At 61.5% G+C, this 47,986-nt stretch carries 59 protein-coding genes; 52 read left to right on the forward strand and 7 right to left on the reverse strand.

Translation table 11 applies throughout. The features are described 5' to 3' along the window. The 35 genes from H1S03_RS14740 to H1S03_RS14915 all read left to right on the forward strand — a co-directional run. The coding region (locus H1S03_RS14740; protein WP_488260097.1) for an EF-Tu C-terminal domain-related protein at positions 1-198 on the forward strand (198 nt) is incomplete at its 5' end. A gap of 80 nt (positions 199-278) precedes the next feature. Further along, positions 279-587 carry a 30S ribosomal protein S10 gene (gene rpsJ, locus H1S03_RS14745; protein WP_097930436.1) on the forward strand — a complete coding sequence of 103 codons (309 nt, stop codon included), beginning with the start codon at positions 279-281 and terminating at the stop codon, positions 585-587. 10 nt (positions 588-597) lie between these two features. Then, on the forward strand, positions 598-1,443 hold the full coding sequence (gene rplC, locus H1S03_RS14750) for a 50S ribosomal protein L3 (RefSeq protein ID WP_166189209.1): 846 nt from the start codon (positions 598-600) through the stop codon (positions 1,441-1,443). Beyond that, entirely contained in the window at positions 1,440-2,060 is a 621-nt protein-coding gene (gene rplD / locus H1S03_RS14755; RefSeq protein ID WP_166189212.1) for a 50S ribosomal protein L4, read from the forward strand. Before rplC ends, rplD begins: the two co-directional genes overlap by 4 nt. Further along, entirely contained in the window at positions 2,057-2,353 is a 297-nt protein-coding gene (locus H1S03_RS14760; protein ID WP_166189214.1) for a 50S ribosomal protein L23, read from the forward strand. The genes rplD and H1S03_RS14760 overlap by 4 nt, the downstream gene beginning before the upstream one ends. A 94-nt stretch (positions 2,354-2,447) precedes the next feature. Continuing rightward, entirely contained in the window at positions 2,448-3,281 is an 834-nt protein-coding gene (rplB, locus tag H1S03_RS14765) for a 50S ribosomal protein L2 (protein ID WP_166189216.1), read from the forward strand. 13 nt (positions 3,282-3,294) lie between these two features. Continuing rightward, on the forward strand, positions 3,295-3,573 hold the full coding sequence (gene rpsS / locus H1S03_RS14770) for a 30S ribosomal protein S19 (protein WP_097930426.1): 279 nt from the start codon (positions 3,295-3,297) through the stop codon (positions 3,571-3,573). 2 nt (positions 3,574-3,575) lie between these two features. Beyond that, a complete protein-coding gene (rplV, locus tag H1S03_RS14775) occupies positions 3,576-3,965 on the forward strand; it encodes a 50S ribosomal protein L22 (protein ID WP_166189218.1) in 390 nt (129 codons plus the stop codon). After that, a complete protein-coding gene (gene rpsC / locus H1S03_RS14780) occupies positions 3,965-4,678 on the forward strand; it encodes a 30S ribosomal protein S3 (protein ID WP_166189221.1) in 714 nt (237 codons plus the stop codon). The genes rplV and rpsC overlap by 1 nt, the downstream gene beginning before the upstream one ends. Positions 4,679-4,699: 21 nt before the next feature. Further along, on the forward strand, positions 4,700-5,113 hold the full coding sequence (gene rplP, locus H1S03_RS14785) for a 50S ribosomal protein L16 (protein ID WP_166189223.1): 414 nt from the start codon (positions 4,700-4,702) through the stop codon (positions 5,111-5,113). Positions 5,114-5,753: 640 nt separating this feature from the next. Next, positions 5,754-5,960 (forward strand): 50S ribosomal protein L29, encoded by a 207-nt coding sequence (gene rpmC, locus H1S03_RS14795; RefSeq protein WP_166189225.1) that lies wholly within the window; start codon positions 5,754-5,756, stop codon positions 5,958-5,960. Between the two features lie 3 nt (positions 5,961-5,963). Next, positions 5,964-6,212: a 30S ribosomal protein S17 gene (gene rpsQ, locus H1S03_RS14800; protein WP_166189227.1), complete on the forward strand. Its 249-nt coding sequence runs from the start codon at positions 5,964-5,966 to the stop codon at positions 6,210-6,212. 51 nt (positions 6,213-6,263) lie between these two features. Then, positions 6,264-6,632 carry a 50S ribosomal protein L14 gene (rplN, locus tag H1S03_RS14805; protein WP_166189230.1) on the forward strand — a complete coding sequence of 123 codons (369 nt, stop codon included), beginning with the start codon at positions 6,264-6,266 and terminating at the stop codon, positions 6,630-6,632. A 1-nt stretch (position 6,633) separates the two neighbouring features. After that, positions 6,634-6,948, forward strand: a complete 315-nt coding sequence (rplX, locus tag H1S03_RS14810; RefSeq protein WP_166189232.1) for a 50S ribosomal protein L24 — start codon at positions 6,634-6,636, stop codon at positions 6,946-6,948. Next, positions 6,941-7,501: a 50S ribosomal protein L5 gene (rplE, locus tag H1S03_RS14815; protein WP_166189234.1), complete on the forward strand. Its 561-nt coding sequence runs from the start codon at positions 6,941-6,943 to the stop codon at positions 7,499-7,501. Before rplX ends, rplE begins: the two co-directional genes overlap by 8 nt. 16 nt (positions 7,502-7,517) lie before the next feature. Next, positions 7,518-7,823, forward strand: a complete 306-nt coding sequence (rpsN, locus tag H1S03_RS14820) for a 30S ribosomal protein S14 (protein ID WP_166189237.1) — start codon at positions 7,518-7,520, stop codon at positions 7,821-7,823. Between the two features lie 12 nt (positions 7,824-7,835). Further along, complete coding sequence (gene rpsH / locus H1S03_RS14825) at positions 7,836-8,234, forward strand: 30S ribosomal protein S8 (RefSeq protein WP_185805079.1); 399 nt, start codon at positions 7,836-7,838, stop codon at positions 8,232-8,234. Positions 8,235-8,247: 13 nt separating this feature from the next. Further along, positions 8,248-8,781: a 50S ribosomal protein L6 gene (rplF, locus tag H1S03_RS14830; RefSeq protein WP_185805080.1), complete on the forward strand. Its 534-nt coding sequence runs from the start codon at positions 8,248-8,250 to the stop codon at positions 8,779-8,781. 12 nt (positions 8,782-8,793) lie between these two features. Continuing rightward, a complete protein-coding gene (rplR, locus tag H1S03_RS14835; protein ID WP_166189242.1) occupies positions 8,794-9,153 on the forward strand; it encodes a 50S ribosomal protein L18 in 360 nt (119 codons plus the stop codon). A gap of 10 nt (positions 9,154-9,163) precedes the next feature. Then, positions 9,164-9,736 carry a 30S ribosomal protein S5 gene (rpsE, locus tag H1S03_RS14840; RefSeq protein WP_166189244.1) on the forward strand — a complete coding sequence of 191 codons (573 nt, stop codon included), beginning with the start codon at positions 9,164-9,166 and terminating at the stop codon, positions 9,734-9,736. A 3-nt stretch (positions 9,737-9,739) separates the two neighbouring features. Beyond that, positions 9,740-9,925: a 50S ribosomal protein L30 gene (gene rpmD / locus H1S03_RS14845; protein WP_166189246.1), complete on the forward strand. Its 186-nt coding sequence runs from the start codon at positions 9,740-9,742 to the stop codon at positions 9,923-9,925. Between the two features lie 104 nt (positions 9,926-10,029). Then, entirely contained in the window at positions 10,030-10,704 is a 675-nt protein-coding gene (locus H1S03_RS14850) for a hypothetical protein (protein ID WP_185805081.1), read from the forward strand. Positions 10,705-10,842: 138 nt separating this feature from the next. Continuing rightward, positions 10,843-11,328, forward strand: coding sequence for a 50S ribosomal protein L15 (rplO, locus tag H1S03_RS14855; protein ID WP_185805082.1), 486 nt, complete (start codon positions 10,843-10,845; stop codon positions 11,326-11,328). A 98-nt stretch (positions 11,329-11,426) separates the two neighbouring features. Next, complete coding sequence (secY, locus tag H1S03_RS14860; RefSeq protein ID WP_185805083.1) at positions 11,427-12,785, forward strand: preprotein translocase subunit SecY; 1,359 nt, start codon at positions 11,427-11,429, stop codon at positions 12,783-12,785. After that, a complete protein-coding gene (locus tag H1S03_RS14865; RefSeq protein ID WP_185805084.1) occupies positions 12,785-13,432 on the forward strand; it encodes an adenylate kinase in 648 nt (215 codons plus the stop codon). Before secY ends, H1S03_RS14865 begins: the two co-directional genes overlap by 1 nt. Before the next feature lie 187 nt (positions 13,433-13,619). Continuing rightward, positions 13,620-13,988, forward strand: a complete 369-nt coding sequence (gene rpsM / locus H1S03_RS14870) for a 30S ribosomal protein S13 (protein WP_185805085.1) — start codon at positions 13,620-13,622, stop codon at positions 13,986-13,988. A 12-nt stretch (positions 13,989-14,000) separates the two neighbouring features. Further along, positions 14,001-14,390, forward strand: coding sequence for a 30S ribosomal protein S11 (gene rpsK, locus H1S03_RS14875; protein WP_166189259.1), 390 nt, complete (start codon positions 14,001-14,003; stop codon positions 14,388-14,390). A gap of 157 nt (positions 14,391-14,547) precedes the next feature. Beyond that, positions 14,548-15,564, forward strand: a complete 1,017-nt coding sequence (locus H1S03_RS14880) for a DNA-directed RNA polymerase subunit alpha (protein ID WP_166189261.1) — start codon at positions 14,548-14,550, stop codon at positions 15,562-15,564. Positions 15,565-15,747: 183 nt separating this feature from the next. Next, positions 15,748-16,167, forward strand: a complete 420-nt coding sequence (rplQ, locus tag H1S03_RS14885) for a 50S ribosomal protein L17 (RefSeq protein WP_166189263.1) — start codon at positions 15,748-15,750, stop codon at positions 16,165-16,167. Positions 16,168-16,313: 146 nt separating this feature from the next. Continuing rightward, positions 16,314-17,624 (forward strand): replication-associated recombination protein A, encoded by a 1,311-nt coding sequence (locus H1S03_RS14890; protein ID WP_185805086.1) that lies wholly within the window; start codon positions 16,314-16,316, stop codon positions 17,622-17,624. 70 nt (positions 17,625-17,694) lie between these two features. Then, entirely contained in the window at positions 17,695-18,069 is a 375-nt protein-coding gene (gene crcB / locus H1S03_RS14895) for a fluoride efflux transporter CrcB (RefSeq protein WP_185805087.1), read from the forward strand. Continuing rightward, on the forward strand, positions 18,066-19,109 hold the full coding sequence (locus H1S03_RS14900; protein ID WP_166189270.1) for an RluA family pseudouridine synthase: 1,044 nt from the start codon (positions 18,066-18,068) through the stop codon (positions 19,107-19,109). Before crcB ends, H1S03_RS14900 begins: the two co-directional genes overlap by 4 nt. Then, on the forward strand, positions 19,106-19,762 hold the full coding sequence (locus H1S03_RS14905; RefSeq protein WP_185805088.1) for an HAD-IA family hydrolase: 657 nt from the start codon (positions 19,106-19,108) through the stop codon (positions 19,760-19,762). The genes H1S03_RS14900 and H1S03_RS14905 overlap by 4 nt, the downstream gene beginning before the upstream one ends. Continuing rightward, positions 19,759-20,478, forward strand: a complete 720-nt coding sequence (locus tag H1S03_RS14910) for an ATP12 family chaperone protein (RefSeq protein WP_185805089.1) — start codon at positions 19,759-19,761, stop codon at positions 20,476-20,478. Before H1S03_RS14905 ends, H1S03_RS14910 begins: the two co-directional genes overlap by 4 nt. Further along, positions 20,475-20,957, forward strand: coding sequence for a PaaI family thioesterase (locus H1S03_RS14915; protein ID WP_166189277.1), 483 nt, complete (start codon positions 20,475-20,477; stop codon positions 20,955-20,957). The genes H1S03_RS14910 and H1S03_RS14915 overlap by 4 nt, the downstream gene beginning before the upstream one ends. Here H1S03_RS14915 and modA read toward each other — a convergent pair. Next, entirely contained in the window at positions 20,949-21,677 is a 729-nt protein-coding gene (modA, locus tag H1S03_RS14920; protein WP_185805090.1) for a molybdate ABC transporter substrate-binding protein, read from the reverse strand. The genes H1S03_RS14915 and modA overlap by 9 nt on opposite strands. A gap of 451 nt (positions 21,678-22,128) precedes the next feature. Between modA and H1S03_RS14925 the strand changes: the two genes are divergently transcribed. From H1S03_RS14925 to H1S03_RS14980, 12 genes are all read left to right on the forward strand, one after another. After that, positions 22,129-23,145, forward strand: a complete 1,017-nt coding sequence (locus H1S03_RS14925; protein WP_185805091.1) for an amino acid ABC transporter substrate-binding protein — start codon at positions 22,129-22,131, stop codon at positions 23,143-23,145. A 141-nt stretch (positions 23,146-23,286) separates the two neighbouring features. Next, on the forward strand, positions 23,287-24,501 hold the full coding sequence (locus tag H1S03_RS14930) for an amino acid ABC transporter permease (RefSeq protein ID WP_185805092.1): 1,215 nt from the start codon (positions 23,287-23,289) through the stop codon (positions 24,499-24,501). Between the two features lies 1 nt (position 24,502). After that, a complete protein-coding gene (locus tag H1S03_RS14935; protein ID WP_185805093.1) occupies positions 24,503-25,792 on the forward strand; it encodes an amino acid ABC transporter permease in 1,290 nt (429 codons plus the stop codon). 13 nt (positions 25,793-25,805) lie between these two features. Beyond that, positions 25,806-26,585: an amino acid ABC transporter ATP-binding protein gene (locus H1S03_RS14940; RefSeq protein WP_430693237.1), complete on the forward strand. Its 780-nt coding sequence runs from the start codon at positions 25,806-25,808 to the stop codon at positions 26,583-26,585. 238 nt (positions 26,586-26,823) lie between these two features. Beyond that, entirely contained in the window at positions 26,824-29,001 is a 2,178-nt protein-coding gene (gene mbhE, locus H1S03_RS14945) for a hydrogen gas-evolving membrane-bound hydrogenase subunit E (RefSeq protein ID WP_185805094.1), read from the forward strand. Next, entirely contained in the window at positions 28,998-29,447 is a 450-nt protein-coding gene (locus tag H1S03_RS14950) for an MnhB domain-containing protein (protein WP_185805095.1), read from the forward strand. The genes mbhE and H1S03_RS14950 overlap by 4 nt, the downstream gene beginning before the upstream one ends. Then, the gene (locus tag H1S03_RS14955) at positions 29,447-29,809 is read left to right on the forward strand and encodes a Na+/H+ antiporter subunit C (RefSeq protein WP_185805096.1); all 363 of its coding nucleotides are present in this window, start codon (positions 29,447-29,449) and stop codon (positions 29,807-29,809) included. Before H1S03_RS14950 ends, H1S03_RS14955 begins: the two co-directional genes overlap by 1 nt. After that, positions 29,806-31,290, forward strand: coding sequence for a Na+/H+ antiporter subunit D (locus H1S03_RS14960; RefSeq protein WP_185805097.1), 1,485 nt, complete (start codon positions 29,806-29,808; stop codon positions 31,288-31,290). The genes H1S03_RS14955 and H1S03_RS14960 overlap by 4 nt, the downstream gene beginning before the upstream one ends. After that, positions 31,287-31,625, forward strand: coding sequence for a Na+/H+ antiporter subunit E (locus H1S03_RS14965; RefSeq protein WP_166189296.1), 339 nt, complete (start codon positions 31,287-31,289; stop codon positions 31,623-31,625). Before H1S03_RS14960 ends, H1S03_RS14965 begins: the two co-directional genes overlap by 4 nt. Next, a complete protein-coding gene (locus H1S03_RS14970; RefSeq protein WP_185805098.1) occupies positions 31,622-31,933 on the forward strand; it encodes an MrpF/PhaF family protein in 312 nt (103 codons plus the stop codon). Before H1S03_RS14965 ends, H1S03_RS14970 begins: the two co-directional genes overlap by 4 nt. Beyond that, entirely contained in the window at positions 31,926-32,288 is a 363-nt protein-coding gene (gene mnhG, locus H1S03_RS14975; protein WP_185805099.1) for a monovalent cation/H(+) antiporter subunit G, read from the forward strand. The genes H1S03_RS14970 and mnhG overlap by 8 nt, the downstream gene beginning before the upstream one ends. 187 nt (positions 32,289-32,475) lie before the next feature. Beyond that, positions 32,476-32,778 carry a DUF6280 family protein gene (locus H1S03_RS14980; protein ID WP_166189302.1) on the forward strand — a complete coding sequence of 101 codons (303 nt, stop codon included), beginning with the start codon at positions 32,476-32,478 and terminating at the stop codon, positions 32,776-32,778. A gap of 451 nt (positions 32,779-33,229) precedes the next feature. Here H1S03_RS14980 and lepA read toward each other — a convergent pair whose 3' ends face one another. The 4 genes from lepA to meaB form a co-directional block, all read right to left on the reverse strand. Then, positions 33,230-35,029, reverse strand: a complete 1,800-nt coding sequence (gene lepA, locus H1S03_RS14985) for a translation elongation factor 4 (protein WP_185805100.1) — start codon at positions 35,027-35,029, stop codon at positions 33,230-33,232. A gap of 88 nt (positions 35,030-35,117) precedes the next feature. Next, positions 35,118-35,537 (reverse strand): low molecular weight protein-tyrosine-phosphatase, encoded by a 420-nt coding sequence (locus H1S03_RS14990; protein WP_185805101.1) that lies wholly within the window; start codon positions 35,535-35,537, stop codon positions 35,118-35,120. 232 nt (positions 35,538-35,769) lie between these two features. Next, positions 35,770-36,057 carry a 50S ribosomal protein L28 gene (rpmB, locus tag H1S03_RS14995; RefSeq protein ID WP_166189313.1) on the reverse strand — a complete coding sequence of 96 codons (288 nt, stop codon included), beginning with the start codon at positions 36,055-36,057 and terminating at the stop codon, positions 35,770-35,772. Between the two features lie 128 nt (positions 36,058-36,185). Beyond that, a complete protein-coding gene (gene meaB / locus H1S03_RS15000) occupies positions 36,186-37,193 on the reverse strand; it encodes a methylmalonyl Co-A mutase-associated GTPase MeaB (RefSeq protein ID WP_185805102.1) in 1,008 nt (335 codons plus the stop codon). Between the two features lie 136 nt (positions 37,194-37,329). On the opposite strand from meaB, the gene H1S03_RS15005 reads away from it, so the two are divergent. The 4 genes from H1S03_RS15005 (at position 37,330) to H1S03_RS15020 (ending at position 41,725) form a co-directional block, all read left to right on the forward strand. Continuing rightward, complete coding sequence (locus tag H1S03_RS15005; RefSeq protein ID WP_185805103.1) at positions 37,330-38,031, forward strand: DUF3108 domain-containing protein; 702 nt, start codon at positions 37,330-37,332, stop codon at positions 38,029-38,031. 63 nt (positions 38,032-38,094) lie between these two features. Further along, positions 38,095-38,799, forward strand: coding sequence for an orotidine-5'-phosphate decarboxylase (gene pyrF, locus H1S03_RS15010; protein WP_185805104.1), 705 nt, complete (start codon positions 38,095-38,097; stop codon positions 38,797-38,799). Positions 38,800-38,881: 82 nt separating this feature from the next. After that, positions 38,882-40,135 (forward strand): DNA polymerase IV, encoded by a 1,254-nt coding sequence (locus tag H1S03_RS15015; protein ID WP_185805105.1) that lies wholly within the window; start codon positions 38,882-38,884, stop codon positions 40,133-40,135. A 309-nt stretch (positions 40,136-40,444) separates the two neighbouring features. Further along, on the forward strand, positions 40,445-41,725 hold the full coding sequence (locus H1S03_RS15020; RefSeq protein ID WP_185805106.1) for a DUF2254 domain-containing protein: 1,281 nt from the start codon (positions 40,445-40,447) through the stop codon (positions 41,723-41,725). Here the strand turns inward: H1S03_RS15020 and H1S03_RS15025 are convergent, their stop codons facing one another. After that, positions 41,726-42,583, reverse strand: coding sequence for an N-formylglutamate amidohydrolase (locus H1S03_RS15025; RefSeq protein ID WP_185805107.1), 858 nt, complete (start codon positions 42,581-42,583; stop codon positions 41,726-41,728). A 78-nt stretch (positions 42,584-42,661) separates the two neighbouring features. Beyond that, positions 42,662-45,067, reverse strand: a complete 2,406-nt coding sequence (gene hrpB, locus H1S03_RS15030) for an ATP-dependent helicase HrpB (protein ID WP_185805108.1) — start codon at positions 45,065-45,067, stop codon at positions 42,662-42,664. A 182-nt stretch (positions 45,068-45,249) separates the two neighbouring features. Between hrpB and clpB the strand changes: the two genes are divergently transcribed. Next, positions 45,250-47,853 (forward strand): ATP-dependent chaperone ClpB, encoded by a 2,604-nt coding sequence (gene clpB, locus H1S03_RS15035; protein WP_185805109.1) that lies wholly within the window; start codon positions 45,250-45,252, stop codon positions 47,851-47,853. Positions 47,854-47,986: the final 133 nt, after the last annotated feature.

The raw sequence follows: 47,986 nt of genomic DNA on the forward strand, positions 1-47,986 counted from the left end.
CAGTTCTACTTCCGCACGACGGACGTGACCGGCACGGTGATCCTTCCCGAGGGCACCGAGATGGTGATGCCTGGCGATAACCTGAAGTTCGACGTGGAGCTGATCCAGCCGATCGCGATGGAAGAGAAGCTGCGCTTCGCCATCCGCGAAGGCGGCCGCACCGTCGGCGCTGGCGTCGTCTCCAAAATCCACGAGTAAGCATACTCGTCGACCCGAATTGTGGCCGGGGATGACCCCGGCCACGCTCTTTGAACACGTTGATGAATGAGGCGACCCCAATGAACGGTCAGAACATTCGCATCCGGCTCAAGGCCTTCGATTACCGCGTACTGGATGCCAGCACGCAGGAAATCGTCTCTACGGCCAAGCGCACAGGTGCAACGGTCCGCGGTCCTATCCCGCTGCCGAACAAGATTGAGAAGTTTACCGTTCTTCGCGGTCCCCACGTGGACAAGAAGAGCCGTGAACAGTTTGAGATCCGCACGCACAAGCGCCTGCTGGATATCGTCGATCCGACACCCCAGACGGTGGACGCGCTGATGAAGCTCGACCTCGCCGCTGGTGTGGACGTTGAAATCAAGCTCTGAGGGGGCGAAAATGTTGCGTTCCGGAGTAATCGCTAAGAAACTGGGCATGACCCGGTTGTTCATGGAAGACGGACGGCAGATCCCTGTCACCGTGCTTCAGATGGATGGATGTCAGGTCGTCGCACAGCGCACCGCGGATCGGGACGGCTACACTGCCGTTCAGCTCGGCGTCGGCAATGTGAAGGCGAAGAACGTCAGCCAGCCCATGCGGGGTCACTTCGCCGTTGCGAAGGTCGAGCCCAAGCGCAAGCTGGCCGAATTCCGCGTCAGCGAAGACAACATGATCGGTGTCGGTGAGGAAATCACCGCGGATCATTACTTCGCTGGTCAATATGTGGACGTTGCCGGCACCTCGATCGGTAAGGGTTTTGCAGGTGCGATGAAGCGCCACAACTTCGGCGGCCTGCGGGCGTCGCATGGTGTGTCCGTTTCCCACCGTTCGCACGGCTCCACCGGTCAGTGTCAGGATCCGGGCAAGGTCTTCAAGGGCAAGAAGATGGCCGGTCACATGGGTTCCGCCCGCGTGACGACCCAGAACCTGGAAGTCATCAAGACCGACAGCGACCGTGGCCTGATCATGGTCAAGGGCGCGGTTCCGGGCTCCAAGGGTGGCTGGGTGACGATCAAGGATGCGGTGAAAAAGCCGCTGCCCGAGAACGTGATCCTTCCCGCCGCGCTGAAGTCCGCCGCCGAGGAAGCCGCGAAGGCCGCAGCCGAGGCAGAAGCCGCAGCAGCAGCCGAGGCAGAAGCAGCCGCAGCGGCAGCCGCCGCTGAGGAGCAGGCCGCGATCGAAGCAGCCGAGGCGGAAGCCGCGACTGAGGACGCCGCACCTGAAGAAGGGGGTGAGGACAAATGAAACTCGACGTAATCAACCTCGATGCCGGTTCGGCAGGCTCGATCGAGCTGGACGATTCCGTCTTCGGGCTGGAGCCGCGCGCAGACATTCTGCACCGCATGGTTCGTTGGCAGCGTGCACGTGCCCAGCAGGGTACGCACTCGGTCAAGGGTCGTTCGGAGGTCAGCTACTCGACCAAGAAGATCTATCGTCAGAAGGGCACCGGCGGCGCACGTCACGGTTCCCGCAAGGCTCCGATCTTCCGCAAGGGTGGTGTCTACAAGGGTCCGACCCCGCGCAGCCACGGTCACGATCTGACCAAGAAGTTCCGCAAGCTGGGCCTGCGTCACGCGCTCAGCGCCAAGATGACGGCCGGTGAGCTGGTCGTGATCGAAAGCGCGGCAATGACGGAAGCGAAGACGGCCGAGCTGTCCAAGCGTCTGAACAAGCTGGGCTGGAAGCGCGCGCTGATCATCGACGGAGCGGACGTGGACGACAACTTCGCCCGCGCAGCGCGCAACATTGAAACCCTCGACGTTCTGCCGAGCATCGGTGCCAACGTGTACGATATCCTCAAGAAGGATACGCTGGTTCTGACCAAAGCGGGCGTCGAAGCACTGGAGGCTCGACTGAAATGAGCGCCAAGGCAGAACTCTACGACGTGATTCGTCGTCCGATCATCACGGAAAAAAGCTCGCTGGCCTCCGAGGCCAATGCGGTGGTTTTCGAAGTGGCGATCGACGCGAACAAGCCCCAGATCAAGGAAGCGGTCGAAGGTTTGTTCAACGTCAAGGTGAAGGCGGTCAACACCACCGTCACCAAAGGCAAGGTCAAGCGGTTCCGCGGTCGCCTCGGCACCCGCAAGGACGTGAAGAAGGCATATGTGACGTTGGAGGAAGGTAATTCTATCGACGTCAGCACTGGCCTCTGAGTTGGACCTCTGCTAGAGAGCAACGACTCACGGCCCTCGCCCATGCGGCGGGGGCCGTGCAATTTTCAAGACGAAGCAAACGGATGACAGCAAGATGGCATTGAAGTCGTATAAGCCGACAACGCCTGGCCAGCGCGGGCTGGTTCTGATCGACCGTTCGGAGCTTTGGAAAGGTCGCCCCGTCAAGTCCCTCACCGAGGGTCTGACGAAGAACGGCGGCCGGAACAATACCGGACGGATCACCATGCGCCGCAAGGGCGGCGGGGCGAAGCGTCTCTACCGGATCGTGGATTTCAAGCGTCGCAAGTTCGACGTGTCCGCGGCAGTGGAGCGGATCGAGTATGATCCCAACCGGACGGCGTTCATCGCCCTCCTGAAATACACCGATGGTGAGCAGGCCTACGTGCTTGCACCGCAGCGCCTCGCCGTTGGCGATATGGTCGTCGCGGGTGAGAAGGTCGACGTGAAGCCGGGCAATGCGATGCCCTTCACCGGCATGCCCATCGGTACGATCGTTCATAACATCGAGTTGAAGCCGGGCAAGGGCGGTCAGATCGCACGTGCTGCGGGCTCCTACGCTCAGTTCGTCGGTCGTGACGGTGGCTACGCGCAGTTGCGCCTGTCCTCGGGCGAGCTGCGCCTGGTGCGTCAGGAATGCATGGCGACGGTGGGTGCGGTTTCCAACCCCGACCACTCGAACCAGAACCTGGGTAAAGCGGGCCGCAACCGGCACAAGGGCATCCGTCCTTCTGTCCGTGGTGTCGTCATGAACCCGATCGATCACCCGCATGGTGGTGGTGAAGGCCGGACTTCGGGTGGTCGTCACCCGGTGACCCCGTGGGGCAAGCCGACCAAGGGTGCACGCACCCGCACCAACAAAACGACTGACAAGTATATCTTGCGGTCGCGCCACCAGCGTAAGAAATAAGGAGGCCTGACACATGGCACGTTCAGTCTGGAAAGGCCCGTTCGTCGATTCCTACGTTCTCAAGAAAGCTGAGAAATCGCGGGAATCCGGTCGCAATGAGGTCATCAAGATCTGGTCCCGTCGTTCGACGATCCTGCCCCAATTCGTGGGTCTGACCTTCGGCGTCTACAATGGCAAGAAGCACATCCCGGTCAACGTGACCGAGGATATGATCGGCCAGAAATTCGGTGAGTATTCGCCCACGCGGACCTATTACGGTCACGCGGCGGACAAGAAAGCGAAGCGGAAGTAATCATGGGACAGACAAAGAACCCCCGCCGCGCCGCGGATAACGAGGCGATCGCGATCAGCTCGATGTTGCGCACCTCGCCGCAGAAGCTCAACCTTGTGGCTCAGATGATCCGGAACAAGCCCGTCGACAAGGCGCTGGTCGATCTGACCTTCTCCAAGAAGCGGATCGCGGCAGATGTGAAGAAATGCCTTCAGTCCGCCATCGCCAACGCCGAGAACAACCACGGTCTCGACGTGGACGAACTGGTCGTTGCTGAGGCATATGTTGGCAAGACGATGGTCATGAAGCGCGGACGTCCGCGGGCACGTGGCCGCTTCGGCAAGATCCTGAAGCCGTTCAGCCAGGTCACGATCAAGGTTCGCCAGGTCGGCGCAGTCGAGGAGCAAGCCTAATGGGAAATAAAATCAACCCAATCGGTCTGCGCCTGCAGATCAACCGTACTTGGGACAGCCGCTGGTATGCGGATACGAAGGATTACGGTGGGCTTCTTCACGAAGACATCAAGATCCGTGAGTATATCCACAAGAACCAGAATCAGGCTGGCATCAGCCGGATCATCATCGAGCGTCCTCACCGCAAGTGCCGCGTGACCATCCATGCCGCGCGGCCTGGTGTGATCATCGGTAAAAAAGGTGCTGACATCGAGACGCTGCGCAAGGAACTTGCGAAGCTGACCGACAGCGAACTGCACCTGAACATCGTCGAGGTCCGCAAGCCGGAGATCGACGCGCGTCTGGTCGCGGAGAACATCGCCCAGCAGCTTGAGCGTCGTGTTTCGTTCCGTCGTGCGCTGAAGCGTGCGGTTCAGAACGCCATGCGCATGGGTGCCCTGGGCATCCGGATCAACGCAGCGGGTCGTCTGGGCGGCGCGGAGATCGCGCGGACCGAATGGTATCGTGAGGGCCGCGTGCCCCTGCACACCCTGCGGGCCGATATCGATTACGCACATGTCGAGGGCAAGACTGCCTACGGCATCATCGGCATCAAGGTCTGGATCTTCAAAGGTGAGATCATGGATCACGATCCGTCCGCGCGTGATCGTCGTCACGAAGAACTGCAATCCGGTGGCCGCCCTGGTGGTCGTCCCGGCGGTCGCGACCGCTGAGCCGCGTGAAGGAGAGAACACATGCTTTCGCCAAAGCGCACGAAATTTCGTAAGCAGTTCAAGGGCCGCATTCATGGCAATGCCAAGGGTGGCTCCGAGCTGAACTTCGGCCAGTTCGGTCTGAAGGCAACGACGCCAGAGCGCGTCACCGCCCGTCAGATCGAGGCAGCCCGTCGTGCCATGACGCGCCACATGAAGCGTCAGGGCCGGGTCTGGATCCGCATCTTCCCCGACGTGCCCGTCACGTCGAAGCCCACCGAAGTCCGGATGGGTAAGGGTAAGGGTTCGGTCGATTACTGGGCAGCCAAGGTCAAGCCGGGCCGCGTCATGTTCGAGATCGACGGTGTTTCCGAGCCGATCGCACGCGAGGCCCTGCGCCTTGCCGCGATGAAGCTGCCGGTCAAATGCCGCTTCATCGAGCGTGAAGACTGGTAAAAGATTGGGCCCGCTTTTGCGGCGGGCCCAACTGAGACTATATTAGCGACTTGCCAATATAGATGTTCATCGCTGCGTCACGCGATCCAACATGCTCTTTTCCTTTAAGAACATCAGACACACGGCCAGGATTCGTACCTAGCATTGCGGCGATAACGTGTGTGTGTGTGCCCCTAAATCGCAGTAGCCATACGGCTTTAGCTTCACGAAAAGTTAGGCTGGTGCGGCGAAATCTGATACGATTCAAATCCAGATCGCTCAGATAGGTTTCGATTGACATAAACATACTCCATATGGGTGTCATCGGATAGGGACGCGGGTTGCACCCCGCGTCCCACATATTACTCGTTTCTTATGCCAAATGCGAATCCACATTCGGCGCCTAAGTCGTTGATTTTTATCGTCTAAAATTTCCGCGAATTCTTTTCTGTAGAACAAAACACAAATACGAGCCATTTATCGGCAAGTTTCCGCCTTAAAACTGTCGCTCGCTGTAACATGATCACAGTCTTGACTCTATCTAGATTCTCGCTTGCCAATACGCCCATTCCCCCCTATTGCGACCACTCAATCATTGAATCCACCGGAATCAGTGTCACCCGATTTTGGGCACTCCGGTGATGTTTGAAAGGAAGACGGCATGAACGCCGCTGAATTGCGAGACAAGACGCCTGACCAGCTGAAGGATCAGCTCGTCGCGCTGAAGAAGGAGGCCTTCAACCTCCGCTTCCAGGGGGCCACGGGCCAGTTGGAAAACACCGCACGTATCCGCACCGTCCGTCGTGACGTCGCGCGCGTGAAGACCGTATTGAATCAGAAAGCCGCTGCCGCGGCTGGCGAGGAGTGATCGATGCCTAAGCGTATTCTCTCTGGCGTCGTGACCAGCGACAAGAACGAGCAGACCATCACCGTACAGGTTGGCCGCTCGACCACGCACCCGCTGTTTCACAAGGTGATCCGTTCGTCCAAGAAGTACCGGGCGCACGACGAGAACAACACGTACAAGGTCGGCGATGCGGTTCGCATCATCGAATGTGCGCCGCGTTCGAAGACGAAACGTTGGGAAGTTCTGGAAGACGCAGCCGCGTCCGCCGAATAACCGACATCAACGAAACCGTGGGGATAATCCCCACAGGTCGGGAGACAACCTATGATTCAGGTAGAGACAAACCTGGATGTTGCTGACAACTCCGGCGCGCGCCGGGTTCAGTGCATCAAGGTTCTCGGCGGGTCCAAGCGTAAGTACGCTTCCGTCGGCGACATCATTGTCGTGTCCGTGAAAGAGGCGATTCCTCGGGGCCGTGTAAAGAAGGGTGACGTCCGCAAGGCCGTCGTCGTTCGCACAGCCAAGGAAGTTCGTCGCGAGGACGGTACGGCTATCCGTTTTGACCGCAACGCCGCGGTGATCTTGAACACGGCAGGCGAGCCCGTCGGCACCCGGATCTTCGGACCGGTTGTGCGTGAGCTTCGCGCCAAAAACTTCATGAAGATCATCTCGCTCGCCCCGGAGGTGCTGTAAGATGGCTGCCAAACTCCGCAAAGGCGACAAGGTCGTCGTGCTTGCCGGCAAGGACAAGGGCCGCGAGGGTGAGATCACCCAAGTGATGCCGCAGGCCGGCAAGGCTGTCGTTTCCGGCATCAACGTCGCGATCCGCCACACCCGTCAAACGCAGGACACGCAGGGCGGCCGCATCTCGAAAGAGGCGCCGATCCAGCTGAGCAACCTCGCGCTCGTCGATCCCAAGGATGGTGGCGCAACCCGCGTCGGCTTCCGTATGGAAGACGGCAAGAAGGTGCGTTTCGCAAAGAAATCCGGGGAGACGATCAATGCTTGATGCAGCGACTTACACCCCGCGTCTCAAGACGCTGTACCGTGACACCATCCGTGCGGCCTTGAAGGAAGAGTTTTCCTACAAGAACGACATGATGATCCCTCGTCTGGACAAGATCGTCCTGAACATGGGTGTTGGTGAGGCGGTTGCCGACTCCAAGAAGATCAAGGCAGCGCATGACGATCTGATGAAGATCGCAGGTCAGAAGCCGGTCATCACCAAGGCCAAGAAATCCATCGCGGGTTTCAAGGTTCGTGAAGAGATGCCCCTGGGTGTCAAGGTCACGATCCGTGGCGACCGCATGTATGACTTCATGGACCGTCTCGTGAACGTGGCTCTGCCGCGCGTGCGCGACTTCCGTGGCGTTTCCGGCAAGAGCTTCGACGGTCGTGGCAACTATGCCATGGGCCTGAAAGAGCACATCGTGTTCCCCGAGATCAACTTCGACCAGGTCGATCAGATGTGGGGAATGGATATCGTGATTTGCACCAACGCAAAGACCGATGCCGAAGCCAGAGCGCTGTTGAAGCAATTCAACATGCCCTTCACCAGCTGAGCCGCGGAGACAAGATATGGCGAAGAAATCCATGATCGAGCGGCAAAAGAAGCGCGAGCGTCTCGTTGCCAAATATGCCGATAAGCGTGCGGAGCTGAAAGCCCGTGCAAATGATGAGTCCCTGGATCGCTCCGAGCGGTTCAAGGCGCGTATGGAGCTTGCAAAGCTGCCGCGCAACTCGTCGCCCACCCGTCTCAACAACCGCTGCGAAATTACCGGTCGCCCGCGCGCTTACTATCGTAAGCTGCGGATGAGCCGGATCGCGCTGCGGGATTATGCCTCGATCGGGCAGATCCCCGGCATGGTTAAGTCCAGCTGGTAAGGAGGATTTGATATGTCTATGAACGATCCTCTCGGCGATATGCTGACCCGCATTCGCAACGCGCAGATGCGTGGCAAGACCTCCGTGGTTTCGCCCGCGTCCAAGGTTCGCGCCTGGGTGCTCGACGTTCTGGTTGCCGAGGGCTATGTCCGCGGCTACGAGGCGATTACCGGTGCAGACGGCCATCCGGCCCTGCGCATCGAGCTGAAATATTTCGACGGCGCCCCGGTCATCCGGGAACTGAAGCGCGTTTCGACCCCCGGTCGTCGCGTGTATTCGGGCGTCAAGGAAATTCCGCAGGTCCGTCAGGGCCTCGGCGTGGCCATCGTTTCCACCCCGCGTGGCGTTATGTCCGACGCGCAGGCACGTTCCGCCAATGTTGGTGGCGAAGTGCTCTGCACCGTATTTTAAGGAAGGGTAGACAATGTCTCGTATCGGGAAAAAACCGATCGACCTTCCCGGTGGCGTCAGCGCTACCGTTTCGGGTCAGACGATCGAAGTAAAGGGGCCGAAAGGCGTCCGTTCCTTCACCGCAACCGACGATGTCGATTTGCGGATCGAGGAGAACGCCGTTTCTGTTATGCCGCGTGGCAAGTCCAAGCGCGCACGGCAGCAGTGGGGAATGTCCCGGACCCAGGTTGCGAACCTGGTGCAGGGTGTCACCACCGGTTTCAAGAAAGAACTCGAAATCAACGGCGTTGGTTATCGTGCCGCAGTTCAGGGCAAGGTCCTGAAACTGTCGCTCGGCTACAGCCACGACGTGGACTTCGAGATCCCCGAGGGTGTTACGGTTACGGCCTCCAAGCCGACCGAACTCACCGTTGAGGGGTCCGATCAGCAATTGGTCGGGCAGGTCGCGGCAAATATCCGCGAATGGCGCAAACCCGAACCTTACAAGGGTAAAGGCATCAAATACAAAGATGAATTTATCTTCCGTAAGGAAGGCAAGAAGAAGTAAGGAGCGTTTCACATGGCAAATTCCAAACGTGATCTGTTCCAGAAGCGCCGCCTGCGCGTCCGGAACAAACTGCGGAAGACGGCGAATGGCCGTCCCCGCCTGAGCGTCCACCGCTCGTCCAAGAACATCTCGGTGCAGATCATCGACGACGTTCAGGGCGTGACCCTCGCATCCGCCTCCACGTTGGAGCCGGGTCTGGGTGTCGTGGGCAAGAATAACGTCGAAGCGTCCGCGAAGGTTGGCGCCGCGATTGCCGAGCGGGCGAAGGAAAAGGGCGTCGAAACCGTCTATTTCGACCGTGGTGGCTTCCTGTTCCACGGGAAAGTCAAGGCACTCGCGGATGCTGCCCGCGAGGGCGGCCTGAAGTTCTGAGGAGGCGATAATGGCACGTGAAGACAATCGCCGGGGCGGTCGCGATCGCGACGAGAACCCGGAATTCGCCGATCGCCTCGTTGCGATCAATCGGGTTTCCAAGACGGTGAAGGGTGGTAAGCGCTTCGGCTTTGCAGCTCTCGTCGTTGTAGGGGATCAGAAGGGCCGCGTCGGCTTCGGCAAGGGCAAGGCACGGGAAGTTCCCGAGGCCATCCGCAAGGCCACGGAGAGCGCCAAGCGCTCGATGATCCGTGTGCCCCTGCGTGAGGGTCGGACGCTGCACCACGACATGCAGGGCCGTCATGGCGCTGGCAAGGTCGTGATGCGGACCGCTCCTCAGGGTACCGGCATCATCGCCGGCGGCCCGATGCGCGCCGTGTTCGAGATGTTGGGAATTCAGGACGTGGTGGCGAAATCCACCGGGTCGCAGAACCCCTACAACATGATCCGCGCCACGCTGGACGGTTTGACCAAGGAGTCCTCTCCACGTCAGGTCGCGCAGCGTCGTGGCAAGAAGGTCGGGGATATCCTGGGCAATCCCGACGCAGCTCCGGCTGACGTCGAAGAGACGGTGGAGGCATAAGACATGGCTACCATCGTCATCAAGCAGATCGGCTCCCCGATCCGCCGCCCCAAGGATCAGCTCGCCACCCTCAAGGGTCTGGGCCTGAACAAGATGCACAAGACCCGCGAACTGGAGGATACTCCTTCGGTACGCGGCATGATCGCGAAACTCCCCCACATGGTGGAGATCGTCGAAGAGAAGGCGTGAGCTTTCCGCTTTTTTGTGCAGCATTAGAAAGCCCCGGTATTTACTGGGGCTTTTTTTCGTTTGATGATGATGGAATTCAGTGGTTCTAGGCGAGGAGCGGGCGATTGGCCAAGTGCATCTATTGCAAAAAAGGCGGATGGTTTCAGCAGGTTTCTAGCATCGGCTTTTGTGATGCATGTGAATATGAGCATAAACCTAGATTGGCCGACTCCATTCGGATCCTATTGTCGTCCCAAGAGATTATTGACCGAAGCAAAAAGGCCGATACGAAATTGTCGCGTATTAGCGACGCACGAAGACATTGTTTGATTTTGAAAGACTTTGAAACGAAGGGAATCTCAACGATTACTCCTGCTCCATCTGAGACCTTAAAGCAAATTGATAGGGTCGAGAGAGAGGTAATTCAAAGCGAGATTTCGGACGCAATTTTTGTGGCAAACCAGAAGGCGGAAGATGGCAATACGGATGCGGCAAAACTTGGCGGCTTCAACAAGGGCATTGATCGCCTGACAAAGCTAATGGACTACGGTGAAGACGTTTCTGAGACAGAGCGAGCGATATCTCGCTTAAGATCAGGACGAGACAGTCTGCGGGCCGAATTGCTCCGGCGCAAAGCTGAGACATGGGTTGCAAAGGGTAAGCATGCGAAAGCTGTAGACGTGTTAATTGAGGCGATAATGGCTTTGCGGCACGACTCTACACCGGACAGGGAGCAAGCTAGCATCCTTAATGCACTTCAAGATAGGATCGTTGAATTGGGGGGGGCACCACCGAAGTAGCCGCATCTTATCGAAGGCTGCTTGCTAGTTGGGAAGTTGGCCTCTATACGGCGCTAGTCGCATATAAAGCGACGAATCTGGCAACGCCGTGGTCCCCGTTTCTCGCTCGGTGGGCGTATCCGGCAATAGGAGAGCGACATGAAACTCAATGAACTGCGCGACAATCCCGGCGCAACGAAATCCAAGAAGCGCATCGGGCGCGGCCCCGGCTCCGGCAAGGGCAAGATGGGTGGCCGTGGTATCAAGGGTCAGAAATCCCGCTCGGGTGTGGCGATCAATGGCTACGAGGGTGGCCAGATGCCGCTCTACCAGCGTCTGCCCAAGCGCGGCTTCAACGTGCCGAACCCCAAGAAATACGCCGTCATCAACATCGGCCTGATCCAGAAGTTCGCTGATGCGGGCAAGCTGGACATCAAGGCAGACATTGATGAGGATGCACTGATTGCCTCCGGTCTGGTGCGTCGCAAGCTGGACGGTGTGCGCGTTCTGGCAAAGGGCGAGATCTCGTCCGCCGTCAAGCTGCACGTGACCGGCGCCTCCAAGGGTGCGGTCGAGGCGATCGAGAAGGCTGGCGGCTCCGTGACGATCACGGCTGCGGCAGCGGACGAAGCGTCGGCGGAATGAAGGTTGTGGGGGCGTGCTGCGCCCTCTACATCTACCACTGAACTTTCGCGCCGCCTGAGCCATCCCGGTTCGGCGGCGCAATCATGGAGGGGCCACAGATGGCATCCGCAGCGGAACAGATGGCCGCGAACATGAGCTGGAGCACCTTTGGCAAGGCCAAGGAGCTGCAACAGCGCATCCTGTTCGCCCTCGCACTTCTCATCGTCTATCGCATCGGGACATATATTCCGGTTCCCGGCATCGACACGGTACAGCTTCGCGAATTCTTCGAAAGTGCGCAGTCCGGGCTGGGCGGCATGGTGAACATGTTCACCGGCGGCGCGATCAGCCGGATGGCGGTCTTCTCGCTGGGGATCATGCCGTATATCTCGGCCTCGATCATCGTTCAGTTGCTCACCTCGATGTGGCCGCGACTGGAACAGATCAAGAAGGAGGGTGAGCAGGGGCGTCGCAAGATCAACCAGTACACCCGCTACGGCACCGTCCTGCTGGCGCTGTTCCAGGGCTACGGCATCGCTGTTGGGCTGGAATCCGGTGGGCTTGCGCTCGATCCGGGCTGGTTCTTCCGCGCGTCGACCGTCATCACCCTGGTCGGCGGCACGATGTTCCTGATGTGGCTGGGCGAGCAGATTACCGCCCGCGGGATCGGCAACGGGATCTCGCTGATCATCTTCGTCGGCATCATCGCGGAGCTTCCCGCCGCTCTTGCCCAGTTTTTCGAAGCGGGCCGGACCGGCGCCATCAGCGCGGGTGTCGTCATCGGGGTGATCATCATGGCTGTTGTCGTGATCGCCTTCGTGGTGTTCATGGAACGGGCGCTGCGCAAGGTTCACATTCAGTATCCGCGCCGCCAGGTCGGAAACAAGATGTATGGCGGTGAGTCCTCTCATCTGCCGATCAAGCTGAACCCGGCTGGCGTGATTCCCGCGATCTTTGCTTCATCGCTGCTGTTGCTGCCGCAGACGGTGGCTACGTTCTCCGCCGGTGGTGGTTCGGGCGTGCTGAGCTACATTTCCGCCTATCTGGGGCGTGGACAACCGCTCAACCTGCTGTTCTTCGGCGGGATGATCGTGTTTTTCGCGTATTTCTACACGGCGAACGTGGCGTTCAAGACAGAGGATGTCGCGGACAACCTCAAGAAACAGGGCGGGTTCGTGCCCGGTCTGCGTCCCGGCAAGCGAACTGCCGAATATCTGGATTATGTCGTGTCGCGCCTGCTCGTCATCGGCTCCGCCTATCTGGTCGCCGTTTGCCTGCTGCCTGAGCTGCTGATCTCGCAACTGGCGGTTCCGTTCTACTTCGGCGGTACGTCGTTGCTGATCGTCGTGTCCGTCTCAATGGATACGGTCAGTCAGATTCAAAGCCACATGCTTGCCCATCAATACGAAAGCCTCATTGAAAAATCGAAGCTGGGTGGTAAAGGTACGCGCAAGAAAAAAACACTGGGACGCCACTGATGAACATAATTTTGCTTGGACCGCCAGGCGCGGGCAAGGGCACGCAGGCCCGAACTCTCGTCGAGGAACGTGGACTGGTGCAGCTTTCGACCGGGGACATGTTGCGGGCGGCCAAAAGCTCCGGCACCGAAATGGGCAACCGCGTGGCCGAGGTCATGGCGCGTGGCGATCTGGTCACGGATGAAATCGTCATCGGCTTGATCGAGGAACGTCTCACCGCGGATGAGGGCGGCAACGGCTTTATCTTCGACGGGTTCCCGCGCACATTGGCGCAGGCCGACGCCCTGGGTGAGCTGTTGGAGAAGCAGGGTCAGACTTTGCAGGCTGTGATCGAGATGCGCGTGAACGACGACGCTCTCGTTGCGCGGGTCACGGGGCGCGCAACCTGCGCGACCTGTGGTGAGGTCTATCACGATCAGACCCGGCCGATCCCCGAGGATGGCAAATGTGTGAAGTGTGGCGGTACGGAATTTACCCGGCGCGCGGATGACAACGAAGACGCCATGCGCAACCGGCTCCTGACATATTACCGCGAGACGTCGCCGCTGATCGGGTATTACTATGCCCACGGCAAGCTGCGCTCGATCGACGGGCTGGGTGCGATAGATGAGGTCAAGGCGCGTGTAGATGGCGCGTTGAGCGCCTGATCCCTTTGTCTGTAACTTCGGCATTGACGTGCGGGGAAGGTCCGCTATAAAGCGCGCCTTCCCCCTGAGTGGGAGAATCAGATTCCACGGAATCTTTCTATCGGACCATCGGCAATCATGACGGTGGTCCTTCGTTGTGAAAAAAGGTTCTGGGATCACGGAACCGCAACCGGACTGGAGAATATCCTTGGCGCGTATTGCAGGCGTTAACATCCCGACGAACAAGCAGGTGCAGATCGCTCTCACCTACGTACACGGCATTGGCCGTTCTTCCGCAGTTGAGATTTGCGAAGCGACCGGCATTGCGCCGACGACGCGCGTCAACGATCTCAGCGATGCGGATGCCCTGAAACTGCGTGAGCACATCGACGCGAACTTCACCGTCGAGGGTGATCTTCGTCGTGAAAACTCGATGAACGTGAAGCGTCTGATGGATCTGGGCTGCTATCGCGGCCTGCGTCATCGTCGCGGTCTGCCCGTGCGCGGTCAGCGGACCCACACGAATGCCCGCACCCGCAAAGGCCCCGCGAAGGCCATTGCCGGCAAGAAGAAATAAGGAGGCTTAGACATGGCTCGTGAAAAAGTACGCGCGAAGAAAAAAGTCTCCAAGAACATCTCGGCAGGCGTCGCGCACGTGAACTCTTCGTTCAACAACACGAAGATCCTGATCTCCGACGCGCAGGGCAATGCGATTGCATGGTCCTCGTCGGGCACCATGGGCTTCAAGGGATCGCGCAAATCGACCCCTTACGCCGCTCAGGTTGCTGCCGAGGATGCCGGCCGCAAGGCGCAGGAGCATGGAATGCGCACGCTCGACGTCGAAGTGCAGGGTCCCGGCTCCGGTCGTGAAAGCGCACTGCGCGCCTTGGCTGCCGTTGGCTTCACCATCACGGCGATCCGTGACGTGACCCCGATGGCACATAATGGCTGCCGTCCGCCGAAGCGTCGCCGCGTCTGATCCGCGACACTATCGAATCTGGGGTGCGTGCAGGCAGGACCTGCCCGCACTCCAACCCGTTTGAAGCCAGCATTGCGATGGATGACTTCGAACTTGGTGAATCCCTCGGGCGTTCCCGGCAAAGGATCCGGCAGGGAACTGGTATGGAGGATATTAGATGATCCACAAGAACTGGCAGGCGCTCATCCGCCCCTCCGGGCTCGACATCAAGCCGGGCAACGATCCCAAGCGCTTTGCGACGGCATCGGCAGAACCGCTGGAGCGTGGCTTCGGCCTGACGCTGGGCAACGCTCTGCGTCGCGTGCTGATGAGCTCGCTTCAGGGTGCCGCGATCACATCCGTGCAAATCGACGGCGTTCTGCATGAATTCTCGTCCGTGGCCGGCGTTCGGGAAGACGTGACAGACATTGTTCTGAACCTCAAGGGCGTTGCCCTCTCGATGGAAGTGGACGGACCCAAGCGTCTGTCGATCTCCGCCAAGGGACCGGGTCTGGTGACGGGCGCAGACATTTCCGAGAGTGCGGGAATCGAGGTTCTGAACAAGGACCACGTGATCTGTCACCTCGACGATGGTGCCTCCGTCTACATGGAATTGACGGTCGAAAACGGCAAGGGCTACGTCGCGGCGGACAAGAACCGCCCCGAGGATGCTCCGATCGGCCTGATCTCCGTCGATGCGCTGTTCTCCCCGGTGCGCAAGGTCAGCTACAAGGTGGAGCCGACCCGCGAGGGGCAGGTGCTCGACTATGACAAGCTGACCCTGAGCGTCGAAACCGACGGTTCGATTTCCCCTGATGATGCGATCGCCTATGCGGCCCGCATTCTTCAGGACCAGCTCAACGTCTTCGTCAACTTCGACGAGCCCGAGGCCGCAACGCGCGCCGAGGAAGAGGACGATCTGGAGTTCAACCCGCTTCTGCTCAAGAAAGTGGACGAGTTGGAACTGTCCGTCCGTTCCGCGAACTGCCTGAAGAACGACAACATTGTCTATATCGGCGATCTGATCCAGAAGACCGAGGCGGAAATGTTGCGCACGCCGAACTTTGGCCGCAAATCCTTGAACGAGATCAAGGAAGTGTTGACCGGAATGGGCCTGCATCTGGGCATGGACATCGTCGATTGGCCGCCTGAGAACATCGAGGATCTGGCCAAGAAGTACGAAGACCAATTCTGATCGGTTAACCGATCAGAATTGCCCCGGACCCGATCCGGCGCGTGGCACTGACATCGCGAGCGGCCCCGGACCAGGTCCGGGGCAGGTCGCTAGAATACACCACTGGGCAATCACGCCCCAAGGAGAGCGGCCACCACGCATGGACCGCCGGACAAAGCATAAAAGTATAGAAGGAATAGAAATATGCGTCACGGTAATGGCTACCGCAAACTCAACCGGACCCACGAGCACCGCAAGGCGATGTTCGCGAACATGGCTGTGTCCCTGATCGAGCATGAGCAGATCAAGACCACCCTGCCTAAGGCGAAGGAACTGAAGCGGATCATCGACAAGCTGATCACGCTGGGCAAGAAGGGCGACCTGCACGGTCGTCGTCTGGCCCACGCTCAGCTGAAGCAGGATCACGCCGTCGCGAAGCTGATGGACATCCTCGGACCGCGTTACGCCGACCGCAACGGTGGTTACGCGCGTGTTCTGAAGGCCGGTTTCCGCTATGGTGACATGGCTCCGATGGCGATCATCGAGCTGGTTGATCGCGACACCTCCGCGAAAGGTGCCGGTGATAAGGCGCGTGTCGCCGCCGAGGATGCCGCCGCCGAGTAAGGCCGACCGCACCCTTCGACATTCCAAACCCCGGCCATTGTGCCGGGGTTTTTCGTTCCGGTTCTCGCAAGTGGCGGCAACCAGGTGGCGGCAACGGCATCAAATCCGAATTTGCGCATTCTCTTTCGCAGGACTATCTGCTGGTCATGGCTGATCTGTTCGACACCTCCACGCCCGCAGGACGGGACATGCCGCGTCCGCTGGCGGATCGTATGCGCCCTGCGACCTTGGCCGAGGTGATTGGTCAGGATCACGCATTGGGGCCGCAGGGTCCGCTGGGCGCGATGCTTGCGGCGGGCAATCTCGGCTCCGTTATTTTCTGGGGGCCTCCGGGCGTGGGGAAGACCACGATCGCGCGGCTTCTGGCGGCGGAAACGGATCTGAGTTTCGTGCAGATCAGCGCCATTTTCACAGGCGTCCCCGATTTACGCAAAATCTTTGAAGCGGCGAAGATTCGGCGCGCCAATGGCGGCGGCACCCTGCTGTTCGTCGATGAAATCCATCGGTTCAACAAGGCTCAGCAGGACGGGTTCCTGCCGCATATGGAGGACGGCACGATCGTGCTGGTCGGGGCCACGACCGAGAATCCAAGTTTCGAACTGAATTCCGCTTTGTTGAGCCGGGCACAGGTCATCACGCTCAAACGGCTCGATCTGACGGCTTTGGAACGGATTTTGCAACGGGTGGAGAAATCCGACGGGGCCTTGCCATTGGACGGCCCCGCGCGTGAGGCGCTGACCGAAATGGCCGATGGCGACGGACGGGCCTTGCTCAACCTGGCTGAGCAGGTGCTGAGTTGGGGGGCCAGTGAGCCGGTGGGCATTGAGGCCCTGACATCGCGTTTGACCCGCCGCGCAAGCAAATACGACAAGTCGGGCGAGGAGCATTACAATCTGATTTCTGCTCTGCACAAATCGGTGCGCGGCTCGGACCCGGATGCGGCGCTGTACTGGCTGGGGCGAATGCTTCAGGGGGGCGAGGAGCCGCGTTATCTGGCCCGCCGGATCACCCGTATGGCGGTGGAAGATATCGGCCTGGCCGATCCGCAGGCGCAGGCGGTGTGCCTGCAAGGCTGGGACACCTATGAACGGTTGGGAAGCCCCGAGGGCGAACTGGCACTGGCGCAGGCGGTGATCTACCTCGCGCTCGCGCCGAAATCCAATGCGGGATACAGTGCCTACAAGGCGGCGATGGCCTCGGCCAAGGCTCACGGCTCCGAACCGCCGCCCAAACATATCCTCAACGCCCCGACACGTCTGATGAAGGATGAGGGCTATGGGGCCGGCTATGCCTACGATCACGATGCGGAGGATGGCTTCTCGGGTCAGGACTACTTCCCCGAAACGATGCGACGCGGGGTGTATTACGTACCGGTTGAGCGTGGTGCAGAACGTGAGCTGAAAAAGCGGGTCGAGTATTTCGCTAAATTGCGGGCCCGCCGGAACGAGGCGGAGTGAATGGGCGCGCTCTTGAAGTTTCGCCTGTCTCAAGCGTAGACAGGCGCATGAACATTTCAGTGATATCATCATGATCTGGGTGGTCGCCCTGGGCGGTGCGATCGGCGCGGCCTTGCGTTATCTGGCGGGTCGGTTGGCGATCCGTGTCGGGCTGTCCGATTTTGCGACTGTGACGCTGGGCGTGAACGTGCTGGGCTCCTTCCTCATGGGGGTTGCGGCGATCTGGCTTGTCCGGCGCGGGGTTGGCAATGCGCAGGTATCGCTGTTTCTGACCACGGGCCTGCTGGGCGGGTTCACCACATTTTCCACATTCTCCCTCGATCTGATGCGCCTGATCGAAGAGGGCCGTTTCGGACTGGCGGGGGGCTATGCGATGGCAAGTGTCCTGCTGGGCGTAGGGGCGATATTCGCGGGCGCAGCGGTAGCAAGGACGATCTTCACATGAGCGGCGTACAGACCATAACCTTGGATGCGGAGGCGGAAGGTCAGCGTCTGGATCGCTGGATCCGAAAGAGTTTCCCCCAGATTACGCAAGGACGCATCGAGAAGATGTGCCGCAAGGGTGAGGTGCGCCTGGATGGTGGGCGGGTGAAATCCAATTCGCGCCTGGCCGAGGGGCAGGTGCTGCGTCTGCCGCCACTGCCTGACGCGAACGCCCCCGCGGTGCATACGCGCCCGCAGATCAGCGATGCCGACGCACAGATGATCCGCGATGCGGTGATGTGGAAGGATGAGCACGTGATCGTGCTGAACAAGCCTGCCGGTCTGGCGGTTCAGGGCGGATCGGGGCAGACGCGCCATATCGACGGCATGGCGGATGCGATCCGGTTCGACGCGGACACGCCGCCACGTCTGGTTCATCGGCTGGATCGTGACACATCGGGCGTTCTGATCATGGCCCGCACCGGTCGCGCCGCTGCTGCGCTCGCCCGTGGGTTTCAGGCCCGACGCACGCGAAAGATCTACTGGGCCGTCGTGGCGGGAATGCCCAATCCACGGGCGGGAACCATCCATTACGGTCTGGTCAAGTCCGGCGGGCACGGCCCCAATGGCGCGGGTGAGAAGATGATCGCGGTCCATCCCAATCAGGTGAACACGACCGAGGGCGCGAAGCGGGCCGTCTCCGATTACATGGTGATGGAGGGGGCGGGGCAGCGCGCCGCCTGGGTCGCGCTCAGCCCGATCACCGGGCGCACGCACCAATTGCGCGTTCACATGGCGGAAATCGGCCATCCAATCATCGGCGACGGCAAGTATGGCGGCAACAGTCAGACGAATGAGGGCGACGGCTGGGGCGCGCAGCTGGGCGGTGCAATCAGTCGCAAACTGCACTTGCACGCCCGCTCCGTCTTTATCCAGCACCCGGTCGATGGCTCCGCCCTCAGCTTTACCGCGCCCCTGTCCGAGCATATGGCCCGCACATGGGACACGTTCGGATGGGAGACGAAGGGCGTCGCGGGGGATCCGTTCGAGGAACTGGAATGAAGCTGGCGATATTCGACATGGACGGCACCTTGATCGATTCACAGGCGTTGATCGTTGGGGCGATGGTTTCGGCCTTTCAACGGTTGGACATGCTGCCCCCGACCCGCGCGGATATACTGTCCATCGTAGGGTTGAGCCTGCCGCAGGCGATGGATCGCCTGGCACCGGCTAATGTTACACCCGATGCGATTGCTGCTCTGGTCGATGCCTATCGCACGGCTTTCATCGCGTTGCGCGCTGAAACGGGTGGGGAGGCGTCGGTGCCGCTTTACCCCGGTGCGCTCGATGCGCTGGGGGCACTGGCAGCGCAGGGATGGTTGCTGGGCGTGGCCACGGGCAAGGCGCGACGTGGGGTCGATCATGTCTTTGCCGCGCACGGTCTGGGGCACTTCTTCAGCACGGTCCAGACCGCTGACGGGCATCCGTCGAAGCCGCACCCCTCGATGATCGAAACGGCGCTGTTCGAAACAGGTGTCGCGCCATCGGATGCGATCATGATCGGCGACACGACGTTCGATATCGAAATGGGCTGCGCTGCAGGCGTGCGCAGCATCGGCGTCACCTGGGGGTATCACCCCGAGGCGCAGCTACGGCAGGCGGGGGCCTCCGACATTCTGACACATTTTGACGAACTGGTGCCGTTGCTGACATGAGCGAGTGGAAGAAGAAACGTTTCTGGGGCGATGCCTCCGTCACGCGCGTCGAGGATGGTTTTTCGGTCGCGTTGGACGGACGTGCGATCCGCACTCCGGGCAAATCCCCACTGATCGTGCCGACCGCCGCGCTGGCGCAGGGCATAGCAGACGAATGGCAGGCGCAGGTGGACGTGATCGTTCCCAACACCATGCCCCTGACCCGCGCGGCAAATTCGACCATAGACAAGGTCGTGCCCCAGCGTTCGGCAATCGTGGACATGCTCGTCGAATACGGCGATACGGATTTGCTGTGCTACCGGGCGGATGGGCCGGACAGTCTGGTTCAGGAACAGGCGCAACACTGGGAGCCTCATCTGGAGTGGGCCGAACAGCATCTGCGCGCGCCCCTGCTGCGCATCGTCGGTCTGGTTCCCCGCCCCCAGCCGGTCACGTCGCTGTCCGTTCTGCGCGAGGCGACGGAGGCACTGGACCCCTTCAGCCTGACAGCATTTCATGACTTCGTGACGCTGCCCGGCAGCCTCGTTCTGGGCTTTGCCTTGCTGGAAGGGCGCATCGACCCGGATGAGGCGGTGCGCCTCTCCGAGTTGGACGCCCTCTGGCAGGAGCGGTTCTGGGGCGCGGATGACGAGGCCGTGGAGAACCGCGCGCGCAAGGCCACGGCCCTTGGGCATGCATACCATTTTCTAAAATTGACTCGGGAGAGAACCGTATGATCCTTCACGTCGACAAGGCAGAAGACCTCGCCAGTCGCGAAACCATCGCATCAATGAGCGGCCTGGAATTCATCCAGGCGATCCAGAGGGGGGAGCTTCCCGCGCCGCCCATCAGCAAGACGCTGGATTACTGGATGGAAGAAGCCGTCGAGGGCAAGGTGACCTTTCGCGGAAAGCCGTCCTTCAAGGCGATGAACCCCATCGGCACGATCCACGGCGGCTGGTTCGGAACGCTTCTGGACAGTTGCATGGCCTGCGCGGTGCAGACGATGCTACCCGTCGGGCTGGGCTATACGACGCTGGAATACAAGGTGAACGTCATTCGGCCGCTGTTTTCCGATTCCGACGAAGTGCTGGCCATAGGGGAGGCGAGCCATGTCGGTCGCCGTACCGGCATTGCGGAGGGGCGTATCGTCGGCGCGCAGGATGGCAAGCTTTATGCCACGGCTTCGACCACCTGTATGGTGTTCTCACTCTGAAGCGGGCGGCGGCAGGAACCCGTAGGACGACAGGATTTCCTGCGCCGCATCGCTGAGGAGGTATTCAGCGAAATCCGCCCCGCGCGGGGTCAGTACCAGGGCCTCGTAGGTGATCGGATCGTGGCTTCTTGAATCGATGCGATCCACCTGAAGATCGGGATATTCAATCGCATCGGTCGCATAGACGATGCCGTGCGGGGCGTGCCCCCGCACCACCCAACCCAGCGCATCCCGCACGTTCGTGGCCAGGATCAGGCGACCTTCCAGATCACTCCAATCGCCGGAATGAACCAGGCTTTGCCGTGCATATTGTCCCGCCGGCACGGCGTCAGGATCGGCCAGTGCAATCCGCCCCGATCCGGTTCGGGCTGTGAGGGCAGGGTTCGGTTCGGTCCCGATCCATACCAGGGCATTGCTGGCAATGGTGCGCGATTGCGTGCCCAGATCCTGATCGGTCAACCAAGTGACCCAGGCTGTGTTCGCACTGATATACAGGTCAGCAGGTACGCCCTGTTGAATCTGGCGCGCCAACACACCGCTGCCGGCATGTACCGCCTGAATTTCGCTGCCGGGGCTGCGTGTCGCATAGTCGTTGGCCAGCGTGCCGATCACCTCGGACATGGATGCCGCGACCAGTACGCGAACTGATTCGGCCCGTGCGGGAGACACCATCGTCAGCACGGCGGCGAAGAGGGCTGATTTGAACCGGCGAAAGGTCATGCTGCGGGTGACTTTCAACTAAATGGTAAAAATTTTTCCCTGCGAATTCATCGAAGCGTCATCACAGGACGGCGGGGTTCACAAGTGCAGAACGCGGGCTCGCGATATTGAGACAACAGGGCTGACCTATCATTTCTCGTGATGGCGACCAGTGCGAACCATGGTCAGTGATGTGGCTGGTATGGCTGATCCGTCTGTGGGTTGTGTCACGCCTGTGTAAATCCTGCACACGCTTAGCGTGAATTATATGCCGCGAATTTCGCGGTATTTCGCGCCGCCAGCCCAGTTGTGTCAGAGAAGCTGACATAATTGGCGCTTGCACACGTGCCCTTGACGACTGCCGCTCGCCTTGTCCACACTTTGGTTCGGCCCCAAGGGCTGCAAACACATCCCGGCCAAAGGTCGGCTCCCGTTGTATTGGGCAGCGGGCTACCCAGGGAAGAGGTATTCTATGACAAAATCCGTATTCTTCGGCGCACTTGCAACAGCAGGCCTGCTTGCAGGTGCTGCATCCGCACAGACGCTGGCGGAAGTTCAGGAACGCGACACGCTGCGCTGCGGCGTGACGACAGGTCTCGTGGGCTTCGCCGCTCCGAATGAGGAAGGTGAGTGGGAAGGCTTCGACGTCGCCATCTGTCGCGCAGTCGCAGCCGCGGTTCTGGGCGATGGCTCGAAGGTCGAGTTCATCCCGACGACCGGCTCCACACGCTTCACGGCGCTTGCATCCGGCGAAATCGATCTGCTGGCGCGTAACACCACCTGGACGTTCTCGCGCGATGTCGATCTCGAATTCGAATTCGCCGGTGTGAACTACTATGACGGTCAGGGCTTCCTGGTTCGCAAGGATCTGGGCGTGACCTCGGCGAACGAACTGGACGGCGCGACCGTCTGCATCCAGACCGGCACCACGACCGAGCTCAACCTCGCCGATTTCTTCCGTGCGAACGACATGTCCTACGAGCCGGTTCCGATCGAGACCAACGCAGAGGCACAGCAGCAGTACCTGGCAAACGCGTGTGACGTCTACACGACCGACGCATCCGGCCTGGCTGCAACCCGCGCCTCGTTCGAAAACCCCGGCGACCACATGCTGCTGCCCGAGATTATCTCCAAGGAGCCGCTCGGCCCGCTCGTTCGTCACGGCGACAACGCATGGGGTGATATCGCGCGCTGGACGCTGAACGCACTGATCGCTGCCGAGGAACTGGGCGTCACCTCCGAGAACCTCGAAGAGATGGCCGCAGGCACCGACAACCCCGAGATCAACCGTCTGCTGGGAAGCGAAGGCAACCTGGGTGAGATGCTCGGCCTGTCCTCCGACTGGGCCGTCAACGCGATTTCCGCCGGCGGCAACTACGGTGAGATCTTCGAGGACAACATCGGCGCAGACACAGCGATCGGCCTTGATCGTGGCCTGAACGCACAGTGGACCAATGGCGGCCTGCTCTACAGCCCGCCGTTCCGTTGATCTGAACGACCTGGAGGGGCGCGCCATTGGCGCGCCCCTCAACTATTGGGGGACCGTGGCGGGAACCACCGGCGACAGACCGGGGCATCGCTCGTAACCAATCGCTCCCATTGAGGAGCTTACCAGGGAAGAGGGGCGGGTATGACCGCGATGACCGACACGCAGTCTGACCAAGGGTTTCATCCCAGTCAGCTGATCTACGATACCAGATACCGTTCCATAACGATCCAGATCATCGCACTGATCTGCGTTCTCGCCGGATTTGGATGGCTCATCAACAATGCTGTCACGAATCTCGCGGCCGCCGGACAGGATTTCAATTTCGACTTCCTGGGCAATGTCGCCGGTTACGACATCAACCAGAAAATCATCGATTACGACAGCCAGATGACGCATGGCCGGGCCACTCTCGTGGGGCTGCTCAACACGCTGCTCGTGGCCGTTCTGGGCTGCATCACCTGTACGGTGATCGGTGTCACGATGGGTGTCCTGCGGTTGAGCAACAACTGGATCGTGCAAAAGCTCGCCACCGTCTATGTCGAGGGATTCCGCAACGTGCCGGTTCTGCTGTGGATCGTTCTGACCATGGGCGTGATGATCAAGTTGCCACCGGATCCGCGCGCGTTTCGCAGCGGCGATGCGTCCATGATCCTGTGGGACAGTGTCGCGATTACCAACCGCGGCGTCTATGTTCCGCGCATTATCTATGAGGCCGGTTCCTCAATCGTGGTCGGTGTGCTGATCCTCTCGATTATCGGCATCTTCGCGTTCCGCCGTCTGGCGCGCAAACGGCAGGAGGCGACGGGGGCGATTCTGCCGGTGTTCTGGGTCAGCCTCGGCCTGCTCTTCATTCCCGTGATCATCGCGCAGTTCGTGATGGGGTCGCCGGTCAGTCTGCAAAACCCGTATTTCCGGGGATTCAACTTTACCGATGGTGTGCATCTGCGGAACTCACTGATCGCGCTCTGGCTGGCCTTGTCGCTATATACCGGGGCGTTCGTCGCGGAAAACGTCCGGGCGGGTATCCTTGCCGTCAGCAAGGGACAGACCGAGGCGGCGGCGGCGCTGGGCATTCGTCCGCGCCGGATCATGAACCTCGTCGTGCTGCCGCAGGCGATGCGCGTGATCGTTCCGCCCATGATCTCGAACTACCTGAACCTGACCAAGAACTCGTCGCTGGCTCTGGCGATCGGCTACATGGATCTGACGGGTACGTTGGGTAACATCACCCGCAACCAGACCGGGCGGGAGATGGAATGCGTTCTGTTGTTGATGGGCATCTACCTGATCCTGTCGCTGGGCATCTCGAGCCTCGGCAATCTGTACAACAATTCCGTCAAGCTGAAGGAGCGCTGAGATGAGCGATACGCATGCAAACAGCATCGCCTTCGTGCGCGATACGGAATTGCCACCGGCGCCACCGCCTGTGGCGGAAACAGGTGTGATCAGATGGATGCGGGAAAATCTGTTCTCCTCGGTCCTGAATGCGGTCCTGACCGTGCTCAGCCTGCTGGTGATCTTCATGGTGCTGCGGGGCATGATCCCGTGGTTCTGGAATTCCACCTGGAACGCAAACTCGCTGTCTGAATGCCGGGAAATGGGGTCCGGGGCGTGCTTTGCCGTGATCCGTGAGCGGTGGCCGCAGTTCTTCTTCGGTTTCTACCCCAACACGGAATACTGGCGGCCGGTTCTGACATTCTTTCTGCTGTTCCCCGCCATAGCACCTGTGCTGTTCAACAGGGTGCCGAAGCAAGCGCTCCTGTTCAGCATGCTCTATCCCTTCATCGGCTACTGGCTGATCTGGGGCGGGTCGTTGGGCGGACCGGTGGGAACGTTGCTGGGCGTGGTTGCGGCCTATCTGGTCTACCGCGTTCTGGTGCAGCACTCGACGGTGCTGGCACTGCTCGCCGGGGTTGCGGTGCTGATCATCTGGATGCTGTTCCTGAACGATTTCGTCATCGGGCAGCTGTCAAACCTGTTCGGCCCCGGGCTGGAGCAAGTTGATAGCCGCATGATTGGTGGCTTCTTGCTGACGATGATTCTGGGCATCGTGTCGATCTCGCTGGCTCTGCCCATTGGCATCCTGCTGGCGCTGGGGCGTCAATCGGACCTGCTGATCATCAAGGCGATCTGTATCGGCTTCATCGAGTTCATTCGCGGTGTGCCATTGATCACCCTGCTGTTCGTGGCAAACGTCTTGCTGTCCTACTTCCTGCCGCCGGACACCACATTCGATCTGGTGCTGCGCGTAATCATCCTGATCACCATGTTCGCGTCCGCCTATCTTGCGGAAGTGATCCGGGGCGGGCTGGCGGCCTTGCCGCGCGGGCAGTACGAGGCGGCGGATTCGCTGGGGCTCGACTACTGGCAGGCGATCCGTCTGATCATCCTGCCGCAGGCGTTGAAGATCTCGATTCCCGGCATCGTGAACGTGTTCATCGGTGTGTACAAGGATACGACGCTCGTCTCGATCATCTCCATGTACGACCCGCTGGGCGTGGTGCAGCCGATCCTGTCGGATGCGGACTGGAACGGGATCCTGTGGGAGCTTTACGGCTTCGTCGCGCTCTTCTTCTTCATCAGCTGCTACAGCATGTCTCAATATTCGCGGTATCTGGAGAACAAACTCCGTACCGACCATCGTTAAGGGAGCCGTTCACATGGCAATGGCAGAAAACACCGCAAAGATCCCCGGCGTCAGCGATGAGGTCGCGATCTCCATCCGCAACATGAACAAGTGGTACGGCGATTTCCACGTTCTGCGCGACATCGACCTGACGGTGCAGCGCGGCGAACGGATCGTCATCTGCGGACCGTCCGGTTCGGGCAAGTCCACGCTGATCCGCTGCATTAACGCGTTGGAGGAGCATCAGAAGGGTGAGATCGTGGTGGATGGCACTGTGCTGTCCTCCGACCTCAAGAACATCGACAAGATCCGGTCCGAGGTCGGCATGTGCTTCCAGCACTTCAACCTTTTCCCGCATCTGACGATCCTTGAGAACTGCACCCTGGCTCCGATCTGGGTGCGCAAGATGCCCAAGGCCGAGGCCGAGGAAATCGCGATGCATTTCCTGACCAAGGTGAAGATCCCCGAGCAGGCGGACAAGTATCCCGGCCAGCTGTCGGGCGGTCAGCAGCAGCGTGTGGCGATCGCGCGTTCGCTGTGCATGAAACCTCGGATCATGCTGTTCGATGAGCCGACTTCGGCGCTGGACCCCGAGATGATCAAGGAGGTGCTCGACACCATGGTCTCCCTCGCGGAGGAAGGCATGACGATGCTGTGCGTGACGCATGAGATGGGCTTTGCCCGTCAGGTCGCGAACCGCGTCATCTTCATGGATGCCGGCCAGATCGTGGAGCAGAACGAGCCCGAGGAATTCTTCAACAATCCCAAGAGCGAGCGGACACAACTGTTCCTCAGCCAGATCCTGGGTCACTGAGCATCCGAGCATTGCTTCAAAGGGCGCCGGGGAAACTTCCGGCGCCCTTCGCATGAAAGATACCTTTTTAATTCAAGGGCATACGATCCTTGACGCGAAAACGTCCTTCCCCGTACTGGGATCCGATCCGAAGGCTCCTAGTTAAGGGTTGAAACCCTTTCATCCCGATCGAGGCCCGAACGTGCAGCAGACCGTGCCATACGAAGCCGGCCCTTGGAGATTCCTGCCGTCGGCGGTGATGGCGGCAGCCTTTGCGTGGTTCGCGACGTTTTTGCCTTCCGCCAGCGCGGGTCAAACGGCGGAGCTTGTGTTCCCCTGGGTGCCCACGTTGGGAATCGACATCGCCTTCCGGCTGGACGCCCTGTCCTTGCTGTTCTCGCTTCTGATTACGGGCGTCGGCGCGATCTGCTTTCTGTATTCGGCCGAATATTTCCATAACGACCGCCGGTTGAAGCGGCTGTTAACGCTGATGGTGCTGTTCGCTATGTCGATGTTGGGCGTCGTGCTGGCCGACGACGCCGTGACATTATTCGTGGCGTGGGAGTGCACGACGATCACATCGTTCCTGCTCGTCGGCTTCGATCATCACAAGGCCGATGCCCGCTACAAGGCGCAACAGGCCCTGCTGGTGACGGGCATGGGGGGGCTGGCGCTGATGGCCGGCCTCATCATCATGGGGACCGTCGCGGGAACGTTCCGTCTGTCTGAAATGGCGGATTTCGCAGGCTTCACATCCGATCCACTGTATCCCGCGATGCTGATCCTGGTTCTGATCGGTTGTTTTACCAAATCTGCACAGTTTCCATTCCATTTCTGGCTGCCGGGCGCGATGGCGGCACCGACGCCGGTATCGGCCTATCTGCACTCCGCCACCATGGTGAAGGCCGGGGTCTATCTGGTCGCACGGATGACGCCGATGTTGGGCGGTACGGAGGTTTGGTCCTGGACGCTGAGTCTGGTCGGCGCGACGACGATGGTGGTGGCCAGCTTCTGGGCGCTCCGCCAATCCGATCTGAAGCTGATGTTGGCCTGGACCACGCTGATGGGGCTGGGCGCACTCATGCTCGGCCTGGGCGGTGGGGGGTATTACGCGATCGGCGGCGCGATGACCTTCATTGTTGTCCACGCGTTCTACAAGGCGGCCCTCTTCCTGGGTGTCGGGTTGTTGGACAAGGGTGCCGGCACGCGCGAGGTGGGTGAACTCGGTGGGCTACGTGGGGCCATGCCCATGTCGTTCATCATCATTGCGCTCGCCGCGGCGAGCATGGCGGGATTGCCGCCTTTCGTCGGGTTCATCGGCAAGGAGCTGATCTACGAGGGTGCCTTGCATGCCACGACCGAGGAGATCTTCGTGCTGACCATGGCGGTCACGGCGAATGCGCTGATGGTCGCGGTGGCATTGGTTCTGGCCATCCGGCCGTTCTTCGGCACGTTCCGCGCCCCACACGCGGCACCGGCGGATCCCTCGATCCTGATGTGGGGCGGCCCGGCCTTGCTCGCGCTGGGCGGGCTCGGGCTCGGGCTGGTGCCGGGACCTTTCGGCGCCCTGATCGGCCAGATCACCGAAATCGTGCGGGCCGCGCCGGGCGCGCCGGAACTCAAGCTCTGGCACGGGGTGAACGGTGCATTGATGCTGTCCTTGCTGACATTCGCGCTGGGCGGTGTCTTTTTCTGGGGAGTGCCACAACTTCGTGCCGCGCTGATCCGTGAGGAAGACCGCGTGCCCGACAGTGCGGCGGTCTACGATATCTTGCTCAATGCGATGCGCGATACGGCGGCCTGGGTTGCGCGAACGACGCAGAACGGACGCATGATGTCATATCTGCGGGTCACGTTCACGACCCTGGCGCTGATGGTCTGGGGGGCGATTTTCGTCGGTGCGGGGGCGGTCGCGCAGATTGATCCGGATATTCCGTTGTTCCATTGGGGGCTGGTCATCGCCATTGCGGCCAGCCTGTCCACCATCATCTTTACCGGATCCCGCTTGGTCGCGATCACGGCGCTGGGCGGCATCGGCCTGGCGATTGCGGTGATTTACGTGCTGTATTCCGCGATCGACGTGGCAATGACGCAATTGTTGACCGAAACCCTGATCGTCGTGTTCGTCGCGGTGGCGTTTACCAAACTGCCCCGGGCCGGGACGGGAGCTTTGCGGATCGGTGACGCGATCATCGCCGCGATTCTGGGCTTGGGCGTGACGTTCGCCCTGCTGGCCGTTCTGGGCAGCGGGCTGGAGCAGGATGTCAGCGCGTTCTATCTGGAAGCGGCGTATCCGCAAGCGGCCGGTCGCAACATCGTCAACGTGATCCTGGTGGATTTCCGCGCTCTGGATACGCTGGGTGAGGTCGCTGTGGTTCTGATCGCAGGCATCGCGGCACTGGCCGCTCTGCGCGCCGGGCGGGAGGTGAAGAAATGAACTCGATCATCCTGCGGACCGGAACCCGCGCGCTGATTCCGGTCTTTCTGTTCGTCGCACTAATGACGCTCTGGCGGGGACACAACGATCCCGGTGGTGGGTTCATCGGCGGGCTGCTGGCGGCGATCTGCGTGGCGCTGATCGAGAAGGCCTTCGGCGTTGCGCAAGCTCGTCGGTGGTTGATCCTGCCGCCCATGATGATCGCTGGCATCGGGCTGAGCTGTGCCATCCTCAGTGGTTTGTGGGGTGCGCTTGCCAACGGCTGGTTCCTCAGCAGTGTTTGGCCGCTCTATGCAAACGTCGATGGCAAATGGGAAGGTCTGGCCGCAGGTTCGATTCTGTTGTTCGACAGCGGTGTGTTTCTGGTCGTCGTGGGCGTGGTCAGCGCGATTCTGTTCGCGTTGGAGGAAGCCGGCGTGCCCGAAAGCAGGAAGGACGAACCCTGATGGAAACCATTGTTGCGGTCCTCGCCGGTTTGCTGGTCGCAGGCGGTGCCTACCTGATGCTGTCGGGCAATCTGGTGCGCTATATCCTCGGTCTGACGATCCTGTCCAATGCTGCGAACCTGGTGATTTTCGCGGCGGGGCGCATGGCGAAGGCGGCTCCGGCCCTGACGGCATATGGCGCGGACGCCCCTGCCGCCGGTGTGGCCAACCCTGTGCCGCAGGCGCTGATCCTGACGGCAATCGTTATCGGGTTCGGGCTGTTCTGCTTTGCACTGACCCTTGCCTATCGGGCGTTCTACGCAATGGGAACGGCACGGATGGATGCGATGCGCATCGCAGAACCGCGTGAGGATCGTGGATGATACTGGTCTGGCCATTTCTGATCCCGCTGATATCCGCCGCGCTGATGGTCCTGCTGCGAAGCCGGGAGAACGTCCAGCGCTGGGGCTCCGTCGCGGCTGCGGTCGCACTGCTGATCGCCTCGCTGGCCCTGTTGGTGCGCGTATTGTCCGAAGGTCCGGTGGCCGTGCAGGTCGGCGGTTGGCCGGCGCCGTTCGGAATTACCCTGGTCGCGGATTTGCTGAGTGCGGCAATGGTCTTCATCACCGGGATCGTGGCCGTGGCCGTGGCGATCTACGGGTTGGAGGAGATCGACCGGCGTGAAAGCTGGCACGGCCATCATGCGCTGGTTCAGGCCCTGCTGGCCGGTGTTTGCGGGGCGTTTTTGACGGGGGATATCTTCAACCTCTACGTTTGGTTCGAGATCATGCTGATCGCGTCCTTCGGTCTTCTGGTGGTGAACGGGACCAGAAAATCGGCGGATGGCGCGGTGAAATATGTCGGCCTGAACCTGATCGCCACCTTTGCGTTCCTTTCCGGGGTCGGGCTGCTTTACGGCGTCACCGGCACGTTGAACATGGCCGATCTGTCACAACGGTTGGAGGGAAGGCAGGAGGAAGTCGCGGTGCTGGTCAGCGCGATGTTGCTGATGTTCGCGTTCGGCGCAAAGGCCGCGATGTTCCCCGTCTTCAACTGGCTGCCTGCGAGCTATCACACCCCGTCAGTGACGACATCGGCCCTGTTTTCCGCCTTGCTGACCAAGGTCGGGGTTTACGCCCTGATCCGCACGTTCACCCTGATTTACGATCTGGATGTTCCGCTGGTGCGCGGAACGCTGTTGTGGGGCTCTGTCGCGACGATGGTCGTGGGCGTTCTGGGCGCAGCGGCGCAGAACCATTTCCGGCGTATTCTGGGTTTCCACATCATCAGTCAGATCGGCTACATGGTTCTGGGTCTCGCATTGGCCACGCCGGCTGCCCTGCTGGGGGCGATCTTCTATCTGTTTCACCATATCATCGTGAAGGCGAACCTGTTCCTGATCGCCGGGGCGGCGCGGAAACTGACCGGATCGGAGGATTTGCCAAAGATCGGCGGGCTCTATGCGGCAACACCGCTGCTTGCCGTGCTGTTTCTGATTCCCGCGCTCAGCCTTGCTGGTATCCCGCCTTTGTCGGGGTTCTGGGCCAAGTTCCTGATCGTAAGCGCCAGTCTGGACATGCAATCGTGGTTCATCGCCTTCGTGGCCCTCGCCGTGGGGCTGCTGACATTGTATTCCATGTCGAAGATCTGGTTGGAGGTGTTCTGGAAACCGCATCCTGACGGTGACCAGGCAATAGAAGGCACGCTGCCCGTTGCCATGCTGGTGCCAATCGTCGGTCTTGGTATCATGACGGTTACGATAGGGCTCGCCGCGGGGCTGTTCGTCGATGCCGCTATGGTGGCGGCGGAGCAAATCCTCAGCCCTCATGCCTACATAGATGCCGTATTGGGAGCACGCCAATGAAACATCTGCTGCGCCCGTTCTGGGTTCTGAACCTGCTGTTGTATTTCGTCTGGGATCTGCTGTGGTCCTCGCTCGAAGTGGCGTGGGACGTTCTGACCCCGCAGGATCGTGCCCGGCCCAGGGTGCTGCTGCTGCCGCTCGACGCGCGCTCCGATGCGGAAATCATGGCGACGGCGAACCTTATCAGTCTGACCCCCGGATCATTGAGCATCGATGTCAGCGACGATCGCGCAACGCTGATGATCCACACCATGTTCGGCGCGGAGGACCCGGAGGGCACGAAGAATAGCCTTAAACGTGGGATCGAGCGACGTGTGCTGAGGGTGCTGCGATGATCTTTCTGGGATTGAGCCTGTCTGGCCCGCTGGGATGGGCGCTTACCATTTCGGCCGGGATGATCATGGTCGCGTCTACTCTGATCGTGTGGCGGCTGTTAAGCGGGCCCTCACTCAGCGATCGTGTGGTGGCGCTGGATACGCTGTCACTGCTTCTGGTTTCGTTCATCGTGATCTTTTCCGTGGCGTCCGGGGTCAGCGCCTATCTGGATGCGGCGCTGGTGCTGTCACTCGTGGCCTTTCTGAGCACGGTGGCTTTCGCGCGGTTTATCGAGAGAACAATCGCCCGGGGAGGCACGGATGAGTGAGTGGATCGCATCGGGTCTGATCCTGACCGGCTCGACCTTCATACTGATCGCGGCAATCGGCCTCGTGAAGATGCGAGACGTGTATCTGCGAATGCATGCGGCGACCAAGACGGGGTCTCTGGGGCTGGGGTTGATCTGTAGCGGGGCAATCGTGCTGGCTGACAACTGGACCGCACGCGTTGAAATAGGGCTGATCCTCGTCTTTATGCTGGTGACGGCGCCGATCGGGGCGCATCTGATCGGACGGGCCGCATTTCGTGCGGGCGTTCCGTTTTCCAGTCGAACCCAGTTCGATGCGGGGTGCGAGGGATTCGGTTCCCCGCGCCGTGCGAACAGTGACGATCAACAAGCTTGATTTTACATCAGGATAGCTTATCTCAGACCCATTCCGGCATGACATGCTTTGACGCTGCGGCACTGAACCGCCCAGTCTCTCACATGCGTTGATTGCAAGGCAGCAATGTCCTAAATGGGACTTCTGTGAATTTTTGATGAACGTATATATCGGCGTTCCTAGCAGTTTGAGAAGAGACGAGGACGACATGTTCGACGATTTCGACGGGCAGGCATGGTCGAACGACCAGGGTAATCGCGCACAAAAGCTGTTTGCAGCAGTCGTGCTTGCGGCCCTTGACGATGCTATTGCTGATGACAAGAAATATGGCAACGGCCCTGACGTGATCGCACGCTGGGCGCGCAGCCGCGATGGCCGTGAAGTGCTGATGTGTGCGGGCATCGACCCGACGGAGCGGTGCGTGACCGGCCTGATGGAATTCGTGAAAAAGGGTGTCCGGACCTCGGTCGCGCTCAGCCGTGAAGAGAGTGAGCGTCGGGCCGCCGCCTGACATTAATTTTCGATGCGCTGCAAAAAGGGTTGCCCTCAGGGGCAACCCTTTTCCGTTGGCGACATGGTCAGAGCGCTAACGTGCGAACATGCTTGTCGCGGTTTGGGCGGCATAGCTGACTGCCGCGATCCGATCGAACCCGATCTCCCCCCGTGGTTCGTTTCGGTTATGCTGTCATGGCTGTAGGCGAGACCACAGGCCGAAATTTCGGTCCGTGTGCTGTTCTGTCCATCGACCTCACTTAATTGCAGCGCTCCAGCCAATCGCGTCGGAGGGACTTCCAGAGTTGCGCGCCAAGTTCTCTGAAGTAATCCGCCTGCGCGCGCTGGGTGCCGAAGGTCATGAGGGCAGATTTCGGCCTGACTACGGCAGATATCTGTGCCCCGGTCAGCCCGCTGCGCAGGCAGTCGTTCGCGAAATGCCATAGATCACGATGGCGGTCAGCCTTTGCTCAGTTATCCATCTTCAGCGCGTTGATAAACGCTTCCTGCGGGATTTCGACCCGGCCGAACTGACGCATCTTCTTTTTGCCGGCCTTCTGCTTGTCGAGCAGCTTGCGCTTGCGGGTCGCGTCGCCGCCGTAGCATTTGGCGGTCACGTCCTTGCGCAGCGCGGAGATGGTTTCGCGCGCGATGATGCGACCCCCGACGGCGGCTTGAATCGGAATCTTGAACATGTGCTGTGGGATCAGCTCCTTGAGCTTTTCGCACAGAACGCGACCGCGTGCGTCGGCACGGGTGCGGTGGACCATCATGCTGAGCGCGTCCACCGGCTCGTCGTTGACCAGCACCTGCATCTTGACCAGCTGATCCTCCTGATAGCCGGTCATCTGGTAGTCGAAGCTGGCATAGCCCTTGGTCACGGATTTCAGACGGTCGTAGAAATCGAAGACAACCTCGTTCAGCGGCAGGTCATAGACGACCATCGCGCGGGTGCCGGCATAGGTCAGGTCGAGTTGCACGCCGCGACGGTCCTGGCAAAGCTTCAGCACATCACCGAGATACTCATCAGGCACGAGGATCGTCGCCTTGATTCGCGGCTCCTCCACCCGGTCCACCTTGACCATGTCGGGCATATCGGCGGGGTTGTGCAGGTCGATCATCGTGCCATCCGTCATGTGCACGTGATAGATCACCGAGGGCGCGGTGGTGATCAGTTCGATGTTGTATTCCCGCTCCAACCGGTCGCGGATAACCTCCAGATGCAGCAGGCCAAGGAAACCACAACGGAAGCCGAAGCCGAGCGCGGCAGAGGTTTCCATTTCGGAACTGAAGGAGGCGTCGTTCAGGCGCAGCTTGTCGATGGCATCGCGCAGATCCTCGAACTCGGCTGAATCCACCGGGAACAGGCCGCAGAACACCACGGGAATCGAGGGCGCGAAGCCGGGAAGCATCGTCTCGGTGCCCTTCTTCTCCGTCGTGATGGTGTCGCCGACGGAGGTGTCGCGCACCTCCTTGATGCTGGCGGTCATGAACCCGATCTCACCAGGTCCGAGCACGTCGGTCGCCTGCATTCCGGGGCGGAACACGCCGACGCGGTCCACCGGATGGATGGTCCCGTTCGACATGAACTTGATGCGGTCGCCCTTGCGTAGCTTTCCATCGATGATGCGGACCAGCACGACGACGCCCAGATAGGCGTCGTACCATGAATCCACCAGCATCGCCTTGAGCGGGGCGTCCGCGTCACCGGTGGGGGCGGGCAGGCGGGTGACGATCGCCTCCAGCACCTCGGGGATGCCGATGCCCGTCTTGGCGGAGATCATCACGGCCTCGGACGCATCAATGCCGATCACGTCCTCGATCTGTTCCTTCACCCGGTCGGGTTCGGCGGCGGGCAGGTCGATCTTGTTGAGGACGGGCACAATCTCGTGGTCCGCGTCGATGGCCTGATAGACATTGGCGAGGGTCTGCGCCTCCACCCCTTGCGAGGCATCGACCACCAGCAGCGACCCCTCGACCGCGCGCATGGAGCGCGACACCTCATAGGCGAAATCGACATGGCCGGGCGTGTCGATCAGATTAAGCACGTAGGATTTACCGTCCTGCGCGACATAGTCGATACGCACGGTCTGCGCCTTGATCGTGATGCCGCGTTCGCGTTCGATATCCATCGAATCCAGCAACTGCGCCTTCATATCGCGATCTGCGACGGTGGCGGTGGACTGGATCAACCGGTCCGCCAGCGTGGATTTGCCGTGGTCGATATGGGCCACGATCGAAAAATTGCGGATACGGGATAGATCGGTCATCGGTCACGCCTATTTGGGGTCTGACCGATGACCTGCCAAGAAATGATGGTTTTGTCCATGCGGCTTAGCGAATTGGCACGTCCGAAGGTCAGAGAATTCGGGCAAGCTCGCGCGCGCGCGCCTCGATCAGGTCGAACATCTGGTCAAAACTGCCGTCATAATAGGGGTCCGGCACTTCGGCTCCGTCCAGGAACAGGTCGATGCCGGCCGTGGCATCCTCGGGTGCCATGCCGTAAAGGTCCGCAACGTTCTGACGGTCCATCGCCAGGATCGTGTCGAAGCGAATGAAGTCATCGGGCCTGACCTTTCGGGCGCGCAGGTGAGCGTAGTTGTAACCGCGGCGGTGCCCCTCGGTCTGGGCACGGGGATCGGGCGGGACGCCTGCGTGCCATGCCCCGGTTCCCGCGCTGTCCAGGTGCAGGTGCGGCGCATGATGGCGCAACACAGCCTCCGCCGCTGGTGAACGGCAGATATTACCCAGACACACCAGCAAGATGCTCTTCGTCATGTTTGTTCGTCCCCTGCGCAGCCCCGAAATCGCACGATGCGACCGTCCCCTCGTGGCAATTCGGCGATGATAAGCATAGCGTGCAGCGTTTAAAAAGATCGCGGCGCGGCCTTTGAGTGGAGTTGCGTCCCTGCCGTCACCCCTGAAATGCGCCCAACGCGTTAATCGAAAACAGAAAAGCCCCGCAGACAGACTGCGGGGCGTTCCTGAAAATTCTGATGCTTTGGTCGGTTCAGGCGGCGGATTGTGCGGCCTGAATGTCCTTTTTGACCTTGGCCGCTGCCGGGGACAGATCGGCGTCCTTCGCCTTGGCAAGGAAGCTGTCCAGGCCGCCGCGGTGATCGACGCTGCGCATTGCAGCAGCGGAGATGCGGAACTTGAACGCGCGGCCCAATGTGTCCGACAGCAGCGTGACGTCATTCAGGTTCGGCAAGAACCGACGACGGGTACGATTTTTCGCGTGGCTGACATTGTTGCCTGTCAGAACGCCTTTTCCAGTCAACTCGCAACGACGCGACATGGTGAGCCCCTTTTTCCGTGACCCGCAGGTCAGAGATTTTTTGGATCAGCGAAGCGCACACCAATGCGGGCGGGCCGTCGCCTTCATTCAATTTCGAGCCGTTTCCTTAGCCACGTGGCGGCGGGGCGTCAAGGGGCATCGGGGGTTTGCGGCGCAACCGGGGCAGATAGGAACCGATCGAGCGCCATATCCGCCGCAGCCTCTGCCGGAATATCGCCGTTCGCGACCGAAACACGCAGATCGCTGAGCAGGGCGCGGACCTGCGAATCGGCATTCAGGCGGGTGCGCAGACCCTGCTCGATCTCACGCTCCATCCATTGAACGGCCTGTTTTCGGCGCGTCTCAACCAGGATGCCGGTCTCTCTGCGCCAGTCCGCGAGGTCCTGCATCGCCTGCCAGGCTTCCTCCAGACCGGAATTGTCCAGCGCGGAAACCGGCATGGCGCGGGGCCACCCCTCCGGATCGTGGGGGCGTTTGCGCAACAAACGCAGCGCGCCGGCATAGTCGGCCACGGTTCGCACGGCGGTGGCCCGCAGGTCGCCATCCGCCTTGTTTACCAGGATGAGGTCAGCGATTTCCATGATGCCGCGTTTGACGCCTTGCAACTCATCCCCACCACCGGGCGCCAGCAGCAGCACGAACAGGTCGGTCATGTCCGCGACCATCGTTTCGGACTGGCCGACGCCGACGGTTTCGACCAGCACGATGTCGTGGCCAGCGGCCTCACACAGGCGGATCGCCTCACGCGTGCGGCGCGCCACACCGCCGAGCGCGGATTGCGAGGGGGAGGGGCGGATGAATGCTTCGGGCGCGCGGCTGAGCTGCTCCATCCGGGTCTTGTCCCCCAGAATGGAGCCGCCGGACCGGGCGGAGGACGGATCGACTGCCAGCACTGCCACCCGGTGCCCCGCCGCGACCAGCATCAGGCCGAACGCCTCGATGAACGTGGATTTGCCGACACCGGGCGTTCCCGACAGCCCGATGCGCAGCGCCGTCCGCTCAGGCAGCCCCGTCAGAAGGTCACGCGCATCCTGCCGATCCTGCGGGCGGGAGGATTCGATCAGCGTGATGGCGCGGGCCAATGCGGTGCGGTTGCCTGCGCACAGCGCCTCGACATCTATGCTGCGACGCCCCATCTATCCCTCCGTAATCTGCTTCAAGGGCCTGCATGAAGCCCGCTTCACGTGGAGGTGATCGGTGCGCACGATGTATGCGGCCGCCTCCACGCCTATAGTGGGGCAGACCATAGCTTCGGTGTTCAGGGAGTGGAAGATGCGTAGAGTTTTGAGTGCGATGTTGCTGATCGTGGCAGGCGGGGCCGCACAGGCGGAACCGTTCACCCACAATTACGATGTGCGGTTCGCGGGGCTGCGCGTGGCGTCGGCCACGGTGCAGGGGAACGTCACGCCGACATCCTATAACGCGGCGGCACGGTTGGAGGCACGCGGTCTGGCCGGGCTTTTCACCTCGGGCGATTTCAACGCTTCGGTCCGGGGTACGCGGACCGGACCCGCCGGTTTCATGCCTCAGGCCTTCGCGCAGGTGACCGAGGGCAGCGATGCATCGCGGCTCGATCTGGTCTATCGGGGGGGGATGCCCGTCTCCGCCGTGTCCAGCCCCGTGCGTGCGGCGGATGAGCGTGCGGTGCCAACATTGAGCAAGCAGGCGGGCACCGTTGATTTTCTGACAGCAGTCGTCGCCCTGACCTATCCCGGCACAGCCGAGGAGATCTGCAACCGCAGTTTCGACAGCTTCACCCTGACGAAGCGTGTGCGGATCGAGGGCGACGGCTTGATCCCCGGCACCCAGAGCTGCCGTGTCATCTATCGCAAGGTGAACCCCGAAACGTTGCAGACCCGCGATCCTGAACCCTACACGCTGGAATTGCGGCCAACCACGGACGGTCAGTTCGAGGTGGCGCGTATTCTGGGCCCCTCGGAATTCGGGCAGACGGTGATTTCGCGCACCAACTGATGCTTGAGCCATTGCCCGCGCGGGTCTAAGCAGGCGCGGACCCGTTTCTGGAGGAGAGCTGTCATGCCCGATAACCGTCTGATCGTGGCGCTGGACGTGCCAAACGCTCTCGCCGGGATGGAGATGGTGCAGCGGATCGGACCCGATGTGGGGTTTTACAAGATCGGGCTGGGCATGCTGACCGGTGGCGGTCTGGCGCTGGCCAGCGAGTTGAAGGACCAGGGACACCGGGTCTTCCTCGACATGAAGCTGTTCGACATCGGCGCAACGGTCGAGGCGGCGGTGCGCGGACTGGCGCAGTTCGATCTGGATTTCCTGACGGTGCACGGCGACCCGCATGTGGTCCGCGCGGCCTGCGAGGGGGCGGCGGGAACGGATCTGAAGATACTGGCCGTGACCGTCCTGACTTCGCTGGACCGCGACGATCTGGACGCCGCGATGATGCAGGGCGGGACGATACCCGATCTGGTAGCGGAACGCGCCGGGCGGGCGTTGGAGGCCGGTGCGCACGGGGTCATCGCCTCCCCGCAGGAGGCCGCGATGATCCGCGCCTTGCCGCAGGCCGAGGGCAAGTTGATCGTGACGCCGGGTGTGCGCCCCGCCGGGGCCGAGCTGGGCGATCAGAAGCGGGTGGCAAGCCCCGCCCGGGCGATCGCGGACGGGGCCGACCACATCGTCGTGGGCCGCCCGATCTGGCAGGCGGATGATCCGCGCGCCGCCGCCGATGCGATCCTGCGTGAGCTGCGCGACGGTCCCGTCGATCATTGAGGCCGGATCGGCGGGCCTGTGCTATCCTGCCGGTTCGTAAACCCGTTTGTGCCCGTATGTAAGTATTCCGTGTGTGAGTATCATGTCCGCCATCTGTCGTGATTGCCTGTCAGATCAGCCCGGTCCCGCGCGGTGCAGGCACTGCGGTTCCCCCCGGGTGTTGCGCCATGAGGAACTGTTCGATCTGACCATGGCGCACATGGATTGCGACGCCTTCTATGCCAGCGTGGAAAAGCGGGATCATCCGCATCTGGCGAACCAGCCGCTGATCGTTGGCGGGGGCAAGCGGGGGGTCGTCTCCACCTGCTGCTATATCGCGCGAATCAAGGGTGTCCGCTCCGCCATGCCGATGTTCAAGGCGATGGAACTGTGCCCCGAAGCGGTTGTGGTGCCGGGGCGGATGGATGTCTATGTCGGCGTCTCGCGCCAGATTCGGGCAATGATGGAGGAACTGACCCCCTCGGTGCAGCCGATCAGTCTGGACGAGGCATTTCTGGACCTCAGCGGAACGCAGCGCCTGCACGGCGCCCCGCCCGCTGTCCTGCTGGCCCGGCTGGCCCGGCGTATCGAGGTGGAGCTGGGAATCACCATCTCCGTCGGATTGTCGCATAACAAGTTTCTGGCCAAGATCGCCTCCGATCTGGACAAGCCGCGCGGATTTTCCGTTATCGGCAAGGCGGAGACCATGGCCTTTCTGCATGATAAGCCCGTGGGCATCATCTGGGGCGTGGGCGCGGCCATGCGTGCGCGGCTGGAACGGGACGGCATTCGCACCATCGCCGATCTGCGGCGGTATTCCGAGGATGACCTGTTTCGCAAATATGGCAGCATGGGCGGGCATGTCTGGCGGCTGGCCCATGGCATCGACGACCGGCGGATCACCGTGCGCGAACCGGTCAAGTCGATCAGCAACGAGCGTACATTCAACGAAGACGTCTCCGATCCGGTCAGCCTGGACGGGCATTTGTGGCGGCTGGCCCTGAAAGTCTCGGACCGGGCGAAGGCGGCGGGGTTGGCGGGCAGCACCGTGAACCTGAAGTTGAAGACACGCGACTTCAAGCTGATCAGCCGTCAGGTGCGTCTGGTCGAGGCGACGCAGTTGACCGACGAGATCTATGCCGCGACGCGCCCCCTGCTGGAGCGGGAGATAAGCCGGGGACCCTTCCGACTGCTGGGGGTCGGGTTGAGCCATCTGAGCGCGTATTCCGGCAGCGATGCCGCGCCCGACCTGCTCGATCCCACAGCACCTCGCCGCAGGGCAGCGGAGCGGGCGAGCGATGCGATTCGGGGGCGTTTTGGTGCGGATGCGATCCTGAAGGGCCGCGCGCTGAGATAAGGTGCGCTGCAACATAGCAGCCATGCGCTTGATGCATGGCGGTATTCCTATTTGTTATATCTCCACAGCATTTAGGGCGTTTTGTTACAGTTCGATCACATCCTGCACTGCACCCTTGCTTTGTGTGCAGCGCACCATATAATCGATTACACAATGCTTCGGCGTTGTCGCCCTTCTTGGGCGTTTCCTCCCTAGACTTGGGCCGTGTCTTCGGACACGGCCTCTTTTTTTGGCGCGGCAGGATGCGTTCGCTATGTCACGTGGCGCGGATCGTGCCATGTAATGGAGCGATCCAGACCGGGAGCCGAAATGCAGCCTACCGCCCTTATCAGCAAACTTCTGCAAGATGTGCGTGCTTCGTACTGGTTCATTCCGGGATTGCTCGTCCTGGCGGCGGTCGCCTTGGCGGAACTGATGCAGCATCTGGACCGTGGCGCGCTGGCGCAGATGTTGCCGGTATCCCTGCGCGATACGCAGGCGGAGGGCGCGCGTGCCATGCTGTCGGTCATCGCGCAATCCGTGATCGGTGTCGCGGGGGTGATGTTCTCGATGACGGTGGTGGCCGTGTCCTTTGCCAGCAGCAATTTCGGGCCACGCCTGATTGGCAACTTCATGCGGGATCGGGCCAATCAGGTCAGCCTAGGAATCATGATCGCCACGTTCGTCTATACGATGCTGATTCTGCGCGCGGTTCAGGATCCCTCGGCCGAGGGGGCAGACCTGACCGTCGATCTGTTCGTGCCGCATCTGGCGATTCTGGTGGCGATCGGGCTGGCGTTGATCAGCGTCGTCACGATGATCTTTTTCGTGCATCACATTCCCGAGGCGATCAATCTGGCCAACATCACCTCGGGTCTGGGTGAACGTCTGGTGGCAGCTCTTCATGCCAGCGGGGAGCCGTTTGAGGATGTGTATGAAATCATGCCCGAGGGGCTGCCCGTGCAATATCTGACAGCGGGCGGTTCAGGCTATATGCGCACGCTCAACGCGGCCCGTCTGTCGCGCCTGTCGCTGGATCAGGGGTGGTGGATCGAGGTGCTGGAGGTTCCGGGCGCCTTTCTGGACGATGACAGGAATGTCCTGCGCATCCACGGCAATCCCGCTTTGAACGACGACCTGATCCGTGAGTTGCGGGGCTGTTTCGCCCTGGGACGTGAGCGGAGCGAGGATCAGAACATGATGTTCATGATCGACCAGCTGTGCGAGGTGATCGCCCGCGCCCTGTCGCCGGGTATCAACGATCCGTTCACGGCGATGAACTGCATGAACTGGATGCATGTCGCGCTGCTGCTGGCGCTGAAGGAACCTCCGGGGCACAGGGGCAGTGCCTATGAACGGGTTCTGGTGCCGGTAATGACGTTTACTCAACTGCTCCAGGCTGGGCATTCCATCAGCCGACCTTATGTGGCGACCGATCTGAATGCGACCACCCATGTTCTGAAATTGCTCTGCGTGCTGGCCAACCGCGCCCCTGAGGGCCCGCGCCGCGCTGCCGTGCTGGAGGAGCGGGACGAGCTTCTGGAAATGGCACTGGCATTGCAGCCCGATGCCGGGTCGCAGCGCATCATTCGCCGCGCGGCTGCGGAATGATCACTCCGCTGCCAGAGCCTGCCCCATCCCGCCGGCCTGCGCCAACGCGGCGATGACCGGTGTCAGGCGGTCTCGGAACGCGGCGAAGTCGGAACGCGGCGCTATCCGGGCCTCATCCATATACAGCGACCGGTCGATCTCGATCTGCAAGGCGTGCATGTTCTGGGCGGGGATGCCGTAAGTCTCGGTTATGTATCCGCCCGCGAAGGGGGCGTTTCGCGCAACGGCGAAGCCAGCGGCGGTAAAGGCATCATAGGCCAGATCCGAAATCCACGGCGCGCATGATGTGCCGAACCGGTCGCCCAGCACGATTTCGGGGCGCCGCCGCCCCCCGGGCAGATTCTGGACGCGCAAGGCCTCATGCGGCATGGAATGGCAATCAATCAGGATCGCATGACCGTGCCGGATCCGGGCGGTTTGCAACAGACGATTGAGCGCGTTGTGATAGGGCGTGTGAACCTGCGCCAAGCGCAGGTCAGCCTCCTCCCGCGTCATGCGCCCGGATTGAATTACGCGCCCCCCGGATACCACACGCGGGATTACGCCCAATCCAGCGGAGATGCGCGGGTTCACACCCGGATGGCGCGGAATATCGACGATGGCCGGGTCCAGTTCCGTTCTGGCGCGGTTCAGATCGACATAAGCGCGGGGAAATCTGGCGGTGAGCAAGGCCGCCCCGTAATCCGGCGCACTGGCGAACAGCGTATCGACGAAGGCATCCTCGGACGAGCGCAGGGTCAATGGGTCGAGTTGGCTGCCTTGCAGGAACGCTTCGGGATAATGCGCACCCGAATGCGGGGAGGAAAACACCGTGGCCCCCGGCGTGCCTCGCCCGTCGGATAGGATGAATGCCTCCACGCGCGTCGTCTCCCCTTCGCATTTGTCGTGACAGCATAACGCGATGCGCGGGCACGTCCATGTATGGGCGCGAATTCGTCAGGTGCCGCGCGGCTTGACGCGGTTCGTGGGCGGTGCGGCGGCGGGATCCTCGGGCCAGGGGTGGCGCGGATATCTGCCGCGCATGTCCTTGCGGACGTCGGAATAGGAGGTGGCCCAGAACCCCGGCAGATCAGACGTCGTCTGCACCGCCCGCCGCGCTGGGCTAAGGAGGTCGAGCCGCAGGGGTATGCCGTTGACCGTGGGGTGAGTGGTCAGGCCAAACACCTCCTGCAGGCGCACCTCGACCGAGGGGTGGGCAGGGTCGGACCAGTCGATGGGGCAGCGGGTGCCGGTGGGGGCCGTGAACTGCGACGGCGCGCGTTCATCCAGCATCTGGCGCTGCGGCCAGTCCAGCAGGTTCAGCAATGGCTCATACGGATCGAAGCGGCCCAGATCGGCGGCGCTGCGCTGGCCGTGCAGATGCGGGGCCAGCCAATCCTCCAACGTTGCCAGTAGGGTGTCGTCCGTCACATCGGGCAGGGGCGGTCCGACGAACCCGATGCGGGTGCGCAGCAGGCGCGAGGCCTTGGACCAGCCCAGCACGTCGAGGCCAAGCTGGCGGATGCCCTCGACCAGCCCGGCGGCGATGGCATCGTCCGGCGCGTCGGGCCAGTGGCGATCCTCCAGTATCAGCGCGCCCAGCATGGTGCGCTGACGCGGCTCGACCTTGCGATGGCGTTTCGACCACTCGCAGATATCGACTTCAAGCAGCCGGTGGGCGTGCAACTCGCGAATCTCGGCCAGCGTCACGGGCAGGGCGAGGCGGACGGTCGCTTCCGTCGGGTGGCCGTCGGTTTCCGCGACCACCAGCAGGGTCTGCGGGGCGAGGGGATCCTCAGGGGCAAGCTTGACGCCCTTGCCCCCGCTGAGGTGATAGCGCGGCGCATCACCGGGGCGGCGCTTGGCGATGCGGTCGGGATAGGCGAGGGACAGCAGCGCGCCGGGTGAATGACGTGGGCCGGATTTCGCGGCGAAGCGCGACAGGCGTTTGGCCTCCTTGCGAATCTCGGCGAAGGGCGGCGTGTGCATTGCCTTGAGCCGCACGGACAGATCGCTGCCCGCGCCGCGCATCGGGTCGCGCGCCTCAAGCAAGGCGGCGAGGTCTGTGGCCATCCTGCCTGCGCCACCCGCGTTGAGCAGCATATGCGCCAGCCGGGGATGCGCGGGCACCGCGGCGGTGGCGCGGCCATGCGCGGTCAGACCGGTGCGGTCGATGCAGCCCAGATCGTGCAGCAGGGCATAGGCCTCGGCCAGTGCGCGTTCGGGCGGGGGTGTCAGGAAGGACAGGTCGCTGGCCTGCGCGCCCCACGTGGCAAGCTCCAGCGCCAGCGGCACGAGGTCGGCATCGGTGATTTCCGGTGGGGCGAAGGCGGCGAGCGCGCCTTCCTCCCCCTTCGTCCACATGCGGTAGCAGACGCCCGGCTGCATCCGCCCCGCACGGCCGCGCCGCTGTTCCGCCTCGGCGCGGGTCACACGCTCCGTCACCAGGCGCGACATGGCGGAGGCCGGATCGAAGCGCGCGCGACGGGCAAGACCCGCGTCGATGACGATGCGCACCCCCTCAATGGTCAGGGAGGTTTCGGCGATCGAGGTGGCCAACACCACCTTGCGCCCCTGCTTCGCGGGCGCGATGGCGGCGCGCTGGGCGGCGATGGGCATGGCACCATATAAAGGACGCACGGCAATGTCGGCAGGCAGGTCGCCAAGGCGCTGGGCGACCATGTTGATCTCCCCCTGACCGGGCAGGAAGACGAGGGCGGAACCTTCGTTTTCACGCAGCGCCCCCCGCACTTGTGCCGCGACCGCATCGGCCAGCGCGCGGCCCCGCCGCTGTGCGGGGGGCAGCGCGGTGTCGGCCCAATGGGTTTCGTCCGGAAACATGCGCCCCTCGGACGTGATGACCGGCGCACCGCCCATCAGACCCGCGACAGGTTCCGCGTCCAGCGTTGCGGACATCACGAGGATGCGCAGATCCTCGCGCAGGGCACCGCGCACTTCGAGCGCCAGCGCAAGGCCAAGGTCCGCTTGCAATGACCGCTCGTGAAACTCATCGAAGATCAGGCAGTCGGTGCCGCTCAATTCCGGGTCTGCCTGCAACATGCGGGTCAGGATGCCCTCGGTCACGACCTCGATCCGGGTGCCTGCCACGCTGTCGCCGCGCATTCGGTAGCCGACACGTTGACCCAGCGGTTCGTCCAGCAGCTCCGCGATTCGGGCGGCGGCGGTGCGCGCGGCGATGCGGCGCGGCTCCAGCATGACGATGCGGCCCGAAATATGTGGCAGCAGCGCGATCGGCACCATTGTCGTCTTGCCCGCGCCGGGGGGTGCCTGCAACACGGCCGTCCCCTCGCGCAGCAGGGCGGAGGTGAGTTCGGGCAGCACGGATTCGATGGGCAGGACCATTGCACAGCCATGCGGCAGCGCTGGGCATAAGTCGAGGGGCGGACTTGAGATGGCTCAAAGTGCTCACCATTTAAGCATGTATGAAAGGGGCGCGGGCCAGAGGGGCGCGCTTCATGCAAAGGCCATATGTGGTGTGCCGTTACGGGCATCGCGGAATTGGCGCTTAAAGACAGGAGAATGCGATGAACTTCGACAAGTTCACGGAACGGTCGCGCGGCTTCGTGCAAGCGGCTCAGACAATTGCCCTGCGTGAGGGGCATCAGCGGTTTGTGCCTGAGCATCTGCTCAAGGCATTGCTGGACGACGATCAGGGATTGGCGACGAATTTGATCACCCGCTCCGGCGGGGATGTCGCGGCCATCCGGCAGGCGGTGGAACTGGATCTGTCCAAGATCCCGTCCGTCTCCGGCGACGGCAGCAACCTTTACATGGACGGGCAAACGGCCAAGGTCTTTGCCGAGGCGGAAAAGCTGGCCGAAAAGGCGGGCGACAGCTTCGTTCCCGTGGAACGCCTGCTGACCGCGCTGGCCGTCATCAAGTCAAAGGCGAACGACGCGCTGAAGGCGGGCGGCGTCACGGCGCAGAGCCTCAATGAGGCGATCAACGACATCCGCAAGGGCCGCACCGCCGACAGCGCCACCGCCGAGGAAGGCTATGACGCGCTGAAGAAATACGCACGCGATCTGACCGCCGCCGCGCGTGAGGGCAAGATCGACCCCATCATCGGGCGCGACGAGGAGATTCGCCGCACGATCCAGGTGCTCAGCCGCCGGACCAAGAACAACCCGGTGCTGATCGGGGAGCCGGGCGTGGGCAAGACCGCGATTGCCGAGGGCCTCGCCCTGCGGATCATCAACGGCGACGTGCCGGATTCGCTGGAGGACAAGACCCTCATGGCGCTGGACATGGGCGCGCTGATCGCCGGTGCGAAATATCGTGGTGAGTTCGAGGAGCGCCTGAAATCCGTCCTGACCGAGGTGACGGAGGCCGCAGGCAACATCATCCTGTTCATCGACGAGATGCACACCCTGGTCGGCGGCGGCAAGGCGGACGGCGCGATGGACGCGGCCAACCTGCTGAAACCCGCATTGGCACGGGGCGAGTTGCATTGCGTCGGTGCCACCACGCTGGACGAATACCGCAAGCATGTGGAGAAGGACGCCGCGCTCGCCCGACGCTTTCAGCCCGTCATGGTGCTGGAGCCGACGGTGCAGGACACCATCAGCATCCTGCGCGGCATCAAGGAGAAGTACGAGGTTCACCACGGCATCCGCATCACGGACCGCGCTTTGGTGGCCGCCGCGACTCTGTCCAACCGCTACATCACCGACCGCTTCCTGCCGGACAAGGCCATCGACCTGATGGATGAGGCCGCGAGCCGCCTGCGCATGGAAGCCGATTCCAAGCCCGAGGCGCTGGATGCGCTGGACCGCGACATCATGCAAAAGCAGATCGAGGCGATGGCGCTGCGCAAGGAGGACGATCCCGCCTCCAAGGACCGTCTGGCCAAGCTTGAGAAGGATCTGGCCGAATTGCAGGAACGTTCGTCCGAACTGACCGCCCGCTGGCAGGCGGAGCGCGACAAGCTGCAAGGCAGTCGTGACATCAAGGAGCAGTTGGACCGGGCCCGCATCGAGTTGGAAAACGCAAAGCGGCGCGGCGATCTGAGCAAGGCGGGTGAGCTGTCCTACGGCGTGATTCCCGATCTGGAAAAACGGCTGGAGGCAGCGGAGGAAGCGGGCGACGACCTGATGGTCGAGGAGGCCGTGACCGACGAACATGTCGCGGGCGTGGTCGAACGCTGGACCGGCATTCCCGTTGACCGGATGCTTGAGGGCGAGCGTGAGAAGCTGCTCAAGATGGAGGATGCGCTGGGCAAGCGCGTCATCGGCCAACGGCAGGCGGTGCAGGCCGTCTCGAACGCGGTACGGCGTGCGCGGGCGGGGCTGAACGACCCGAACCGTCCGCTCGGCTCTTTCCTGTTCCTCGGGCCGACCGGGGTCGGCAAGACGGAGTTGACCAAGGCGCTGGCCTCGTACCTGTTCGACGATGACAACGCGATGGTGCGCATCGACATGTCCGAGTTCATGGAGAAGCACGCCGTCTCGCGCTTGGTCGGCGCCCCTCCGGGCTATGTCGGCTATGATGAGGGCGGCGTGCTGACCGAGGCGGTTCGCAGGCGCCCCTATCAGGTGATCCTGTTCGATGAGGTCGAAAAGGCCCACCCGGATGTGTTCAACGTGCTGTTGCAGGTTCTCGACGACGGGCGCCTGACGGATGGGCAAGGACGAGTCGTGGACTTCAAGAACACGCTCATCATCCTGACGTCGAACCTGGGCAGTCATGCCTTGTCGAACCTGACGCCGGGGGTCGATGCCTCCACCGTCAAGGATCAGGTGATGGACGCGGTGCGGGCGCATTTCCGCCCCGAATTCCTCAACCGCCTGGATGAGATCGTGCAGTTCGACCGGTTGAGCCGGGATGAGATGGACGGGATCGTCCTGATCCAGCTGGAGGTATTGGAGCGGCGTCTGGCGGATCGCAAGATCACGCTCGACCTGTCGCCCGAGGCGATGACCTGGCTGGCGGACAAGGGCTATGACCCCGTCTACGGCGCGCGCCCCCTGAAACGCGTGTTGCAGAAGTATTTGCAGGACCCGCTGGCGGAGATGATCCTGTCCGGCCAGATCAAGGACGGCATGCGTGTTGTCGTTGATGCTGGGGAGGATGGACTCGTCATAGGCGAGGGGGATGTGGCTTCGGTCGAGTCAGACCCGTCTGAATGAAGGTGATTTGGGGGGAGTCGATGTGGATTCCCCTCTGGGACTTGTGCGAGTCGAGTTTGAGTGAGGGTTTTGGGGGGGGGCGGCTTAGGAATGTGACGAAAGTGCATTTCAAATATCGTTAGAAAACGGGTGG

The organism is Pontivivens nitratireducens (assembly GCF_014235845.1).
Lineage (GTDB): Bacteria > Pseudomonadota > Alphaproteobacteria > Rhodobacterales > Rhodobacteraceae > Pontivivens > Pontivivens nitratireducens.

Coding starts and splice junctions, on each gene's coding strand:
- rplE (WP_166189234.1), top strand. CDS start 6,941: ATGCTTGATGCAGCGACTTACACCCCGCGTCTCAAGACGCTGTACCGT.
- H1S03_RS14940 (WP_430693237.1), top strand. CDS start 25,806: ATGGCAATGGCAGAAAACACCGCAAAGATCCCCGGCGTCAGCGATGAG.
- H1S03_RS14925 (WP_185805091.1), top strand. CDS start 22,129: ATGACAAAATCCGTATTCTTCGGCGCACTTGCAACAGCAGGCCTGCTT.
- H1S03_RS14865 (WP_185805084.1), top strand. CDS start 12,785: ATGAACATAATTTTGCTTGGACCGCCAGGCGCGGGCAAGGGCACGCAG.
- H1S03_RS14955 (WP_185805096.1), top strand. CDS start 29,447: ATGGAAACCATTGTTGCGGTCCTCGCCGGTTTGCTGGTCGCAGGCGGT.
- rplP (WP_166189223.1), top strand. CDS start 4,700: ATGCTTTCGCCAAAGCGCACGAAATTTCGTAAGCAGTTCAAGGGCCGC.
- rplX (WP_166189232.1), top strand. CDS start 6,634: ATGGCTGCCAAACTCCGCAAAGGCGACAAGGTCGTCGTGCTTGCCGGC.
- H1S03_RS14905 (WP_185805088.1), top strand. CDS start 19,106: ATGAAGCTGGCGATATTCGACATGGACGGCACCTTGATCGATTCACAG.
- H1S03_RS14910 (WP_185805089.1), top strand. CDS start 19,759: ATGAGCGAGTGGAAGAAGAAACGTTTCTGGGGCGATGCCTCCGTCACG.
- H1S03_RS14950 (WP_185805095.1), top strand. CDS start 28,998: ATGAACTCGATCATCCTGCGGACCGGAACCCGCGCGCTGATTCCGGTC.
- rpsK (WP_166189259.1), top strand. CDS start 14,001: ATGGCTCGTGAAAAAGTACGCGCGAAGAAAAAAGTCTCCAAGAACATC.
- H1S03_RS15015 (WP_185805105.1), top strand. CDS start 38,882: ATGTCCGCCATCTGTCGTGATTGCCTGTCAGATCAGCCCGGTCCCGCG.
- H1S03_RS14890 (WP_185805086.1), top strand. CDS start 16,314: ATGGCTGATCTGTTCGACACCTCCACGCCCGCAGGACGGGACATGCCG.
- H1S03_RS14990 (WP_185805101.1), bottom strand. CDS start 35,537: ATGACGAAGAGCATCTTGCTGGTGTGTCTGGGTAATATCTGCCGTTCA.
- rpmC (WP_166189225.1), top strand. CDS start 5,754: ATGAACGCCGCTGAATTGCGAGACAAGACGCCTGACCAGCTGAAGGAT.
- rplC (WP_166189209.1), top strand. CDS start 598: ATGTTGCGTTCCGGAGTAATCGCTAAGAAACTGGGCATGACCCGGTTG.
- secY (WP_185805083.1), top strand. CDS start 11,427: ATGGCATCCGCAGCGGAACAGATGGCCGCGAACATGAGCTGGAGCACC.
- rplF (WP_185805080.1), top strand. CDS start 8,248: ATGTCTCGTATCGGGAAAAAACCGATCGACCTTCCCGGTGGCGTCAGC.
- rpsN (WP_166189237.1), top strand. CDS start 7,518: ATGGCGAAGAAATCCATGATCGAGCGGCAAAAGAAGCGCGAGCGTCTC.
- H1S03_RS14930 (WP_185805092.1), top strand. CDS start 23,287: ATGACCGCGATGACCGACACGCAGTCTGACCAAGGGTTTCATCCCAGT.
- H1S03_RS14965 (WP_166189296.1), top strand. CDS start 31,287: ATGAAACATCTGCTGCGCCCGTTCTGGGTTCTGAACCTGCTGTTGTAT.
- rplV (WP_166189218.1), top strand. CDS start 3,576: ATGGGACAGACAAAGAACCCCCGCCGCGCCGCGGATAACGAGGCGATC.
- modA (WP_185805090.1), bottom strand. CDS start 21,677: ATGACCTTTCGCCGGTTCAAATCAGCCCTCTTCGCCGCCGTGCTGACG.
- rplB (WP_166189216.1), top strand. CDS start 2,448: ATGGCATTGAAGTCGTATAAGCCGACAACGCCTGGCCAGCGCGGGCTG.
- pyrF (WP_185805104.1), top strand. CDS start 38,095: ATGCCCGATAACCGTCTGATCGTGGCGCTGGACGTGCCAAACGCTCTC.
- H1S03_RS14980 (WP_166189302.1), top strand. CDS start 32,476: ATGTTCGACGATTTCGACGGGCAGGCATGGTCGAACGACCAGGGTAAT.
- rpmB (WP_166189313.1), bottom strand. CDS start 36,057: ATGTCGCGTCGTTGCGAGTTGACTGGAAAAGGCGTTCTGACAGGCAAC.
- meaB (WP_185805102.1), bottom strand. CDS start 37,193: ATGGGGCGTCGCAGCATAGATGTCGAGGCGCTGTGCGCAGGCAACCGC.
- rpsH (WP_185805079.1), top strand. CDS start 7,836: ATGTCTATGAACGATCCTCTCGGCGATATGCTGACCCGCATTCGCAAC.
- rplN (WP_166189230.1), top strand. CDS start 6,264: ATGATTCAGGTAGAGACAAACCTGGATGTTGCTGACAACTCCGGCGCG.
- rplR (WP_166189242.1), top strand. CDS start 8,794: ATGGCAAATTCCAAACGTGATCTGTTCCAGAAGCGCCGCCTGCGCGTC.
- lepA (WP_185805100.1), bottom strand. CDS start 35,029: ATGACCGATCTATCCCGTATCCGCAATTTTTCGATCGTGGCCCATATC.
- rpsJ (WP_097930436.1), top strand. CDS start 279: ATGAACGGTCAGAACATTCGCATCCGGCTCAAGGCCTTCGATTACCGC.
- crcB (WP_185805087.1), top strand. CDS start 17,695: ATGATCTGGGTGGTCGCCCTGGGCGGTGCGATCGGCGCGGCCTTGCGT.
- H1S03_RS14880 (WP_166189261.1), top strand. CDS start 14,548: ATGATCCACAAGAACTGGCAGGCGCTCATCCGCCCCTCCGGGCTCGAC.
- rplD (WP_166189212.1), top strand. CDS start 1,440: ATGAAACTCGACGTAATCAACCTCGATGCCGGTTCGGCAGGCTCGATC.
- H1S03_RS15020 (WP_185805106.1), top strand. CDS start 40,445: ATGCAGCCTACCGCCCTTATCAGCAAACTTCTGCAAGATGTGCGTGCT.
- H1S03_RS15005 (WP_185805103.1), top strand. CDS start 37,330: ATGCGTAGAGTTTTGAGTGCGATGTTGCTGATCGTGGCAGGCGGGGCC.
- H1S03_RS14915 (WP_166189277.1), top strand. CDS start 20,475: ATGATCCTTCACGTCGACAAGGCAGAAGACCTCGCCAGTCGCGAAACC.
- H1S03_RS14970 (WP_185805098.1), top strand. CDS start 31,622: ATGATCTTTCTGGGATTGAGCCTGTCTGGCCCGCTGGGATGGGCGCTT.
- mbhE (WP_185805094.1), top strand. CDS start 26,824: ATGGCGGCAGCCTTTGCGTGGTTCGCGACGTTTTTGCCTTCCGCCAGC.
- H1S03_RS14760 (WP_166189214.1), top strand. CDS start 2,057: ATGAGCGCCAAGGCAGAACTCTACGACGTGATTCGTCGTCCGATCATC.
- H1S03_RS14935 (WP_185805093.1), top strand. CDS start 24,503: ATGAGCGATACGCATGCAAACAGCATCGCCTTCGTGCGCGATACGGAA.
- rplQ (WP_166189263.1), top strand. CDS start 15,748: ATGCGTCACGGTAATGGCTACCGCAAACTCAACCGGACCCACGAGCAC.
- rpsE (WP_166189244.1), top strand. CDS start 9,164: ATGGCACGTGAAGACAATCGCCGGGGCGGTCGCGATCGCGACGAGAAC.
- rpsQ (WP_166189227.1), top strand. CDS start 5,964: ATGCCTAAGCGTATTCTCTCTGGCGTCGTGACCAGCGACAAGAACGAG.
- rpmD (WP_166189246.1), top strand. CDS start 9,740: ATGGCTACCATCGTCATCAAGCAGATCGGCTCCCCGATCCGCCGCCCC.
- H1S03_RS14900 (WP_166189270.1), top strand. CDS start 18,066: ATGAGCGGCGTACAGACCATAACCTTGGATGCGGAGGCGGAAGGTCAG.
- H1S03_RS14960 (WP_185805097.1), top strand. CDS start 29,806: ATGATACTGGTCTGGCCATTTCTGATCCCGCTGATATCCGCCGCGCTG.
- rpsC (WP_166189221.1), top strand. CDS start 3,965: ATGGGAAATAAAATCAACCCAATCGGTCTGCGCCTGCAGATCAACCGT.
- rpsS (WP_097930426.1), top strand. CDS start 3,295: ATGGCACGTTCAGTCTGGAAAGGCCCGTTCGTCGATTCCTACGTTCTC.
- hrpB (WP_185805108.1), bottom strand. CDS start 45,067: ATGGTCCTGCCCATCGAATCCGTGCTGCCCGAACTCACCTCCGCCCTG.
- mnhG (WP_185805099.1), top strand. CDS start 31,926: ATGAGTGAGTGGATCGCATCGGGTCTGATCCTGACCGGCTCGACCTTC.
- clpB (WP_185805109.1), top strand. CDS start 45,250: ATGAACTTCGACAAGTTCACGGAACGGTCGCGCGGCTTCGTGCAAGCG.
- rplO (WP_185805082.1), top strand. CDS start 10,843: ATGAAACTCAATGAACTGCGCGACAATCCCGGCGCAACGAAATCCAAG.